The sequence below is a fragment of the Hymenobacter nitidus genome (assembly GCF_020447315.1).
GTDB lineage: Bacteria > Bacteroidota > Bacteroidia > Cytophagales > Hymenobacteraceae > Hymenobacter > Hymenobacter nitidus.
The window spans coordinates 57274-112560 of sequence record NZ_JAJADQ010000005.1 but is presented as its reverse complement, the minus strand read 5'-3'; the positions used below and the strand labels follow the sequence as shown (position 1 = coordinate 112560).

Genomic DNA, 55287 nt, shown 5'->3' with positions numbered 1-55287 from the left:
GGGTATCCAAGAAAGTGCTGCTGGAACAGCTGCGGCAGCTGGAAACGGCCGGCCTGGTAGAGCGCACCGTGCACAACGGCTTCCCGCCCGAAGTCACCTACCAGCTTTCCGCGAAAGGCACCGAACTGGGCCCCATCCTGCGCCGCCTCGACCAGTGGGCCATGACCCATATTGAGGGTGTGGTGCAGATTTCCTGAGGCAGCAGTCAGGGCCAGGCCAATAGCGCGGCCAAACTTTCGGGCTACTTTTGCTCCTCCTATCAACTCCCACGCCCACCCCATGCGCATCGACGAACTAGACCAGGAAGACGCCGACATCGATTGGTTTGCCACCGACAGCCAGGGCCACATCCTGCACGTGGCCTCGGGCGGCGGCATCCTGCCCGAATCGGTGGCGGCCTCCCAGGAGGTGCTGCTGGAGCTGCACCAGTACTTCCTGACCCTGCCCGACACCACGGCCGCCGAGGCTGCCACCGGGGAAGATGGCACCGAGGAAGCTGGCAGCTACCAGAGCTTTGCCCGCTACGCCCGGCGCGGCCTGTTCTCGTTCGAGAAAACCCGCCTGCACGAGCGCGCCGATACCCGCTACCACCTTGTGGCCCGGCCCGTGGCGCCCCTGCTGATAGGTACGCTGCCTAAGCCTCTGGCCCAGCTGCTGGGCCGCACCCAGCTGCCGGACACCGTGGCCGGGCAGCCGACGCTGGACGTGACGCGCATTCTGTAGGCTGTTGCGGGTGGGCCACCGAGCTGGTTGTGGCCCAGCAAATAGCCACTCTCATCGGCCAGCACCTGGTAGATCAGCAGGGTGCGGCGCCTGTGCTGGCTGGTCGCTTTAAAGCAAAAAGAGCCTGGCTGAGTAGCCAGGCTCTTTTCAGATAACAATGGTTGCCGGCCGAGCCTAGCGTACCGTCAGGGCCGCGGTGCCTACCTGGCCGTTGCCGAGCGTGGCGCGCAGCTGGTAGAGGCCGGGCGTAAGGCCATCGAGCGACACGGGGCAGGCGCCGGCCACCGGGGGCAGCTGCTGCTCGCGCACGGTGCGGCCCAGCACGTCGCTGAGCACAAGGCGGCCGCCGGCTGCGGGCAGCAGCAGGCTCGTGCTGCCCGCAGCCGGGTTGGGGTACAAACTCAGCTTCAGAGCGGCAGTGGCGGGGCGCGTGGAGGCCACCGTGCCGCCCGCGTTGAGCTTGGCTACAAACGTATTAATACCGGCGCCGCTGCTGTTCAGGGTGCCGAAGGTCGCATTGCCCACAATAGCCCCGGTTACGTAGGCATTGCCGCTGGCGTCGGTGTCGATGCCAAACCCGATGGAAGCATCCGTAACCGGGTTGGTGCCCGCCACCCGGGCGGCCCACAGCACATTGCCGGGGCTGTCGTAGCGGGCCACAAACATGTTTTCGCCCACGGCGCTGAGCGCCGTGGTACCGAACGTGGTAGTGCCCTGGATGCTGCCCGTGACATAGTAGCCACCCCGGCCGTCGTAGGCGGCAGCCGTGGCCGTCTGGAAGCTGGCAACGCTGGAGCTGATCTGCCGCGCCCAGAGCTGGATACCGTCTTTGGTGTAGCGGGCCACGTAAATCTTGCTGGTTTCGCCGTTGGTGTTCGATACCCCGTCGTAATAGCCGCAGAGCAGCGGGTTGCCGTTGGCATCGAGGGCAATGTTCTGGCTGTTGTCCTCATTCACGCCCCCGTCGCGCCGGGCCCACACCACGTTGCCGGCCGCATCCACTTTTACCAGGAAAATATCGACGCCGCCCGCGCTGGCCAGGGTGGTATTGCCGTAGGTGAAGCCGGAGTCGAATCCGCCGGTAATGTAGGTATTGCCGGCGCCATCAACGGCGGCGGCGTTCGTGAAGCCGGAGGAGCTTACCTGCTTGGCCAGCAGCACCGTGCCAGTGGGCGAAAAGCGGTACAGGAATACACCACCGCCCGTGAGCGGGGTAGTGGTGCCAAAGCTGACGGAGCTGCTGAAATCACCGGCAATAGTCACGTTGCCGCTGGCGTCGACATCGATGCCCTGTGCGTAGGTGCCCGAGGCCCCGCCCTGCTTGGCCCACTGCAGCACGCCCTGGGCATTGTATTTCAGCACGTACGCCTCGTTGCCGATACTGGTCAAGGAAGTAGTGCCCGCCGTGAGCAGCTGTTCGAAATAGCCCGTCAGATACGCGTTGCCGGCTGCATCGATGGCCACCCGGCCGAAGAATTCGGAGCCACTGCTCTCAACGGCCGTAGCCCACAGCACGGTGCCGGCCGCATCGTACTTGGCCAGGTAGATATGGCCGTCGCCGGCCCCGGCCCGCAGCGTGGTGCTGCCCAGCGTGATAGTGCCATCAAACACTCCGCTTACATACTGGCTGCCGTCGGCCGCTACGGCAATACTACGGCCGTTGCTTTCACCGTTGGTGCTCGAAATACGCCGCACGCTGGCCCAGGAAGGGCTGGTTTGGGCCTGAGCCCCCACTGCTGGCAGCCCGAACAAAGCCAGGGCAAGGAAAGAGGTAGAAATCTTCATAGGTAAATGACTAGAAATAAGAAAAAGAAGAACGTAACGCTCCTCAGAGCATTGGTTGGCAACAAATATAGGATTTAGGCCCCTTGCCGGCGGGTCGTATCCTTGGTTTATTCCTGCCAATTCCATTATGGCCGGCGGCAACGGGGCGGCTTTTTTCGGGGTGGCCGGTGGGCCGGGCCGCGGCCGCACAACCACCAGAGCCTACTTCCGCGTACCCGGTTGCACCACCTCACTGATTCTGGTATGGAACCTAACCCCATTATTCCGGCCGGCGTATTCGCCCGCATCGAGCACCAGGGCCAGCCCCTGACCGTCGTAAAAATCCAGGAAGTCTACGAGGGCGACGCGGCCCAGCTGCAGCGGGAGCTAAGCACGGCCCTGCACCTGAGCCCCAATGCGCCGCTGCTAGTGTTACCCATAGAAGGCGGGCCGCTCATTAACCAGGGGCAGGCTGAGCAGCTCTACAACGACTTTCTCTCGACCAATACGGCCGCCGTAGCCGAGCAGCCCTGGCAGCCCATCTGGGGCTGAGTCCGGTCGGCTTCCGCCCCGCTGCTAAGTGCCGGGAGGCCTGCGCCGGGAGAATAACGCAAGGACAACCAGCTGAAATATCGGCTTGGTGCTATTTTGCGGCCGGATAGATCTTCTGCCTGTTTCTCTGCCCTATGTCCGCTTCCACTCGGCTCCAGCTGCTCGGCCACGCCAGCTTCCGCATCACCACCCCCGAGGGCCGCATCATTCTGCTCGACCCGTGGCTGCGTAGCAACCCGTACGTGCCCGTGGAGCTGCGGGAGCAGGAGCGGGCCGACCTGGTGCTCATCACCCACGGCCACGACGACCATTTCGACCCCGAGCTGCCGGCTTTGCTGGCCCGCACCGGCGCCAAAGTAGTGGCGCCCGCGCCCGTGCGCTTCTACCTCTATGAGCAGGGTGTGCCGCCCGGGCAGTTCGAGCCCATGAACGTGGGTGGTGGCATCGACGTGCTGGATCTACGCCTGACCATGACCGTGGCCCAGCACGCGGCCCACGTGGATTTGCCGGAGGACAAAACTGGCTTCCAACATGAGGCCGTAGGCTACATCCTGGGCTTCTCCGACGGCACGGTGCTCTACGCCGCCGGCGACACCGGCCTCTTCGGTGACATGCGTCTGCTGGCCGACTTCTACCGGCCCACCGTAGCCCTGCTGCCCATCGGCGACCGGTACACGATGGGTCCGCGCGAGGCGGCCTACGCCGCACGCCTGCTGCGGGTGAAGCACGTGGTGCCGTTCCACTACGGCACGTTTGCCTCCCTGCCGGGCACACCCGAGCAGCTGCAGGCCCACCTCACCCCTGCCGATGCCGTGACGGTACACGCCCTGCGGGCCGGCGACACGCTGGAACTGGCAAGGCTTATCCCCTAGTGCGGCAAGCAGTTGAGGGTGAAGCCGCAAGCCGGGCAGGACGCTCTTGCCGCCTACGCTCAGTACTATGCCGCGTTGATAAAATACTTTTTAGTTTTTTAGCTCTGGCGCTGGCAAAAGCCAGCGCTTGGTTTTTAGGGGTTTCCAGCCGCTAAGCCCGCTTTTGTGAGAGTAAGCAGCAGAACCGTAGGCGCTTAGCCAAGCAGGAAGCCCGAATTATTTTTTTCTTGGATAATGACATTTATAAATAAGATTTTATACTTTCATTATCAGGATAAGAGGTTGGATCGTGGTACCGGGCTTTTGGAAGCATTGTACAAAGAGCTTGGTCAGCAGTTGGTAGGTTGTTTACCCGCTGCCGTTGGACAGACAGCAAGTAGTTCGTTATTTATCAGACAGTTACTCTAGCCACCTGAGTACCAGCCGCCGTTGCGCGGACTGGCCGGGATGTGGTCTATTCGGTATAGTTTCCTCTGAATTCTTCTTGGTTTCCCCGGCTCGCGCTTCGCCAGCCGCCGTTGTTTTCTCCCGCAGCTGCTTTCTCCTGCTCGTGAGGCCCCATTGCGGCCTCTGCGCACCTCCCCGCCTTTGCTTTTTCCGTGGTCAACTGCCCGTTACGGGCTGCCGCTGGCAGCGCCGTGTAACGCCTCATTGCAACTAAACCACATTTTTCTCCCATTTCCCACTCATTCTTTCTCCATTTCCTTGCCCTATGAAACAACTTTTTCTTGCTCTCGCCCTGCTGCTCACCCTCACCGTTCAAGCCCAAACTCCCACCTGGACCTGGCTGCACACCGTGGCCGGCACCAACACCGTTTCGGACGTGGCCCTGCTGCCCAGCGGCGACTTTCTCGTGACGGGCCGCTTCGACAACAGCCTGCAACTCAGCAACCGGCTGCTTACCCACACCGGCCGCTGCCTCTATATCGCCCGCCTCAACGCCAGCGGCCAGGTGCAGCAGGTAACAAAGGTGCCCACCAGCAACGACGTGCTGCCCACCAGCCTGGCCGTCGACCGCAACGGCAACGGCTACCTCACCGGGGCCTTTCGCGGCACGCTTACGTACGGCAACGGCCGCATCAGCTCCCAGAGCCTCGATGCCGACGATGTGCTGCTGCTGAAATACAATGCTAACGGCTCCATCGGGTGGGTGCGGCAGGCCAGCAGCACCGGCCCCGATATATACGCCTCCCCGAACACGGGCTGGTCGGTAGCGGCCGACGCGGCAGGTAACAGCTACGTGAGCGGCGCGGTGAGCGGCGCCACCGTGCAGTTTGGCAGCCGCAGCTTCAATAACCGGCAAAATCAGGCCTTCACGGCCAGCTACACGTCGCAGGGCGCTTTGCGCTGGGTGAACGTGTGGGATGCGCCGGCGGGTAGCTACGGCAGCAGCGCGGCCCGGGCCACGGCTGTGGATGCGGCCGGCAGCTGCTACGTGAGCGGTAATTTCTCCTCAACCTTGATTGTTAATGGCACCACGCTACTGCCCGCCAACTTCGACAGCAACCTGTTTCTGGTGCGCTTCGACGCCCGCACGGGGCAGCTGCGGTGGGCCAAGGCTACGGCCGGCTACGGCGACGGGCGCAGCCTGGCTACCGATGCGGCCGGCAAGATTTACCTGGCCGAAAGCTTCAGCGGCTCGGCCACGTTTGGTACCACCACGCTCACCAGCACCGGCAGCGCCGACATCTTCCTGACCCGCTACAACGCGCAGGGCCAGAGTGAGTGGGCCACGGCCTTGGGCGGCCCCAACTACGATTTTCCCACCGATATTGCCGTCGACCAAACCACCAGCCAGGCTTACCTGACCGGCTCCCAGGCCAACAGCCAGGCCTTTATTACCCGCTTCCAGGCCAACGGTCAGGTAGCCAGCACCACGCTGGTGGGCGGCCCCGGCACCAGCACCGGCAGCAGCCTGGTAGTGGATGGGCGCGGCAACGTGTATACGGCCGGCACCGCCACCGGCACCTGCCAGTTTGGCCCCTATGCCACGTCGGGCACGGCAACCAACTGCTACCTGGCCCGCTTCGGCGCCCCCACGACTACTGGCCGCCGCGAAGTGGCAGCACTGGAATGCACCGTATTCCCGAACCCGGCCCAGGGCCGTTTCACCCTGCGCGTGCCCGCCTCTGAAGCGCCGCAGACGCTAAAGGCGACGCTCTACAATTCCTTCGGCCGGATTGTCGCCCAGCAAACCCTGCGCGGCACCGAGGCCCAGTTCGATATTTCCACGCTGCCCAGCGGCCTGTATGTATTGAATCTGGAAGGTGGCCCGGAAGTGAGCAGCCAGCTGGTAACGGTTCGGTAGTAAGGCCGCGTGGCTTGCCGTTCGGCCGGCCAATCAAGCAAAAAGGCTCCGCAGTGCTGCGGAGCCTTTTTGCTTGTTCATAGGTCAAACCTAAAACCAAACCAGCACCACCAAGGCCACTACGGCCAGCAGAAAAGCTACCACCGCCGTGTTGACGCGCATTTCGGGGGAGCGGCCGGGCAGCAGCCCCAATACTGCCACCACGAACAGCACCACTGGCAGCAGGCCAAACGAGCCGTAGATATTGCCGCCGGACACCTTGATGACGGATGCCTCGCCGGGCACCGTGGGCGGGGCGCTGATGCGGCGCACCACACCCAGCAGCGGCGTCTGGCTCACGGCAGTCAGGCGCTGGCCCTTACGGACGCGGTGCCCAAACCGGCTGGGCACCCGAAACGCGGTGCGCGGCGTGGTCACGTCGTAGGCCATCTGCGGATCGGAGGCGGAGGACGACACCGACACGATGCGGCGCACCAGCACCACCTCACCAGCAAACTCGCGCGGCGGCAGCGCCCAGTCGAGGGCCAGCAGCAGGCAGAAGGCCACCAGGGCCGCATTCAGCCAGCGGGCGGCCGGGGCGTAGCGCGCCAGCATCAGCTGCAGGGCATCCGGGGGCGGCGCGGGCGGGGGCGGCTCCTGGGCCAGCAGTACGTTGTAGGCCAGGCGCCGGCCGGGGTTGCCCAGAATTTCGTAGCCGGTGTGCACTTCCTGCAGGCGAGCCTTCATGGCCGGATCGGCGGTGCGGCGGCTCAGCCGGGCTTTTTGCTGCTGATAGGCCCGCTCAATTTCCAGCGGGCTGGCCGTAACCGGGACGCCCAGAAGGCGGTAATAATCCTGCATGGAAGGAGCTTGACTCTGTCGGGGAAAGCCTAAAATAGCAAACCCCGCCCGCCCCTGCTATGGCCCAGCCGGATATTTCTTGCCACCAGGCCCAGACGCCCGGTGCGCCGGCGCGGCTACTTGCGAAACAGCGCGAACGAGCGGTGCGCTTTATGGGCCTGGGGCTGGTAGTACTTATACACGGGCCGGTGCACGTAGCGGCGGCCGCGCTGCTGGGCCCGCGCATACGGGTTGCCGGCCAGGGCCGCCACGGAGGAAACCAGCAGCAGAACGAGGGCCAGGGCCAGAACGGGACGCAGAATAGAGGTGTGCATGGGGTAGAGCGGGTTAGAGAAGTGGAGTGCCTACGGTCAGCGGAGCGCCGCCGTATTTTTCTCAAAGAGAAGCACTCCGGCCCCGCCCTGCTGGCTTTTTAGCCCGATACCTTCTTTTCATCTGCAAACGACTATATTCCCTATCCGGAGGTGGCGGCCGCCCATCGTCACCCGCGCTTTTAGGGCCTGGAAGCAGCAGTCCGGCGGCCGAGTAGCCTAATCAGCCTGGGCACGGAATCCACCTCGTAGGCATCGGGGCCGGCCGCCAGCACCCGCCGGATACTCCGGCGGGAACGGGCCCCGAATGTCACCACGGCCAGGTCGGCGGCATGAGCTTGGCCCGTATTCCCGGGCGTAGCCAGCGCGTCGCTGATGACGACGGCCTGCACCTGCTCGGCCTGGGCCAGGGTCAGGTTGGCAGCAAAGTCACCGGTGATTTCGTAGCCCAGGGGCACGGCCGGCCACAGCTGGCGGAAGTAGCGCAGCGTGGGCAGCCGGGCCGAAACGAGCAGGATGCGGCCCGGCGGCACCTTATACTGCCGCAGGGTTCTGACCAGTTGCCGCACCAGAGCCGCCGAGTTACGCTGCACCTGCTCAGGACTCAGACAGGGCAGATTTTCGTGCAGATCCAGATGCAGGTAAGGATACTGCGGGCGGTGGGCCAGGCGGGCCAGCAGCGTGTCCAGGGTCACGAGCCGCTCATGCTGAAACCAGTCGTAGGGCCAGCCGCCTCGGTAACGCAGCCGGGTCAGGGCGGCGGCCGGATGCTCATTGGTGCAGCCCCGGCCGGTTTTGGTCATCGAGTCCAGCGTCTGGTCGTGGTAGAGCACGGGCACACTGTCCTGGCTGAGCTGCAGGTCGATTTCCAGGCCCTCGGCGCCGTCCTGCAGGGCCTTTAGCGCACTGCGCAGGCTGCTTGGGGGCAAAGGGTTGAACGGATTCAGGGGCGTAAAGAAGCCCGAGCCGGCGTGCCCCACTACCACTGGCCGGCCCGGCGCCCGCCGCAACGATTCGGCGCCTTCCTGGGCCCGGGCCGGGAGGCTGCAACTCAATATTCCTGCCACCAGCAGGCTGCCGAAGTTGGTTTTCATGGCGTCACTACATGGGGTACGACTACCGGGGAGCGGGCACTCCTATAACCGCTTCGGGCCCCTTCGGTTAGAAAAGCCGACGCACTTAAAGCGGCTACCCGCTGGTGGGCAGCACGGCCCCCAGCCACTGAAACAGCTCCCGGTACACCAGAGCCCGCACCGCCGGCCGCGACAACACCAAATCGTGCATGCCGCCCGGAATCGTGGCTACCGTCACGCGCGGGCCCAGCCGCGGACTCAGCTCCCGGATGTGGCGCACGTTCAGCACGCCATCGGCCTCGAAGTACTGCTCGCTCCAGCCCGAATCGGTGACGGTTTTATCGGAGTGCATTACCAGCACGGGCTGCCGGATGCTCAGGCCGCGGGCAATGCGCTGGTGCCCGGTGTGAATGGCACGCAGCCAGCCCGTATTCACTGGAAACACCTCCAGCGGCTTCCAGGGCAAATGATAGTCCCACTCGCCGTGGTAGCGCTGGTGCAGGCTCTGGCCGTATTCGGTGGGCAGATTGGCCGGCAGCTTCAGGCCCGGCACCCACCGTCCTATCCTGGCGGCCAGCGGAATGGCCACTTTGCGATTGAGCCAGCTTTGGTGCATTTCCAGAAATGGGCTATTCAGAAACAGGGCCGCTACCGAGGCCCGCAGCGCACCTTCCTGGGCGTAGAGCGCCACAATGAGGCCGCCTGTGGAGTGGCCGCTGAGCACGATGGTGCAGTTACCCTCGGCCAGCATGGTGGTCAGGGCCGCGTCCAGGTCGGGGTAGTACTCGCGCAGGTCGCGCACGTTGTTCGGCGTCTGGTGGGGCAGCCAGGAGCGGCCGTATTTGCGCAAATCCAGGGCGTAGAAGCGGAAGCCGTGGCGCTGGTACTCGGCGGCCATGTCGCGCTGAAAGAAGTAGTCGGTGAAGCCGTGCACGTAAAGCACCGCCCGGCTGCCGGCCGGCGCGTGGCAGGCGCGCACGAGCGTGCTCACCACGGGGCCTTCGTAGTCGGCGGGCTGGGGAAGCACAAGCTGCTCGAAGTCGGGCCCGAGCACATCGGGTTGGTAGCGGGTTTCGGCCATGCGGCGGGGAAAAGTGGGTCGGTAGCGGTATTACGGGAGGAAATCATCAGAACGTCATGCTTCGCCTGCGCGGACGCCAGATCAAACATGACGGACGGTTACTATGGCTGAGGCGCTCTAAGCCAACGACTACCATCAGACAACTGCCATCAAAAGCAGTAACGCAGGAAACGGCGGGGCGTTTTTCTCCTATATAGCATACTATTTATTCTTGTGCGGCCGTTCCTTGCCGTAGCTTGGCGCGGCGGTGTGTTTGGACACTGCCTGTTGCGGGCACCTCTTTCATGCGAACTTGTATACTGGCGGCCTGCTTGCTGCTGCTGCTGTCGGCGGGCCCGCCGAAATCGGCTTTTCGGGAATATCAGCTGACGTATCCGCGGGTGCGCCTGGCCTACGCCCACAAATGGCCCCAGCTGCAGACGCTGCTCCGTAGCCGCCGCATCGACCCGGCCCGGCTTGAAGTGTTTTTCCGGGTGTTCAAGGTTGGCCGTCGGCTCGAAGCCTGGGGCCGCAACCAGGGCGAGGCCACGTTTCAGCTGCTGCGCACCTACCCTTTGGCCGGTACCTCGGGCAGCCTGGGCCCCAAGCGCCGCGAGGGTGACAACCAAGTGCCCGAAGGTTTCTACCGCATCGACCGGTTCAACCCCATCAGCACCTACTACATGTCGCTGGGCCTAGACTACCCCAACGCCTCCGACCGGGCTTTGGGCGGCCCCAACCCCGGCAGCCACATCTTCGTGCACGGCTCCAACGTCACGGTTGGCTGCCTGCCCATCACCGACGACTGTATTCAGGAAGTATACCTGCTGGCCCTGGAAGCCCGCAGCGCCGGCCAGCAGGATATGCAGCTGCACATTTTTCCCTTCGAGATGAATGCCCAGAACATGGAGCGCTACCGCCAGAATGTGAACTACGGCTTCTGGCAAACGTTGCAGCCCGGCTTTTCCTACTTCGACGAGCACCTGACGCCGGCAGCGGTGGAAGTGCAGGCCAATGGCATGTATGTAGTGCGGTAGCAGAATCCTGAAATAATTACGCCCCCATTTTTACCTTCTCTTATTCGCGCTTCATCATTTTCTTATGCTGTCTTAACCTAAAGGTTCCTCCTTCTATCTTAGCCCTGATTATTACCCTTTATCTACCCATAAGATGCCTCGTATCGCCTCGCTGTTTTTGGTAAGTTTGCTCGTATTCTTTACTGCCTGCAAGAAGGAAAAGGAGGAAGTGAAGCCCGTTCCCGCGCTGGAAGGCCGCTGGGAGTACAAAGACAGCATGGATTACACCTATGATGCCACGGGCAAGCAAATATCCCAGAAGCCGTCGGTGGATCCAACGCCGTACTACATGGATCTTACGGCAACGACGCTACAGTATGTCGATAAGAAGACCAATAAAGAGGGAAGCCTGAATCAGATCAAGGTGGAAGGTGATATGCTGTATTTCCTGCCTGTCCCCAGCAACAAAGCCCGCATCAAAAACCTGACTGAGCACACCCTTACGCTCAGCTTTGAGCGCCCCTTGGGCGACCCGAAAGACGGCTATACCCAAGCCTTCGAAGATCATTATGTACGCTAAGTAACCGAGTAACCCAGGCAGAAAGTACCAGTTAGCAACAGAACACTTTTCCTGTTCTGTGTTACTATATCCTCTGCTAAAAGCAAAATATGAATCCACTTTCCATTACCCTGCGCGAATCGGCAGTGCTGGTGCCCGTGTACCGCGACGCGGCCGGTGAGTTGCAGCTGGTGCTGGTGCGGCGCGGGGAGCGGGGTATGCACGGCGGGCAGCTGGCATTTCCCGGCGGCAAGCGCGACCCAGAGGATGCCTCCCTACTGGCCACGGCCCTGCGCGAGGCCGAGGAAGAAGTAGGCCTGCGCCCCGAAGACGTGCAGATTCTCACCGCCCTGCCCGAGCTCAACACCTTCACCGGCGGCTTCCACATCGCGCCGTTTCTGGGCCGCATCCGGCGGCCGGCGGTGTGGTGGTGCCAGCAGCCCGAAATTGCCGAAGTGCTCGAAATCAGCCTGCGTACCCTCGCCGACCCCGCTACCCATGTTCAGGAATGGTGGCAGCTGCCGGGCTGGCCCGAACAGATGCTCGTCGATTATTACCGCGTGGGCCCCTACCAGCTGTGGGGCGCCAGCTACCGCATTATTCAGCCGCTGGTGGCCCGCCTGCTGGCCGGCGAGTGGGACGTGTAACGCACGCAGCCCAGCCGAAAAGATGGGCGGAATGGCGGCCGTAGCCTATCGGAAGAGTGCTCGCGCACTTTGGCACGGATTTCAATTCTTACTTTGCCGCGGCGCCGACCACCACCATTCGTCCGTGCCGCTCCTGAACCGTATGAAACGCCTGTCCTTTTTTCTGCTTTTCCTCGCCTCTTTTGCCGCGCCAGCCACCGCCTGGGCCCAGGGCGAGCAATCTATCTGGTACTTTGGCGGGCAAGCCGGCCTGAAGTTTTCGGGCACCGCCGCCCCTACTCCCCTGCTCGACAACAAGATGAGCACCTACGAGGGCTCGTCGGTGGCGACCAACGCTCAGGGCCAGCTGCTGTTCTACACCGATGGCGAGGTGGTATACAACCGCAAGCACCAGGTGATGCTGAACGGCAAGGGCCTGATGGGCAGCAAATCAAGCGCCCAGAGCGCCCTGATTGTGCCCGACCCGGGCAGCGGCAACGTGTTCTACATCTTCACCGTTGCGCCCCAGGGCGGCAAGAACGGTATGCGCTACTCGGTGGTGGATATGACGCGTGAGGGCGGCTTCGGCGACGTGCCCCGCGCCAACATGCTGCTCATTTCGCCCGTGGCCGAGAAGCTGGCCGCCGTGAAGCACAAGAACGGCCGCGACATCTGGGTGGTAGGCCACCGCTGGAACTCCAACGCCTTCGTGTCGTACCTCGTCACGGCCGAGGGCGTCGAAACCAAGCCGATTCTGAGCAACGTAGGCAGCATGAACGCCGGTCCCGGCCGCAACGCCATTGGGTGCATCAAGTTCTCGCCCGACGGCTCCAAAATAGCCTCGGCTCTGTGGCGGGAAAGCAACAAGTTCGAGGTATTCGACTTCGACAACACCACCGGCAAAGTGAGCAACCCGCGCCAGTTTGGCACTTACGAAGAAGCCTACGGCGTGGAATTCTCGCCCGACGGCACCAAACTCTACGGCACCTGCAACGGCAAGGGCGGTGGACAGGCCGAGGTGTGGCAGTTCGACCTGAAAACCAAAAGCAAGGAAAACGCGGTAAAAATCGGCACCTCCGCCAACCGCAAGATCGGCTCCCTGCAGCTGGGCCCCGACGGCAAAATTTACGTGGCCCGCGAAGACAACCCGTTTCTGGGCGTTATCAAAGACCCCAACGCGGCCGGCAAAGCCTGCGGCTACGTGGATGACGGTCTGAAGCTCGGTGGCCGCCGCAGTAAGCTGGGCCTCCCGAATTTTGTACGGTAGTTTTTTTCGCCTATCATCCTGAGTGAAGCAAAGCGTAACGAAGGACGTTCCTCGCCTATCCCACTTCAGTTTGTACCAACACAAAAGCCCTTTACCACACCAATGGTAAAGGGCTTTTTGGCTTTAGATAGAGCATATCACTCAGGGAAGGAAGGTCCTTCGCAAAGCGTACACCAGATGAAGAATGACAGCCGACAAACAGCAAATCAGTCTTTTATCTCCCCGAACCGGAACCGCACGAAGCCAGCGGCTACGGAGGCATACGGCTTCTTGTCGGACAATAGGCCCGGCAGGTCGCGGGTGCTGACACCGAACTCATAGAGGCTGGTGGTGAAGGCCACGCCCAGGGGCAGCGCAAAGCCGTAGCCGGCCCCGCCCGCCACGCCGCTGCTCAGGCGCAGGTAGCGCACGGGCTTGTAGTCGATGCCGGCTCCGACGAAGGGCGCGGTGATGTTGCCGGCTACCTCGTTGAGCGGCAGCGTCACGTCCAGGCCCAGCTCCAGGCTGTTGGAGATGCGCAGCCCGGCCCCGGCCCGCAGCTTGGTGGGCAGCTGGGCGGTGCGCTCCTGACTGGGCTTGTAGGTCAGCACGCTGTCGGTGCCGGAGGCGAAGATGCGGGCCGCTTCGCTCAGAAAGTCGGCACTGCTCACCCCATCCGACTGCAGCTTTTTGAGCTTCTGGTCGGAGGCCGTGAGCAGGTTACCCTCCCAGGTCATTTTGCCCAGGTCGGTGACCGAGAGGCCCAGGCGCAGCATTTTGCCCGCTTCCAGGGCCACGCCTAGGTCGAAGCCGTTGCCCTTGCCCACCGGCTGCAGGCCGCTGGCCCGCTCCTCGAAGTTGAACGAGGTATTGTTCACCAGCTTGCCGTAGTCCAGCTTGAAGATGGGCGACACGGCGCTGTAGGCCTCCAGCTGGCCGGATTCAACGCGCACGTCGACCACGCCCACGCCCTGGATGTAGCGGTAGCCCACCCCGCCCGACAGCCGAAACAGGGGCAGCGTAATAAGGCGGCGGGCAAAGGCGAAGTTGAACTCGTTGTACCAGGTGCCCTGAAACGCGGTGCCGGCCAGAGCCTCAGTTATCAGCGGGGAAGTGGCCGGGTCGTAGTTGGCATAAATTGGTGCCTCCTGCCCCAGAAACAGGATTTCGGCCGCGTTCTGGTTGAGGGCCATGTGCCCCACGATGCGCTGCCGGTTGCTGAAGGCAAAGCTGCCCAGAATCGGGAAGGAGGCCGAAATGGCGACGGACGTGACGTCGGCATTCAGGTTCAGGGCGTTGTCGGAGGTGAAAGACCGGGCCAGGTCGCGCTTCTCGGCGGTAGTCAGCGGCTGGTCGGAGTTGCGCAGAAACGTGCGGATCTGGGCCCGCGTCAGCGACTCGGAGCCCACGCCCACGCCGCCTTCCCCGATGGTGAAGGCCACAATGGCATTGTTGGAGCGCGCCAGGTTGGCCGGGTTCACGCCCAGGGCCTGGTAGTCGTTGGCGAACGTATTGGCCACGCCCCCGCGCCCCACGATGGAAAAGGAATTCAGCTCAGTCTGGGCCCGCAGGCCGGTAGCGGCGGCCAGCCACAGGCCGGCACTCAGGGCGAAACGAATATTTTTCATAGGGCAGGGCACAGCGTATAAGAGTGGCAACCGGCTGATTGGCGGCTGATAACGGCATTCAAGGCGTACGTATACCTGACCAGCAAGTGGGCGCATTCTAACTTGCGCCTAGTATTTTGCAGGCGGCAGCGGTGGTGGCGCTGGCAAATGTAAACGCTCCTCCCCGGTATTTTCTTTCAAACACCTTCTCCTTTGGCCAAGCGCTTTTCCGTTGATGAGTACGCCGACGGCATCCTGGCCGGTAACCGCATGGTGCTGAGCCGGGCCATTACGCTGGTGGAAAGCACCCTGGCCTCCGACCAGCAGCTGGCCCAGCAGGTGCTGGACCGGGTGCTACCCCACGCCGGCCGCTCGGTGCGGGTGGGCATCACGGGCGTACCGGGCGTGGGCAAAAGCACGTTTATCGAAGCTCTGGGCCTGCAGCTGCTCGGGCAGGGCAAGCGCCTGGCCGTGCTGGCCGTCGACCCCACGAGTCAGCGTAGCGGCGGCAGCATCTTGGGCGACAAAACCCGCATGAACCAGCTGGCGGCCCACGCGCGGGCCTACATCCGCCCCTCGCCGGCGGGCCGCTCCCTGGGCGGAGTCACACGTAGCACCCGTGAGGCCATGATTTTGTGCGAAGCCGCCGGCCACGACGTGATTTTCATCGAAACCGTGGGCGTAGGCCAGAGCGAAACCGCCGTGCACGGCATGGTCGATTTTTTTCTGCTGCTGATGCTAGCCGGGGCCGGCGACGAGCTGCAAGGCATCAAGAAAGGCATTATGGAAATGGCCGACGCCGTGACCATCACCAAGTCGGATGGCCAGAACGAGACGGCGGCCAAGCTGGCCCGCCGCGAGTACCAGAATGCTCTGCACCTGTTTCCGCTGGCGCCCTCGGGCTGGAACCCGGTGGTGACGACCAGCTCGGCGGTGACCGGCGCGGGCGTGGCCGAGGTGTGGCAGGTGGTGGAAAAGTACGTGCAGCAAACCCAGACCAGCGGCTACTTCCAGCGCCGCCGCCAGGAGCAGAACCTGCACTGGCTCTACGAGGCCATCCGGCAGGGCCTGGAGCAGCAGTTTTACGCCCGTCCCGCCGTGCAGGAGCACCTGCCCACACTCCGGCAGCAGGTTATTGAGGGCAGCAAGTCGGCGTTTGGCGCGGCGGCCGAGCTGCTGGGCTTATAGCGCGGCGGAGCTTTCCAGCAAATCCCACCGGTTGCCGTATAGGTCGGCAAACACGGCCACGTGGCCGTAGCTTTCCAACCGGGGCTCTTCCAGAAACTGTACGCCACGGGCTTTTAACCGGGCATAGTCGGCCCAAAAATCAGGGGTATGCAGAAACAGGAAAACCCGGCCCCCACTCTGGTTGCCAATGGCTTTTTCCTGAACGTCGCCTTTGGCCTGCGCCAACAGCAGCCCGGTTTCGGCGCCCGGCGGGGCTATGCGCACCCAGCGCTTGCCCTGGCCCAGGTCGGTATCTTCCAGTAGCCGGAAGCCCAGCACCCCGACGTAATAAGCCAGGGCTTCGTCGTAGTCGCGCACCAGCAAAGCCACGGAACCCAGGTGGAGCGCCATAGGAAGAACTTACGCCCGGCGGGGCCGCAGGGCAAGGTAGTCGAGGTAATACAGGATTTTCACCGACACCGAGTTGTTATGGGGCGTGTTGATGATGTTGCTCAGGTTGTCGAAGTATAGCGGCGTGGCTTCGTTGGCCTGCAGGAAGCTGGAGCCGGCGTTTTTCCAGACGATGCTGACCTGGGAGCCGGGCGCAAACCACCACGAGTACACGGCATCCACGTTGAAGGCATCGAAGGTGTTGTCGCGGTTGCGGGTGTAGGCCACCGGTGCTTCGTCGCCACCGGGGTTCAGGCGGGCAAAATCGAGGTAGCGCACCGTGCTGGTGTAGTGGCGGGTGCGCACCGTGAGCGACATACGGTTGGTAAAGGTGTAAGCCGCCTGCAACACGTTCGACACCGTGACCACGCGGCGGCGGCCCAGCAGCACGGCCCGCGGAAATTCCTTCAGCACGGCGGCATCCTCGGGGTACTGGTCGCTCAGGCTGCCGTCGTCGCCGGACGAAGGGTTCACGTAGCCCATCTGGTTGCGGTTGGTGCTCCAGTCGAGGCTGTAACGGAAGTTGAGCTTGTTGTTGACGCGGTAGCGCGGCGACACACCAAAGCCGATGCCCAGGCGACGGGCCCGCTCAAACCGGTCTTCCTCCTTATACACCCGAATGCCGCCGTTCAGGTCCCAGGCCAGCTTTTTGCGGTAGTCCGACGACAGGAAGGCGCCGAGGTTGCCGTTGGCCGGTACCCGCACGTAGTAGTCGCCCAGCGGCGACTGGCGGGGCTCGAAGTAGTCCCGGTTGATGGGATTCACGTCGAAGTTGAAACCCACCGTGAGGAAACTTTTGGTGAAAGTCGTGTTGGCGCCGCCGTAGAGGTTGGTTTTCTGGTAGAGCGTGGGCTTGTAGAGAAACGACTGGTCGAGGCCGAAGTAGGAATAGAAGTTGTTGACCTTCCAGAAGGGCTTGTAGTGGTTGTAGTTGCCGTAGATGCCCTGGGAAATGTTGTTGTTGCCGAACAGGATGCCCAAATCGTTCGGGTTGTAGCTGTGCGACTCAATGCCGTGATTCACGCCCCAGGTAAAGCTGCCGCTGATTTTGCTCACCCCGATTTGGTACTTGTAGCCGTCCCGGTCACTGATTAGGTCTTCTTCGTGAAACACGTGGCCGCGGCGGCGCGAGTACACCAGGCGGCCATCCACGGCGTAGGAGTTTTTCTTGTTGGCAAACCGGAACAGGCCGCCCGTCACGTTGGCGTCGTAGGTGCGGCCAAAGCGCGTGACGTTGGTGTTGATGAGCGACACGTAGGAGTTGTTCTTCAGGCTCTGGTCGAGCACGGCAATGTTGTAATTGCTGAACGGCTGGGTCAGCTGCTGGCGCTCCTCGCCGGTTTCCTTGTTGCGGAACGTGGCGTACACATCGTTCGAGGCGGCATTGAACACGCCGATGCCCAGGCCCTTGCTCGTGCGCCCCGACACTTTGGTGGCATTCAGCAGGCGGGTTTCCTGCGGGTTTTTCACTACCTTCTCCGTCTCTGTATCGCCAATATTGTAGAAGCCGATGGGCGTGGCCCCCACGCGGCGCGAGTAGAACAGGTTGCCCTTGTTGAACAGCTCGGTGCCTTCGGTAAAAAACTGACGGTTCTCATTGAACTGCACTTCGAAGGGCGAGAGGTTGAGCACCTGGTTGTCGCTCTGCACCTGCCCGAAGTCGGGCACCAGCGTGGCATCCAGGGTGAAGCTTTCGTTGATGCCCCACTTGATGTCGGCCCCGCCGTTGAAGCTGGTCGTGGTGCGGCGCGTGCCTTCTTCCGTCAGCGGGTTGTGGTTCACGTAGCCCGACACGTAGGGCGTGAGCGAGAGGCGCAGGGGCGGCTTTACGTCCCGGATGCCTTCGAGCGTGCCCCACTGGTTCACGAAGCCATCGACGGCGGGCTTCACCTCGTTCCAGAAAAAGGCCTGATTGTCGCGCTTGCGCTGGCGCATAAAGTTGAGGCCCCAGCGCTGCTCGGGCAGGTTGCTAAAGCGGATGGCCGAGTAGGGAATCCGCATTTCGGCGTACCAGTCCTTGCCCTTCACGGTGGTGCGCGAGTCCCAGACGGCATTCCAGTTGAAATCCTCCCCGCCCGCTGGCGAGTAGCGGCAGTCCATCTGCACGCCGCCGGTAGTCACGAAAAAGCCGTAGCCATTGAGCTTGTCGTGGTAGGTATCCAGGAAAATGCCGATAAAGTCGGTGTTGCCGAAGTTGTCGCGCGCCGTCAGCTCCCGCAGAATTGAGTCGCCGGATACGTCGTGCATAATGGCCCCGATGTAGAGGTTATTATCGTCGTAGAGTACGCGCACCTCGGTTTTGTGCTTTTCGGGCGGGCCGGGGTTAGGGCGGTTCTGGATAAAGTCGGTGGCCATGGGTGCCTGCTGCCAGCTGGCTTCATCCAGCTGCCCGTCCAGCTTAATGGCCTCGGTGATGCGCACCGCGTTGAGCTGCTTCTTGGGGGCCAGTACTTTGGCGGCCGCGGCATCGGCGGCAGCAGTAGTCTGCGCGGTAGCCTGGTACGTGAGCAGCCCTACACAACAACAGAGAAGTACACGTAAACGCATGAATGCCGGATGAAGGAGATGGAGAGTGCGTGAATAGATGATAGCCGATGGCTAATGGTTGCTCAACACCCAGGGCGAAGGCATAAAAAAAGGGCCTGCCGTTGGGCAGGCCCTTTCTGAAGCCGCGCAGGCTATTCGGTAATCACGACATCCATATTGAAATTCGTGCCCTCGTTTTTGCCGAGCAACTCCCGGTAGCGCTTGGCCGTTTCCTCGGACTGCTTCTGCCCGTTTACCACCATTCCCGACGCGTTCAGCTGCACTTGGTATGAGCGGGCATTGGCATCGATAAGGCCGTCTTTGCGCAGTTGGTCGCCCAGGGCCACCGAGTTGAATTTCACGTTGCGGGGTGCCCGTGGCACCCGGGGCGGAGCCGGCGGCGTAGGCCCCAGCGGCGCCAGGCTAGTGCGCGGGGCGCGGGGTGCACGGGGTACGGCCGGGGGCGAGGGAGGCGTAGAACCGTATTTAGTGCTGCTCGAATTGCTGGAATAAATTCGGTTGACGTTGCCGCCCGCGTTGCTGAACAACACCGAGCTGCTGGCACTCAGGGCGCGGCCAGTGCCTTCCTCGAACAGCTTGCGGTATTTCGCCTGCACTGCTTCCGGCTGCTTCTGCCCGTCAACGATCATCTCGTTGGCCTTGAGCACAAACTGAAAGTATTTCCGGTCTTTGATCAGGTTGTCCTTCACCAGCTCATCCACAATACCTTCCTCTACCTTGCGGTTGTGCTCGTCCTGGATGGCGCGCTCCTTGTCACGCTCGGCCCGGAGCCGGTCGCGCTCTACCTGGGCCCGCTCCCGTTCGAGCTGCTGCCGCTCGCGCTCTGCCTGAGCCCGTTCCCGGTCGGCCTGGCCGGCTTCCAGCTCGCGGCTGCGGGCTTCTTCCTGCCGGGCGCGCAGCTCCTCGCGCTTCTCACGCAGACGGTCCAGCTCCTCCCTGATTTTTTCGCGGGCTTCCGAATCGGTTTCGTTGCGCTCCGCTTCCCGCAAGGAACGCTCGGCGTCGAGCAGGGCTTTGGCGGCTACCTTGTCGGTATTGCTGATAACGGCGCCTTTCCCGGTCCGCACCTCAACGCGGCTGCCGTCGGTAAACACCTGGGCCAGGGCCAGACTGCGCTGGATGGCATCTTCATTACGGCTCAGATCCTGCTCCAAACGACGCATTGAGCTGCGTAGCTCTTCCTGGTCGCGGGCCGACATGCCGTAGTTACGGGTGTCGTAGTCGAAGTTGAAGTTCGACCTGGAGCTGGAGCGGCTGCGGCTGGCGCGGCTGCCAGGAGCCAGCCGGATGATTTCGGTGCTGTTGGCCTTGGCCTTTTGCTTGCTGCCTTCCTCCATCTCAATGCGCTGCCCATCGACGTACAGTTCCGTAACCCGGCCTTTCTTATCGCGCTTCACGACCACCGTACCGCCGTCTTTGCCGCGGCGCAGGGTTTCGCCCTCGTTGGCGTCGCGCACAATCACCGTGTGCTTATCGTCTTTCGACTTGTTCTTACGCTTCTTCTTGTCGTCATCGTCGTCGCCAAAAGCGGCGGGCGGTGGCGGGGCCGGCAACTCAGAAGGAGCCAGTTCGGGCAGGGTACCGAGCTGCAGTGCGTGCAAGCTGTTAGCCCAGATGCTGTTTTCGGGCCCGAATACGGCGCCCACTAGCTCCTTGGCCTTGTCGGGCCAGGGCCGCGGGTTAGCCATCGATACCACGGTGGTCAGGCCAATCAGCGCCATTCCACCGATTACGACCAGAGCGGCCATAAAGCCTTCGGAGAAGGTAGGCGCAGCGCGGCGCTGTACTAGCCGCCGGATGCGGCCCATCAACGAGCCATCGGGTCCAACGGCTGACAAAGCCAGCTGAGGCGTAGGATACACGTTCTGTCCCATTTCGGCCAGGGCGGCCAGGGCCTTGGCCAGCGTCAGCGGGTCGCCGCAGATGGCGGTAGCCTCGTCGTCGCAGCAGTTTTCGCGCTCGGTGCGCAGGCAGGCCGTAATAAACCACACGGCCGGATGGTAGAAGAACAGGATTTCGGCCATCGACTGCAGAATGTTCATCAGGTAGTCGCGGCGGGCAATATGGGCCAGTTCGTGGGCCAGAATGGCTTCCAGCTGTGCCTGACTCAACCCCAACACAGTGCCCAGCGGCAGCAGAATCACGGGCTTGAGGTGGCCCGCCACTAGCGGGGCCTTCACCAGCGCCGACTCCAGCAGGGTCACGGTGCGCTTGAGGCCGGCGCGGTCGGCCAGTACCTTAAACCGCTCGTTCCACTGCTCCGATAACGGCTCGACGCGGTAGTGGCGCAGACGCTGCACATACGCCAGGCCGCCGAGCATGCGTAGCGTCATGGCCAGCAGCCCCAGAAACCAGGCGGCCACAATCAGGGGCAAATGCTGGTCGAAGTACTGCCGGCCGGTTTCGAGCAGGGAAACCGACTGCTCGGCTACCAGCGCCGACGTAGCCGCGGCTGTTTCCGGCAGGTTGAGCGTCGTGGGCTGGTCAGCGGCAGCACTGGCGGCGGGAATGGCAGCCGGAGCGGCGGCCGTGCGGGCCAGGGCCACGGCGTAGTGGCGGCCAAACGTGGCCAGCGCCAGCCCGAGCATGGTTATCAGGGCCAGGCCGGCCACGTTATAGCGCACCTGAGCCGAGTGCCGGCGCAGCACCAGCAACAGCCCCACCAACGCCAAGCCTACGACGGCACCCTGCCAGAGGGAATGCACAATGGTCCAGCCCACGGCCCGGACGAGCTCCGGCGACAGTACGTTCTCAAGCCAGTTCATCGGGGCCTCCTTTCTCAGTTTCGGGTTTGTCCTGTTCGATTTCGTTCAGCAGCGTCCGAATCTGGCGCAGCTCCTCTTTCGAGGTGCGGCGGTTGCCCAGGGCCTGCATCACCAGCTTCATAGCCGAGCCCCCGAAGGCAGCCTCCACAAATCGGTCGAGCAGCATGCCCTGGGTTTCTTCCTGCCGCACGGCGGCGCGGTACACGTGGGTACGGCTGTCGTCGTCGCGCAGCACCAGGCCCTTGTCGAGCATAAGTTGCAGCAGCTTCAGAGTGGTGGTGTAGCCTACTTCGCGCTTCTGGCTCAGCTCGTCGTTCACGAACCGGACGGTGCAGGGGCCGTGCTGCCAGAGCACCTGCAGGATTTCAAGTTCCGATTCGGTGGGTTTAGGAAGGGGTACCTTACTCATAACGGGGGTGCTTTTCTTGATACGAACTACTTCGTACATCAAACATATACGAAGTAAATCGTAGAAGCAAATTTTACCTACGATTTATTTCGTACAACTAGCTACACAACAGAAAAACCAGCCCCCGGGCTGGTTTTTGGAAGTCGGCAAAAAACACGGCTACGGCTGCTCCTTGGCCCGCTTGCGCTTCAGCGTTACGCGGGCCCGGTGGCAGATGCCGCCCAGCGGCGGGTTGAACTTCGACACCGAAACCTTCACTGACTTCACGTGCGGAAACTCCTGCATCACGCGGTCCATCACCCGGTAGCCGACGTGCTCCAGCAACCGGGCCGGGGCGCGCATCTCCTCGGCCACCACCCGGTAGAGCACCTCGTAGTTCACCGTGGCATCGAGCTTGTCGGAGGTGCCGGCCGCGTGCAGGTTGGTGTCGATGTAGAGGTCAACGCCGTACTTGTTGCCGATTTTCTGCTCTTCATCATAGAAACCGTGAAACGCAAAAAACTCCATTCCTTCCAGTGCAATCTGGCCCATGCGGTGAATTTGTGAGGTGGTAAACTTGTGAGGTGGTTATTCCTAAAGCAGGAGTACACCAGAACAGACAAAGCCTGCCCCGAGAGGCAGGCTTCGATAGTAATTGGCTACAATATCTGCGAAACCCGCAGAATTCGCAGGAATCCGTGGTTTAGATTTCGTCGAAGAACGACTTTTCAGCGGCTGCCATACCCGGGTGGGTAGAGGGCGAAGGCTGCACGATTTCGGGCCGGTCGGGGCCAATGGGCTGGATGTCGGGGGCCGTGGGCTCGATGCGCGGACCGCTGGGCTCGGGCACGCGCGAGGGCTCAGGGTTATAGATGCGCGAAGGATCGACGTGGCCGGGGTTTTCGTGCGGCGTCCGCATGGGCTCGATATCGGGGCCGGGGGTTTGGGCCGGGGCGCCGGGGTCGGGCTGCTGGCCGGGCTTGGGGTTGTAGCTGCCGGGCTGCGGCCCAATAGGGCGGGCCGAGGGCTCGTCGCGCAGGGCTACACCGCCCACAGTGGCAGCAGTGGCGCCCGCTACGGCGGCTACGGAAGAAGTGGAAGCAGAGCCTACGTACATGGCAGTGTCGGTTTCAGGTGAGGAATCGGGTCTGCTCACCTTTACGCTTGCCGCCCGCGAAAGGATGGCTGCCGCCTCGGTTTTCGGCCGGGCTTTCACTTTCTCCACTTTATCGAGGGCATCGTTGGCCAGGCGCTGCAGGTCGCGTACGAGGCTTTCCATCTGGGCTTCCAGGCGCTGGCACTCCTGGCCCAGCCCGTTCACCTCGGTTTTCATCTCGGCCACCGTTTTCTCGGCCTGCTTGTAGGCGTCGTTTACCACGTGGTGGGCTTTCTGGCGGGCGTCGGCCAGCAGCTGCTCGGCCTTGAGCTGGGCTTCGCGCACCCGCAGCTCGGCGTCGCGCTGGGCCTGCTCAGTGATGCTGTTGCCGGTATCCTCGGCCGTCTTCAAGGTGCGGTACAGCGAGGTTTCCACCTCCCGCATCTTGCTTACTTCCTGGGTGGCGTGCTCCAGCTTGAGGCGCAGCTCGCGGTTTTCGTCGCCCATCCGCTCCCACTGCTGCGACAAGGTCACCAGGAAGGCTTCTACTTCTTCTTTGTTGAGGCCCCGGAAAGCTTTTTCAAAGGTCTTCTGCCGGATATCGAGGGCGGTAATTTTCATAAGGCATTGGGGGCGACGTGCAGCTCCCACACGGCAAGACTTCGGTCGTCGCTACACGAAACTAGCCGTTTCCGCGGTCCGGACCAAAATAACTTGTTCACCGAAGTGCCGTGGCCGGCGTGCCGGGCCTTGTCGAGCACGCGCAGCAGCCGGAAGCTTTCGGCCTCCCAGAGCTTGATGGATTTGTCCATGCTGCAGGTGGCAAAAAACTGCCCGTCGGGGCTATAGGCGAGGTGGTTGATGGCAAACAGATGGGCAATGATGCTTTGCTGCTCCCGGTAGCCCTCGGCCACGTTCCAGATGCGCAGGTGGGCATCGCGCCCGGCCGAGAGCAGCTGCCGGCCGTCGGGCGAGTAGGCGGCCGTAAAGACCGAATTGGTCGAGCCTTCGAGCGTGAATTTTACTTGTAAAGAAGCGGCGTCCAGCACCCGAATCAGCTGGTCGCTGCCCCCCACGACCAGCTCACCGCGCTCCTCGTGCAGGGCCAGGCAGCGCAGACTCTTGTCGGAGAGGCGCACGAGGTGGAGCAGGCGAAAATCCTGGCTGTGCAGCACGGCCAGCGTCCCATCGGCCATAGCCACGTAAATGCGCTGCTGCGCTTCTAAGTACGCAATGTCGAAGATGGCCACCGGCGGCAGCGCGGTGGCGTGCACCAGCTTTTTCTGGCCCAAGTCGATTACCTGCAACCCCTGAAAGTTGTGGCCGATCAGCAGCAGGTGGCGCCCCGGCAGGTAGCGCAGGGCATACACCGAGTTTTCGACCCGGGCCACCAGCTCTCCATCCTGCTCGGGCGCGTCGCTGTTCCAGGCCACCACAAACCCATCGGCGCCCGCCGAGTAAAACACCGAATCCGTGGCCGAGCCGGTGAGGGCGTACACGCAGTCGTGGTGGCCGCTGAGGGTGGCAAGCTTCTGAACCTCCGGACGAAAAAGCAGCGGCATGGCGTTGGATTAGGATGCAGGGCAAAAATACGCCAGTTTTGATGAGGAAGGCCTGTTTTCGACTCGCAGTCCGCATCTGGCTCTTGTCAGTGGCTGCGCTACTTATATTTGCCGGCCCCCAAGTCCGGCGCGGCCTTCGTCCCGTATCTTTTCTCATGCCGCTTCACACCGTTACGCCGCTTTCCGAACACGCCCTGCTGGGCCTGTGGCAGCTGACGGAGCAGCCCGCCGACTTGCTGAAGCAGGTGCCGCGGGCCGAGCTGTATAGCCAGTTGCAGCCCGCCACCCGCGACGAAAACCGCACCCTGCAGTGGCTGGCGGGCCGGGTGCTGGCTCACGCCCTGCTGGCCCAGGTGAATCCGGAAGCACGAGCCGTGCTGCGCAACGACGAAAACGGCCGCCCTTTCTTTGAGCAGCTGCCCGATTACGCGGTTTCCCTGTCTCATTCCGGGCAGTGGCTGGCCGCTATTGTCGCCACCCAAGGGCGCGTTGGCACAGATATTGAACTGATACGCACCAAAGCGCAACAGTTGGCCAGCAGGTTTTTATCGAAAGACGAGCTGGCCGACACCGGTGACGACGTAGCGAAACACAGTCTCTATTGGAGTGCCAAAGAGACGCTCTATAAGCTGCATAGTCGCCGGGGCCTGGTGTTCAAAGAGCAAATTCGGCTCAACCCGTTTGAGCTGCGGAAGGCAGGTGTATTGACGGGGCACCTGCTGCTAGAAAACTTCCGCAGCCAACACCAGATTCATTACCAGCGCCTCGCGGCCGACTACGTCCTCACGTACTGCGTGGAGGACGTCGTGGTGCCTCCCTCCTTCAGCCCCTACTCCCCCGTATGACCTTTCGCCGAATTTCGCTTATTGCCGCCATGGCCCTGGTTTTCTCCGCCCTTGCCGTGGGCGTGGCCCGCGCCCAGGATGGCCGCACGGTCAGTGACTTCAGCCTGAAAAGCCCTTCCAACGCCACGGTTACGCTCAGCAGCTACGCCAAAAACAAGGCCGTGGTCGTGGTGTTCGTCAACCCGAACTGTGCTTTTTCCAAGCTGTACCAGAGCCGCCTGAATGCGTTGAATTCGGCCTATAGCGGCCGGGGTGTGCAGTTTCTTTTTATCAACACGCCCATTAACCTGGAAGCCACGGCCGACGCCACGGACGCCGAGAAGCTGAAGGTGAAAACGACCGGGGGCGATGAATATCCTTACCTGACCGACGAAACGCAGAAGGTCAGCGCGCTGCTGGGTGCTACCAAAACGCCGGAAGCCGTGGTGCTGGAGCCCTCGGGCACAGGTTTCGTGGTTCGCTACAAGGGTGCCATCGACGATAACGCCCAGGTGGAAGCCTACGCCAAGGAGAAGTACCTGGCCCAGGCCCTGGACAACGTGCTGGCCGGCCGGCCCGTGGGAGTTGCCGAGCGGCGCGCTGCCGGCTGCCTGATTAAAAAGCCCTAGTTCTTCCTCTGCTAGTGACAGACAACTCTCTTTTACCAGAAAGCCCTTTCCTACTTGCGTAGGAAAGGGCTTTTCATTTAAGGGCACTCAGTACATTTCAGAGGACAGATGGCCGCCGCTTAATGCGCGGAATGTCATATTTCCTCGCAAGGACACGTGGTTGATAGACTACTCCTCGTCTCCTTCTTCGGTGGCGCTGGCTTCGGTGTCGGTCACTTCGCCGCTTTCGTCGGTGAGGATAGCCAGCAGCTTGCTGACTTCGGCGGCTTTGGCCGGTTCCTGCATCTTTTCGAAGCTGAACACGAGGTTGCGCAGGGCCCGGCGCACGATGTCGAGGTGTGAGCAGGGCTCGAAAAAGATGTCATTGGACGAGAGGTTGAGCTGGGCGACATAGTGCTCAATGTCGGTGCGCGACAGGATGAGGCCGCGGTTGTAGCAGTTGATGTAGAAGGCGGGCACCGTACGGTCTTCGGGTCGGTAGGTCAGCACAAACAGGTTGGGCAGGTTTACGCCGAAAATGGGCAGGTTCAGCCGCTGAGCTACCAGCAGATAAATCACGCACAGCGTCAGCGGGTTGCCCCGGCGCGTTTCCAGCACTAGGTGCAACATGGAATTAGCCGGCGAGTGGAAGTTCTGGGTGTTAGCCGCAAATTTATGAGCCCGAAACAGCACGTGGTTCAGCACCTGAATCTGGTCGGCGGGGTGCATTTCCGGGCGCAGCAGCGTCCAGACCTCGAAGCGCAGCTGCTCGATGGCGCGGTTCAGGGCCTGCAGGTCGGCGTCGGGATACTGGTAGGAGTTGAGCAGCCACATACCCTCAATCAGGTTTTCGCCGCCCGAGTCGCGCCACACGCGCAGGCGCTGCTGCAGGCCGTCGAACTGCAGGTTGTGAATCAAATCCTCGAGTCGCTGCTGCTGCTGCGGGTCGAGGGTTTCTTCCCAGGATTCTTCTAAAAACGGAATAATACTTTCCCCCAGGGTCTGAATACGGTCCTGAATCTGCGGAGCAATTTCCGGATCATCCAGCAGGGAGATAAGCGCCTTAATTTCTTTGTTGGTCATGAGCGAATAGCAGGCGGCCCACAACAGGCCGCCGAAATGCGGGAAAGGGCAAATAAAAGCAACCGACACGGCATCCGCACGGCGGTTGCCCGGGATTAACATATGCGCCGGGGCATATTGTTCAATTCCGTAGGAAGGTACTACACGCGCAGTACGCCAGCCACGGGGCGAATGGTTGTGCTGATCCACATAGGACGGCTCCCGCAACGCCTCTGTCAGTAGCTTCGCACAAGGAAAGAGGCCGGTCCGCACCTTGGGGCGGGCGGCCCCACAGCTATACGGCGGCCTTGCGTCCAGGGGCAGGGCCGACTTGCGGGCGGCGGCCAGTCGGTTTGGGGAGCCTTCTGCTAACGTCCTGCCGCGCACCAGCTGGCTTACTTCGGCTGGGCGTTGCGTAGGCGTATCACTACGAAGCCCTCGTTTTTGCTGTTGCGCCCCCCGCTCACCACATCTCCCAGGCCCAGCCGCGGGTCGACGATGCTGTTGACCAGCACCCGGTTGTGGTCCAGCAGCACCGTTATCCGCTCACCGCGGCTGCCCGACAGAAAGCCGGGACTGGTCGTGAACGTCAGAGCCTGCGCACTCACGAAAGCGGACTGCCACTCCAGCCGGGCGCCGATTTCCTGGATAATAGCCAGGATTTCGGCCCGGCTCAGGGCAGTAGACACCACCACAAACCGGAGCCGCCGGTATTGAATAGAGAGTAGCAGTAGCGCCGGTAGACCCAAAAGGCCCGTTATCCAGCCCAGAGCCGGGTCGAAAACCGGGTGACCCTTCACCAGCGCATGCCCCACCATAAACAGCGGCGCCCCGATAGCAAAGGCGGCAAACGCTCCGGCGCTGGCGTAGTGCCAAAAGGCGTCGGCGCCCCGCAGCTGCAGCCGGGCGGCCTGCAGCGCCTCCCGGATTTCGTCCTCAGACATGGCTGGTATCGATAGGGTGCTAGTAAAGTATCGTGTCAGCCTCATCATACTTGCCTCGATAAGAATTACACCAGGTCGAGGCCGTCGGACAGGACTTTCACGCCGGCTTGCTGCCAGGCTTTGAGCAGCGCCGTAAGCTGGTCGCGCTGCTCCCGGGAATCGACCAGGAAGCGGTAGACCACGGGTTCGGGCTGATTTTTCACGTGCACGGTCAGCGTGTTGCCGCTGCCGTCGTGGGCCCCGGTCTTAGGTTTGCCCTGCCCGCGGTAGCCGCTGAAGAACGACTCGATGCGGGCCACGGCGGCTACCGGCTGCTCCAGCACCGGGCCGCTGATGGTGTCGGGGGCAAGCACCACGTGGCCGGCGGTGGTATGCAGTTCTACGCCCAGCAGCGGGACCAGCATAAACACGACTATCGACAGGAAGGCCGCCGGAAACGCCCAGGAAAAGCCCTGCTGCCACAATTCGGCCCAGCGCCCGGACTGCCCGCGGGTGAGATACTGCCCCAGAAAGCACCCGGCAGCCACCAGCCCCGACAGGAGCATGACCACGGACAGGAGGCGGTAGGCGGGCACAGTGCCGGCCTGAATGCGGAGGGTGAGGGCGGGGGGCATGGAGCTGCTCATGTTACGGGGGAGGCAGATTTTTCCGGGGCGCGCAGCAGGCTGCGTTGCTGGGCCAGCACTTTTTTATCGTAGCGCCGGCGCCAGATCTTGTACCAGTGCCGGTTGCGGGGGTAGCTGCGGGTGGCCGTCATGTTATTGACCACCAACGCCACCAACAGCAGAATAATCACGCCCGTGAGCACCGGCATGAGCACGTACCAGTAGCCCAAGGCCTTAAGTTGGGCCGAGCCGATGGTGGCTACTAGGGCGGTAGCGCCGCCGGGCGGGTGTAGCGTTTTGGTTATCTGCATCACCACGATGCTCACCGACACGGCCAGGGCCGCGGCCAGCCACACCTCCTGCCCCAGCAGCCGCTGCATCGTGACGCCCACCAGGGCTCCGAGCACATGGCCGCCAATGAGGTTGCGCGGCTGAGCCAGCGGGGAATTGATGTGGCCGTAGAGCAAGACCGACGTAGCCCCAAACGAGCCGATCATCCACAGCGTATCGGTGCGCTCCAGCACGTAGCTGTTCAGCAGGCCAATGAGGCTGATACCAACGAAGGAGCCCAGAAACGTCCAGATATGCTCCTTGTAGTCAAACAGCGTCTCTTCGTACACAATGACCTTTACCCGACGGGCATGGCGGCGCAATCTTCTTCGCATCATCTGACGTTGGGCGTAGCCAACGGTTGTTCTTCAGGGGCAAAGGTAGGGCACCACCGCTGAAATCGGCTTCTAGCTCCGTGCTACCAGCGGCTTGGAAGCTAGTACAGCGTGTTGCTGCCCAAAACGAAAGCGGCCCGCCTGCAACAGGAATTGTAGGCGGGCCGGGGTACATTCGTCAGCAAAACTTACTTCGCCGCTACGTACTCGACTGTAACAGTGCTACGGATATAAGAAAGTAGAATAAGCCCGACCACGAGCAGCAGTGCTCTGTTCAAGTAGAACTCCGCGCTGAAAGACGAGAAACCATCGAGCATTTCATTCAGAAGACGGCCGGCCAAACTCAATGCCGGACCAGCTACGCAAGAAATAATCAACCACCATTTTAGGTTTGCCAAGGCATATTTGTGCTTGGTCGCTACCAGAAATAACAGTGCCGCCATCCATACCAGCCGAACGCTGATAAGTATAGCAAAGCCTGTCGCCAGGGCATAGCCAGAGAGTAGCAACCCACTAACCAGCGCTGCTACTAGTACCCAGTAGACACCAGCATTATGGAAGACTGTTTTTTGCATTACGATTTGTTCTGTCTCATACGTTCGCAGTCGCTTGGCTGTGCCGAGTAACCACTACGCCAGAGCGGCTGTGCCGCGAGGGTCCCGCGCCGGTCGGTTGTTATGCTGGCGCGTTGCAATTCGCAGCAGAGCTGATCAAGCATAAGTGTCACTCGACACAGCCGAGCGACGGCGGGAAATCATCATTTAGCATATCCGCTCAGCATATCACCAGGGCTTTGCACGATTCTGCCGCTGGGAAATGCTTCCAGAAATTGGCGGCCTAGGCTTTCATCACGAAACTTCACCAGCGTGAAGGAGCTATCAAAGGCTACTATTTCGATTTCAGAAGCTGCTAGCTGAAACGCTTCTGGCTCAGTCCAAATCCGTCGATTACCGTCAGCGTAAGGAACTTCGTCAGGTGGTATAGCTGGCACATCGCCAGCTATACCACAGAAAACGCCCCATACCACTTGTATTTCCTGCCCGGTAAAGGCCCCATATAAGGTTTTACCAGGTAATACACTGTAATGATAATATGGTTCTGAATCGTCTGATGGTTGCCAGGACTCAATCAGCGGCGAATCCGAGCCCCAACATTGCAGTCCGGTAACCAGCCAGTTCAGCTTTTCTACTTGCTGCCGAATTGGTGGCAGAACTTCGCTCAAGTAGGTTTGGTAACCTGCTTCTAAGATGATGGTCATCACACCTGAATCACGCCCACATTGTATGCCTTCTCAATCGGCGCGTGATTGGCCATGCTGATACCTTCCGAAATGACCTTGCGGGTTTCTAGTGGGTCGATAATGGCATCGACCCAGAGGCGGGCTGCCGCGTAGTAAGGCGAGAGTTGCTCGTCGTAGCGGGCCTTGATGCGGTCCAGCAGCTCCTTTTCGGCTTCGGGCGTGATTTCCTCGCCTTTAGCTTTGAGCGAGGCTACCTGAATCTGGAGCAGGGTGTTGGCGGCGGCGGCTCCGCTCATCACGGCCAGCTGGGCCGTGGGCCAGGCCACGATGAGGCGGGGGTCGTAGGCCTTGCCGCACATAGCGTAGTTGCCGGCCCCGTAGCTGTTGCCGATGATAACCGAGAACTTGGGCACCACCGAGTTAGCCATGGCATTCACCATCTTGGCTCCGTCCTTGATGATGCCGCCGTGCTCACTCTGGGAGCCCACCATGAAGCCCGACACGTCGTGCAGGAATACCAGCGGAATCTTCTTCTGGTTGCAGTTCATGATAAAGCGCGCGGCTTTGTCGGCCGAGTCGGAGTAGATAACACCGCCCATCTGCATGGCGCCCTTTTTGGTCTTTACGATTTTGCGCTGGTTGGCCACGATGCCCACGGCCCAGCCATCAATACGGGCCAGGCCGCAGATGAGCGTCTGGCCGTAGAGGTCCTTGTAGGGCTCAAACTCCGAGTTGTCGACCAGCCGCTCAATGATGTCCATCATGTCGTAGGGCTTCACCCGGTCGGATGGCAACAAGCCCAGGATTTCCTTCTCGTCCTTGGCCGGGGCTACGGCTGGCTTGCGCGAGAAGCCGGCCGTGGCCTGCCCGCCGAGCTTGTCGAAAATATTGCGGATGTGCTCCAGGCACTCCTCGTCGGTGGCAAACTTGTAGTCCGTGACGCCCGAAATTTCGGAGTGGGTGGTAGCGCCGCCCAGCGTCTCGTTGTCGATGGTTTCGCCGATGGCCGACTTCACCAGGTAGGAGCCCGCCAGAAACACCGAGCCCGTGCCGTCCACAATCATGGCCTCGTCACTCATAATGGGCAGATAAGCGCCGCCAGCTACGCAGGGGCCCATAATGGCGGCCAGCTGCACGATGCCCATGCTGCTCATCACGGCGTTGTTGCGGAAGATGCGGCCGAAGTGCTCCTTATCGGGAAAGATTTCGTCCTGCATCGGCAGATACACGCCGGCCGAGTCGACGAGGTAGATGATGGGCAGCTTGTTTTCGATGCTGATTTCCTGGGCCCGCAGGTTTTTCTTGGCCGTAATCGGGAACCACGCACCGGCCTTCACCGTGGCGTCGTTGGCTACAATCACGCACTGCCGGCCCTGTACCCAGCCGATAACGACGACCACACCGCCGCCGGGGCAGCCTCCCTCCTCCTTGTACATGCCTTCCCCGGCAAACGCGCCAATTTCAACGGTCGATGAATCCTTGTCAATCAGGTACTCTATCCGCTCCCGGGCCGTGAGCTTGCCTTTGGCCTTGTGGGCGGCAATGCGCTTTTCGCCGCCGCCGAGCTGCACCTTTTTCAGGCGCTGGGAGAGTTGAAAGCTGAGCTGCTTAATGCTGTCTTCGTTTTTGTTGAATTCCAGGTTCATCGGGAGGGTGGGGTGGGGAGGGGAATGGAGTAGTTGGGAAGTTCTATCATCTTGAGCAGGGCTCAGGATGATAGGGCCATTGCTGGCCGATAGAGGAAACAAAAAATCCGCCCTTGCGGGGCGGATTCAAAGGTAATAGTTTCTGTAGTACGGCTCAGCGGGGTTATTTCACCGTCGAGTCGTTGGCCCCGATGGGCGGCGTGGTTTCGACCTTTTTCTCCTCCACCTTAATTTCGCCGTCGGCCTTCTGGGTGGTTTCCTTCTTGGTCTTGTCCTTGCCCCCGCCCCCAAACACCGAGAAGTGCACGTAGCGCTTGGGGTTGGCTTTCAAATCCTTCAGCAGGGCATCAGAGCTTTTGGCCGTAGAGTTCAGGTTGTTGTAGAGCAGCGTGTCGTTGATGAGCTTGCCCAACGAGCCTTTCTGGTCGGTCAGGGCCTTGTTTACGCCGGTCATGGCAGTCTGGGCTTCGGTCATGGTGGCGTTCAGCTTGCGCATGGCCGGGCCCACCGGGGCGCTTTTCAGCGAGTCGCTGAGCTGGGCGAAGTTGACGGCAATCCGGTCGAACTTCTTGCTGGTCTTGTTCAGCTCGGCCGTGAGTTGGGCCATGTTGGTGGTAATCTGGTTGATGTTGCGCTGATTCATAATCAGCAGGTTTTTCAGCGCCTCGGTGCTGCCCTGGGCGTTGAGCAGCGTGGCCTGCAGGCTCACCCGGGCTTCTTTGCTCAGGAAGCTGTTCACCTTGATCAGGGTCGAGTCGACGGTGCCGAGCACGGGCAGAGCCTTGGCCTGGAAGGCGTCGGTGATGCTGGCCACAGTGTAGGACTTGAGCTCCTCGCCGCCGTCGAAAATCTTGGAGTTCTTGCCCAGAAACAGGGTAATAGTCTTGCTGCCCAGCAACGAGCCCGAGAGGCTGGCCACGGTGGAGTCGCCGACGGTGATGCCCTTCTGCAGCTCCAACGACACGCGGATGCGGTTACGCTCCTCGGGTAGCAGCTCCATGTTTTTCACCTGGCCTACTTTCACGCCGTTCAGAATCACGGGGTTGCCCACGGTAAGGCCGTCCACGTTGTCGTACTTGGCGAAATAGGTCCGGTCCGACGACAGCAGGTTGCTGCCCTTCAGGAAGTTAAACCCAATGTATAAGGCGGCCAGGGCCACAATGCCCAGCAGGGCTACTTTTAGTTCTTTTGACACGCGGCGTCAGGGCTTGAGTGTGTAGAGGGGGCAGACAATAAACGCTAGCTCACAAAGGGATGGATGGAAGCCGGTTTACTCTCCGTTCATGGCTTCCAGTTCGTTCTTATAATCCCGGAAAGCCCGGTAGATACCCGAGGCCATATACGACTGCCCCGATTTATCGTTGAGATACTGCTCTTCCGAGCGGTTGGTCAGAAAGCCGGCCTCAATCAGGACCGAGGGCATGGTCGACTTCCAGAGCACCAGAAAGCCCGCCTGCTTCACGCCGCGGGAGTGACGCCCCACCGTGGTCCGAAACTGCCGGTCGACCTTCTGGGCCAGGCGCAGGCTGTTCACCATGTGGGCGCTTTGGTAGAGCGAAAACAGGATGTGGCTTTGCGGAGAAGTGGGGTCGAAGCCGCTGTAGCGTTCTTTGTAGTTGTCTTCCTGCAGAATTACGGCGTTTTCACGCTTGGCCACCGATAGGTTGGCGTCGGTCTTGTGTGGCCCCATCGTCCAGACCTCCGTGCCGTAGGCGCTGGGCGCACTGGCGTTGCAATGCACACTGATGAAAAGGTCGGCCCCATGCTTGTTAGCAATGCCGGCCCGGTCGGCCAGCTCCACAAACACGTCGGTTTTGCGGGTATACACCACCTTTACGTCGGGCAGGTTTTCCTCAATGAGCCGGCCCACCTCCAGAATGATTTTCAGCGACACGTCGGCCTCCCGGGCTTTTACGCCGGTGCAGCCACGGTCTTTCCCGCCGTGGCCGGCATCGAGGACCACGGTGCGCAAATGATACTTCTGGGGCGGCAGACCGGGAGTACCCGGCGCTACGGCTCCCGACGAGCCAGAAAGAAAAACCAGGCCCGCCAGGCAAAGAGCGACAATATTCCGCACGGAGTTCGTTAGTTGGGGCAGCTACCCGTTACCTTTGCAAACAGCCACAAAATAAACGATAAAAACCACGTGGCCCTGTCTACGCTGTCTATCCTGCCTACATTCCGTTCCCGTGCCCGTGCGTGGCACCCCTTTCTGGTGGTGGCCCTGCTCTGGCTCGGCAGTAGCACGTTGGCCTGGAGCCAGGGCGTGCCCCGGACCGCCACGCCCAGGGCCGTACCGCGTTTAAACCCCAACGGGAACCGTATTACCGATGCGCGGTCCGATACCACGCGCCGCACCGGCCTGCTGGCAGGCGCCGACAGCCTGGCCTCCGGCGACTCTCTACGGGTGTCGGCCCGGCCCAAAGGCGACATTGAAACCACCATTAAATATTCTGCCACCGACTCGATTCGGTTTGAAGTGCAGAACAAAGTAGCCCGCCTCTATAACAAGTCGCTCATCGACTACGGCGACATGAACCTGAAGGCCGCCCAGATTACGGTGGACTACAGCAAAAACCTGCTCACGGCCGAGGGTGCCGCCGATACCACCGGCAAAGTGGTGGGTCGGCCCGTGTTTGCCGACGGCGGTGGCACTTATACGGCCGGGCGCATCAACTACAACTTCAAAACCAAGCGCGGCAAGATTGCTGAGGCCGTGACCCAGCAGGGCGAAGGCTACGTGCACGCCGAAACCATCAAGAAAAACGAGCTGAACGAAATATTCGGCCGCAACGGGCGCTACACCACCTGCAACCTGGAGCACCCGCACTTCTTCATCAATGCCACCAAGATGAAGGTGATTCCGCGGGAAAAGGTCGTGACCGGGCCGTTCAACCTCGTTATCGGCGACATTCCCACGCCGCTGGGCTTTTTGTTCGGCTACTTCCCTACTCCGGGCAAAAGCCGGGCCTCGGGTCTGATTTTCCCCTCGTTTGGTCAGACCTCCGACCGGGGCTTTGCCCTGCGCAACGGCGGCTACTACTGGGTGGTGAACGACAACATCGGCGTGCGCATGACCGGGGACGTGTACTCGGGCGTGGCCGACCAGTGGGGCGGCTTTGCGGCTACGGCCGAAATGCAGTACCTGAAGCGCTACGCCTACAACGGCCTACTGAACTTCAGCTACTCCCAGCGCCCTCCCGACCAGATTCTACGCTCCCCTACCGTCAACACCGACCGGGAGTACCGCAAGCCTCGCTCCCCGCGCACGTTCTGGCTGAGCTGGAGCCACTCGCCGGTGCCGCGGCCCGGCGGCGGCCGGTTTTCGGCCAGCGTGCAGGCCGGCAGCAACGACTATAACCAGCAGAACAGCTTCGACCAGCGCCGCTACCTCACGCCCGCCTTTAGCTCCAACGTGAGCTACCAGAAGCAGATCCGCAACTCGCCCGTCAACTACGCGCTGCAGTTCAGCCAAAGCCAGAACACGGCCACCGGCACTATGGACTTCACCCTACCCGACGTGACGGTGGGCGTGGCGCGGCAGTACCCCTACGAACTGCTGGGCCTCGCGCCCCGGGGCCGCTTCTACGAGCAGTTTTCCGTGGCCTATACCTTTACGGGCCAGAACCGGCTGAGCAACTCGGTGCCGGCCCGCACGCTGGGCAGTGGGATTCCGCTGCTGGGTGGCACCAGCGAAGCCAGCACCTTGCCGGTCAGCTTTTCCAACCTGCGGCCGCTGTTCCGCAATGCCCAGACCGGCGTGCAGCACCAGTTCCAGATTGCGCTGGGCAGCTACACCCTACTCAAACACCTGAACGTGTCGCCTTCCATCAACTACGGGGAAGTATGGTACGGCAAGCGCCTCGACTATTCCTACAACAGCGTGGCTCAGGCCGTGCGCATCGACACGGTGCGCGGCTTCAACCGCCTGAACAACTGGTCGGGCGGGGTGAACGTGGGTACCAACATCTACGGCACGCTGGTGCGCAAAGGCACCCGCAAGATTCAGGCTATCCGCCACAAACTCACGCCCAGCGTCAACTTCAGCTACGCGCCCGACTACACCCAGCGCAGCGACCGGTACTTTGTCAATCAGCAGTTCGGCAACCTGACCAACAGCGAGGGCCAGCGCTACAACCAGCTCGACCCTTCCACGGGCCGCCTCCTGAACCCGGTCAGCTTCTCGCGCTACAATGGTTCCCTCTACGGCAACCCGGGCGGAACGGAGACTAGGCAGATCAGCTTCAACCTGCAAAACCAGGTGGAAATGAAGGTGCGCAACGACAACGACACAACCGGCACTACGCCCTTCGAGAAAGTCAGTCTGATTGAGGGCCTGGATTTCAACACCAGCTACAACTTCGCAGCCGACTCGTTACGCCTGCAGCCGCTCGGGGCCGTGTTTCGCACCCAGATTGCCCGCAAACTGAGCGTCATCGTCAACTCCAGCTTCGACTTTTACCAGCGCGACTCCACGGGCCGCCGGCTGGACAAATTTCTGCTCGACCAGCCGCGCCGTCGGCTGGCTCGTCTGGTCAGCGCCGACCTCTCGCTGAACTACCAGTTCAACCCGGCGCAGGGGAAGAAAAAGTCGACGGTGCCCCGCAACCTGCCGCCTACCAACGACCCCACGCTGGGCACGCCCAACCGCGTGAATCCTTACGAGGACTACGTGGACTTCGAGATTCCGTGGGAACTGGCAGCCAGCTTCACTACCCGCTACGACGACCCCGGTCCGCTGCCCACCCGCGGCACCGTGCTGCGCCGCCAGGCCATCAGCTCGGCCTCCTTTACGGCCAGCGGCTCGGTGAAGCTGACCAGCAACTTCCGCTTTGGCTACAACGCCAGCTACGACTTCATCAGCAAGCAGGTGGTAGCCCCGTCCCTGGATTTCTACCGCGACCTGCACTGCTGGCAGATAACCGGCAACTGGCGCCCCTTCGGCCTGACCCGGGGCTACTTCGTGACCATTGCCGCCAAGTCGTCGCTGCTCCAGGATTTGAAGCTGAACCGCAACCGCTCGTTCATGAACCGCTAAGCCGGGCCACTTTGCCCCGCCGCCGCCGTCCGGTATTCACCCCGAATACCGGGCGACGGCGCCGTTTTACGGGGCTGATGGTGGCAGGGAGATACCACCGGTGGCGGGCACTGCCGGGGGCCGCCAGGCAGCCGGTAGTGCCGGATATGGCAAAAAATCCGCAGCTTTGCCTTTATTCCTCTCACTCCGATTTAGCCGTTTGTCCTAATGTCGCAGCACAAAGAAGTTAAGCTCGTTACCACGCATCAGCTTTTGGCCATGAAACGGCGAGGCGAAAAGATTTCGATGCTTACCGCCTATGATTTCTCGATGGCCACCATCCTCGATGGGGCGGGCATCGACGTGCTGCTGGTGGGCGACTCGGCTTCCAACGTAATGGCCGGCCACGAAACCACGCTGCCCATCACCCTCGACCAGATGATTTACCACGCCCAAAGCGTGGTGCGGGCCGTGAAACGGGCGCTGGTGGTAGTTGACATGCCGTTTGGCTCCTACCAGGGCAATTCGTCGGAGGCATTGCGCTCGGCTATTCGCATCATGAAGGAGTCGGGGGCTCACTCCATCAAGCTGGAAGGCGGCGCCGAAATCAAGGAGTCGATTACGCGCATTCTCACGGCCGGCATCCCGGTAATGGGCCACCTGGGTCTCACGCCCCAGAGCATTTATAAGTTTGGCACCTACACCGTGCGGGCCAAGGAAGAAGCCGAGGCACAGAAGCTCATCGAGGACGCGCAGCTGCTCCAGGATCTGGGCTGCTTCGCCCTGGTACTCGAAAAGATTCCGTCGGCTTTGGCTCAGCGGGTCGCCGAAAAGCTCTCCATTCCTGTTATCGGTATCGGGGCCGGGCCCAATGTGGATGGGCAGGTGCTGGTGGTGCACGACATGCTGGGTATTACCAAAGAGTTCAAGCCCCGCTTTCTGCGCCGCTATGCCGAGTTGGCCGACCTGATGCACGATGCTGTGACCCGCTACGTGAAAGACGTGAAAGACCACGATTTCCCCAGCGCCGAAGAAGCGTATTGATTTTAATTAATAATGAGTAATTGATAATTGACAATTAAGGTTGGGGCGGCTGGCATTCATTGCTTTTTCAGCAGATGAGCGCATCACTTTTTCAATTCTTAGTTCTTAATTATTAATTATTAATTCCTCAAAAGTGAATCGTCCTAACATTTGGTCGGAGCAGAAGGAAATTCTGTTTGAAGACAACCACCTGCTTATTCTGAATAAGCCCGCCGGCGTACTCGTGCAAGGCGATAATACCGGGGACGAGCCGCTGTCGGTGAAGGCGGCCGAATACCTGCGCTTCAAGTACAAGAAGCCGGGCGCCGCCTTCGTGGGCGTCGCCCACCGCCTCGACCGGCCCGTGAGCGGCGTGGTGGCCCTGGCCAAAACCAGCAAAGCCCTGAGCCGCCTGAACGAGATGTTCCGCGACAATAAAGTGCACAAAACCTACTGGGCTCTGGTAGGCAAATGCCCCGAGCCCACGAGCGGCCACTTGACGCACTGGCTGGTAAAAGACCCGATTCGCAACGTCACCAAAGCCTATTCCGAGCGTCACGGCCAAGGCCTGAAGGCCGACCTCGACTATCAGGTGCTCGGCCAGGCCGGCAACCGGTTCCTGATTCAGGTGAACCCCATTACGGGCCGCCCCCACCAGATTCGGGTGCAGCTGGCCACGGGTCTGGGCACACCCATCGTTGGCGACGTGAAATACGGATTCCTGAACCCCCTGCCCGACGTGAGCATTGCCCTGCACGCCCGGCAGCTGGAGTTTGAGCACCCCGTTACGCGCGAGGCTATGTGCTTTCGGGCGCCGGTGCCGGAAATGGCCCACTGGGAAGCCGCGCAAACCTTCTACACAGTATAGTGGTTTTTGCCCCGACGAGCCATATAGTGGCATCGTCTGGCGGCTCCCACGGGGCGTCAGCGGCCCGGTCTGCCTCACCTGAACAAGATTTTGGCGTTTTGGGCTGAATAATTGACCACCCAGCAGAGTGGCCGTAGGTTTGTATTGGCAAATGTGAACTTATAGCCAGCCGTTGGGCTTGTGCGGGCAGTTTGCTGCCGACCTCTGAGCGTCTCTAATCATTTCTGGCCCATGCCGATACTCATTTTCTTTGTAGCGCACTACTACCTGTCGCTCTTCACGCAGACGTTCTACCTGCACCGCTACGCGGCTCATAAGATGTTCACGATGAACAAATTCTGGGAGCGGTTCTTCTTTTTGTTCACCTACATCTGCCAAGGTTCTTCCTTCCTCTCGCCCCGGGCCTACGCGCTGCTGCACCGCATGCACCACGCCTATTCCGACACGGAGATGGACCCACATTCGCCCCTGTTTTCGTCGAATGCCTTCAGCATGATGTGGAAGACCAAGAACATCTACAACGACGTGCTGAACCGCAAATACGCGGCAGCCGAGCGGTTTGAGGGCGACTATCCCGAATGGTCCCTCATCGAGAACATCGGCGACAAGTGGTACTCGCGCCTAGCCTGGGGTACGCTCTACGTGCTGTTCTACGTGCAGTTTGCCACGGCCTGGTGGATGTTTCTGCTGCTGCCCATCCACTTCCTGATGGGCCCGATTCACGGCGCTATCGTGAACTGGGGCGGCCACAAGTACGGCTACCAGAACTTCGATAACCACGACCACAGCAAAAACACGCTGGCCCTGGACTTCCTGGCCTTCGGGGAGCTGTTCCAGAACAACCACCACAAGCTGCCCATGCGCGTTAACTTCGGCGTGAAGTGGTGGGAGCTAGACCCCACCTACTCGGTTATCTGGACTCTGGATAAGGTCGGCATCATCAAGATCAAGCGCAAAGTCACGGCCCAGAAAATGAAAGTCGCCGCATAATTTCCCTCTCATTGCGAGAAACGCAGCTGTGACAATCCGTCCTCTGCGAAGTGACAACACTCTTTTACCAGAAAGCCCCTTGCTACCGCGGTAGCAAGGGGCTTTTCACTTCAGGATGCTTTCTACATTCCAGAGGATAATTTGCCTTGGCTATTGCCACGGCATAATCTAAGGTTAGCGTTAGCACCTGAGCCCATTAATCATTAGCACATTATTCGTATTCCTCCACATTCGCACATTTTTATTCCTTACCTTTGCACCTCATTTTCAACCAGACGCACGAGATGCGTCGCTTAACCAACCCGGTTTATGGCAGTTAAAATCCGCCTCGCCCGTCGTGGCCGTAAAAAGGCCGCTCAATTCGACATCGTAGTAGCTGACGCCCGCGCCCCCCGCGACGGCCGTTTCATCGAGAAAATCGGTACCTACGACCCCAACACCAACCCTGCTTCCATCAACTTCGACGGCGACAAAGCTTTCGACTGGATCATGAAAGGTGCCCAGCCCACCGATACGGTGCGTGCTATGCTCTCTTACCGTGGTGTTCTGTACCGCAAGCACCTGCAGCTGGGTGTTATCAAAGGTGCCATTTCGCAGGACGTAGCCGACGAGCGTTTCACTGCCTGGAAAGAGCAGAAAGACAGCAAAATCGAAGGCAAGCGCACTTCGCTGGGCTCCGCTAAAGATGAAGCCCGCAAGGCTGCTCTGGCTGCTGAGACCAAAGTGAAAGAAGCTCGCGCCGAGGCTATCCGTATCAAAAATACGCCCGTAGCTGCCCCCGCCGCTGAAGCTGCCGAAGGTGAAACGACCGAGGCTGCTGCTTCGACCGAAGCCACTGAGGAAGCCGGCGCCTAAGCGTTAGCCCCAGAGTCAGGGAGTTTGGAAGTGGTGCTTCTTACGCGGCGCAGCTTCCGGACTCCCTACTTTTTTGACCTCCTTTTCCTTCTTTGCGCATGACTATCGACGACTGCTACCTGCTGGGTTCCCTGGGCAAAACGCACGGCCTGAAAGGCTTTGTGGTGGCCTTTATGGATGTCGAGAACCTCGACGAGTACCGCAGCCTGAAGTCGGTGTACCTGGAGCTGCCCGGCAAGCCCGGTAAGCTCCAGGAATACGGCGTGGAAAAGCTCCAGCCCCAGGCCGACGAGCGGGCCCTGCTTAAGCTCACCGGCATCGACTCTATCGAAGCTGCCGAGCCCCTGCGCAACGCCAAGCTCTACCGCCCACTGGCCGAGCTGCCCGCACTGGAAGACGACCAGTTCTACTTCCATGATGTTATCGGCTACACCGTAGTTGATGAGGTACTGGGCGAGCTGGGCACCGTGGAAACCTTCTACGAAATGCCCCAGCAAGACCTGATGGGCATGCGCTACCAGGGCAAGGAGGTGTTGGTACCGGTAGTCGACGAGCTGATTTCGCATGCCGACCAGCAAGCCAAAAAGCTCTACGTGCATCTGCCCGAAGGCCTGCTCGACGTGTACCTGAGCCCGGCTTCCCGGGAGCGGGACGAGCCCGACGAATTCGACGGGCCCGAAACCGAGTCATCGGAGCAGCAGCAGCCGGACAAAAAGTAAGCTCTGAGAATGCGCCTCGACATCGTCACTTGCCAGCCCGAGTTGCTGACCAGCCCTTTCGCCGTTTCTATCGTGAAGCGGGCTCAGGAAAAGGGACTGGCCGAAATTCATGTGCATGATTTGCGGCGCTTTGCCATCAACAAGCACGGGCAGATTGACGACTACGTGTTCGGGGGCGGGGCCGGGATGGTCCTGCGCGTCGAGCCGATTGCCGACTGCCTGGATGCGCTGCTGGCTCAGCGTAGCTACGACGCCGTCATTTACATGACACCCGACGGGGAAACGCTCCGCCAGCCGCTGGTCAATCGGCTTTCCCTGGCCGGCAACCTGCTTATTCTCTGCGGCCATTACAAGGGCGTGGATGAGCGAATTCGCAAGGCCTACATCACCCACGAAATCAGTGTGGGCGACTACGTGCTGAGCGGAGGTGAGCTGGGCGCGGCTATTCTGGTCGATGCCATCGTGCGGCTGTTGCCGGGCGTGCTCGGCAACGAGGAATCAGCCCTGAGCGACTCGTTTCAGGACAACCTGCTGGCTCCGCCGGTATACACCCGGCCCGCCGAATGGCGGGGCGAAAAGGTGCCCGATATTCTGCTCTCCGGCAACACGCCGCTGGTAGAAGCCTGGCGCCACGAGCAAGCCGTGGAACGGACGCGTCAGCGCCGCCCCGACCTACTCTCGGAAATGTGAGGAATTTGAAAATGTGACAAATGTGAGAATTAAGGGTATAAGGCCCCATTTTTCACATTAACCACATCATTCACATTCATCCACATTCAACTACAGTTGTAATCATCAAAACAGAGCGCTATATTTGCGCCTCTTTAAGCGAAACCCCTTGGGCGGCGGCGCCGTCCTTTTTTCAAGTTTTTCCAGCCATGAGCGTATTACTCGATTTTATCCAGCAGGAGTCCCAGGAGCGCCGCGCCAGCTTCCCTGTTTTCGCCGCCGGCGACACCGTTAACGTCCACGTGAAAATTCGCGAGGGCAACAAGGAGCGCATTCAGCAGTTCCAGGGTGTAGTTATCCAGCGCAAAAACGCCAGCACCAACGGCGAGACGTTTACCGTGCGTAAAATCTCGAACCAGATTGGTACCGAGCGTATTTTCCCTTTGCTGTCGCCCAACATCGACAAGATCGAGCTGGTGCGTCGCGGTAAAGTACGTCGCGCTCGTCTGTTTTACCTGCGTGGTCTGTCGGGCAAAGCTGCCAAGATCAAAGAGCGTCGCGGTTAATCCCCGATTTCTCTGTAGAAGTACAAAAGCCGGCCCTCTTACGGGAGCCGGCTTTTTTGCGTTTGCGCTATAGCAGAAACTCAGGGCTTAGCTGGACTGCTGGTTGCTGTTCTGCAAATCCTGCTCGGTGGTAGTTTCGGGATGCTGCACTTGCTTGGCGGCGGCCAGCAGGGCCTCGCCCAACTGCTCGACGCGGGGCTTGGTATTGCCATCGGCAAACACGGCGGCCTTCACGGTATTTTCACCCAGGCGGCCCAGCAGGCGGCCGATGACGTTCTTATCGTAGGTGCCCGAACCGAAATGGGCTTTCAGCTCCTGCATATCCACAATGAGCTGGTGCAATTCGGGGTTGTTCACATCTTTCAAATCCTGAATCCAGCGTTGCAGCACGTTGTCGAAGCCGGCGTGGGAGGCTACTTCCTGCAGGTTGCCGGTGAGCATCGTCGTGGCGGCATCTAAGTGGACCTGGTGTTGCACTTCTTTCTTTTCCATGGTATTCGGGGGTTTTGGCGGTAAGGATGTCGCGGTACTTTGACTGTCTAAACGGGCTTGCGTCGGTGGGGTTATCCGGGGCGCAGCTTTTCCGGCCCCGAAAACGTACTTTCGCTACCGATTCCTCTCTACCCTGTTCCCTCTTCATGAAAAAAGTATTTGCCGGCGCTGTCCTGCTTGCCCTGCCCTACCTGACGTTTGCCCAGCAAAGTCCGGCTCCCAAAGGCTACTGGCAGCAGGAAGTCAACTATTCTATCGACGTTACGCTCGACGACAAGCAACACGAGCTCAAGGGCACCGAGGAGCTGCAGTACACCAACAACTCGCCCGACCAGCTCACCTTTATCTGGTTCCACCTCTGGCCCAACGCCTACAAGGACAACCGCTCGGCCTTTGCCCAACAGCAGCTGCGCAACGGCAGCCGCAAGTTTGAGTTTGCCAAAGCGGCCGAGCGGGGCTACATCGACCAGCTCGACTTCAAGGTGAACGGGCAAAGTGCCCAGCTGGCCTACGACCCGGAAAACCCGGATATGGCCAAGCTGATTCTGCCCCAGCCCCTGGCTCCCGGGGCCAAGGCCACCATTTCGACGCCCTTCCACGTCAAGATTCCCAAGTCCTTCTCCCGCTTCGGCCACGTCGAGCAGTCGTACCAGATAACGCAATGGTACCCCAAGCCGGCCGTGTACGACCGCAAAGGCTGGCACCAGATGCCTTACCTCGACCAGGGCGAGTTCTACTCCGAGTTCGGGGCTTTTGACGTGCGCATCACGTTGCCCGCCAACTACACTGTGGGCGCTACCGGCGTACTGCAAAACCCCGATGAGCAGCTGCGGCTTGATAAGCTAGCAGAAGCTACGGCCCAGAAGAAAACGCAGGACGAGTTTGGCAAGGACCTGTCCTTCCCGGCCTCTTCCGCCGAAACCAAAACCTTGCGCTACGTGCAGGACCGGGTACACGACTTCGCCTGGTTTGCCGACAAGCGCTTCAACGTGCTCAAGGGTGGCGTGACGCTACCCTCGGGGCGCCAGGTGACGTCCTGGGTGCTCTTTACCAACGCGGATGCCCCGAAGTGGATCAAGGGCCTGCAGGACCTCAATGACGCGCTGACGTATTACTCCCAGTGGGTAGGCGAATACCCGTATGCCTCGGCCACGGCCGTCGATGGGGCGCTGAGTGCCGGCTCGGGCATGGAATACCCGATGGTGACCGTGACGATGCCCTCGGCTATTATTCACGAAGTAGGCCACAACTGGTTCTACGGCATTCTGGGTTCCAACGAGCGGGACCACGCCTGGATGGATGAAGGGGTGAACTCCTACATCGAAGCCCGCATAGCCGAGCGCAACGACCCGCAGGCGGGCCAGTTCAGCGGCTTGCTGAAGTCGCAGAAAATAGCCGCCAAGCTGGGCTTGGAAGATCTGCCCGCGGCGGCTCTGAACCAGGTGCCGTACCAGGCCGAAGCCAGCCGCGGCCTCGACCAGCCCGTGGGGGGCCTGCGGGCCGATAAATATGGCAAGCTCAACTACGGTATCGTGGTCTACATGAAAACGGCCGCGTTGCTTAAATACTTGGCCGGCTACCTGGGGCAGGAAAGCTTCGACAAAGCCATGCACGCTTACTACGACCAGTGGCAGTTCCGGCACCCCTACCCCGAGGACATGCAGGCCGTGTTTGAGGCTTCCACGGGCCAGCAGCTCGACTGGTTTTTCAAGGATATGCTGCTGAACACCCACCACTACGATGCGGCCCTCTCGGATATGCAGCTGAGCGATTCGCAGGTGAAGGTGCTGGTGCGCAACGACTCGCCGGCTCCGTTTGCCGTGCCGGTGAGCACCGTTGATGCCCAGGGCAAGATTCTGGAAACGCAGTGGACCACGCTTATTGGCACCGAAGACGAGCAGGACGAAACCCAGCTCAACTTCCGCCGGGAAGGCGTGGCTGCCGTGGTCGTGGATGCGGGCTACCTGACACCCCAGCTCAACCGCCGCGACGACCGGATGAAGCTTACCGGTTCTTTCCGCCGCTTCGAGCCCATCCGGATCAAGCCCCTGGCCAGCATCGAGCGGTGGGACAAAGCCACGCTCAACTGGTTTCCGGTGGTGGGGGCCAACACTTCCGACAAGTTCATGTTTGGCGCTGCCTTCTACAACAGCCCAGTCACGAGTAAGAGCCTGAATTACCTGGTGATGCCCATGTACAGCATCAACCGCAACGAGCTGAACGGTATTGCCAACGTGAACCTGAGCGTACTGCCCAACTCGGCCTTAATCCGCCAGATCGTCACGGGCATTACGGTGCAGCGCTTCGAGCGGTACGTGAAAGTCGAGCCCAGCATTGCCTTTACGCTGCCTAAGTCGGCTTACAACGGCCCGCAGCACACGATTCGTTTGGCCAACACAGCCGTGAAAGACCAGGACCGCGGCAACGAGACGACCAGCATTCAGACCGGGGAGTACCTGGTAGCTGGCGGCAATGCCCTGCAGAAGTGGGGCGCCCACGTCGAGCTAAACCAGCTAACCTCCACCATTTCGCAGGAAACCAACTCCACTAATGCCCTGCTGCTGCGCGCGGAAGCCACGTACCAGCGCTACTACTCGCCCAAGAAAAAGGTAGCCCTGCGCCTGTTCGGCGGCCGTTTCCTCGACAGCTCCTCCGACTTCGTGATGGGCCTGAGCGGCAGCCCCGACTACCGCCGCCAGACGGCCTTTCTCGACCGGCAGCAAATCTCGCACACCTTTACGGCCCAGGAGCACCAGACCGATGACCGCGACGGGGCTTTCAAGGCCTTCCTGCCAGTGTATAGCCAGAAGTGGCTCAGTACCCTGAATCTGCAGGCCGATCTGCCCGTGACGCGTCTGGCCGTATTTGCCGACCTGGGCGCTACCGACGAGCGGTTCCAGCTGGAAGGACGCACCAAAGGCCAGCGTCTGTTCTACGATGCGGGCTTGGTAGTACCCATCATTCCGGATATATTTCAGCTGTACGTGCCGGTAGTCGGCTCACAGTTCGAAAATGGCCTACCCAGCAGCCGCAAAGACTTCACCGACCGGATTCGGTTTGTGCTGCGCCTGGAGCAAGCCAACCCGTTCCGCCAGATCAATCAGCTGTTAGCCCAGTAATTCTTGCCTATGCGGTTTGCCCTCGGGATAGTAACGATAAGCCTGTGCAGTGTGGGCCTGAGCAGTTGTCAGACTGACTATGCCCACCTGCCTACCTTTTCGCCCGAGCGCAAGCTGCTGCAAATGGTGGTGGAAGTGCCCGCCGGTACTAACCATGCCCAGCGCTACGACCCCGGCCAGAAAGCCTTCCTGCCGGTACGCCGCGCCGGCCTCGACCACATCGTGGAGTTCCTGCCCTGCCCCGGCAACCAGGGCTTTATTCCCGGTACGCGCAGCGAGGCAACCGGTGCTCCGCTTCAGGCCCTGGTACTGGCCGAAACCCAGACTCAGGGCACTGTAGTGGAGATACTGCCCGTAGCGGTACTCACGCTCGACGACAACGGCACGCTGCAGCAGGTTATCGTGGCGGTGCCGGCCCGCCCCAGCCAGCAGATCTTACCGGGCGTCACATCCTGGAAGTCGCTCACTAGGCAGTACCCCAGTGCCCGCGACATGGTGGGCCAGTGGTTTCAGCACCAGGGCCGCCTTGGGGAAGTGCGGCTGGTAGGCTGGAAAGACGAGCTGGCCGCCGACAAGCAGGTACATCTGGCCATGAAGTAGTTCGCTTCGTGAGGTCATAAAAAAAGCCCGGTCGATTGCTCGACCGGGCTTTTTTTGTAGTAGTAAGTTCAACTACTCAATCTTGTTCATCCGCTCTTTCACGGCTTCCAGCGCTACGCGCATGTTAACAATGTCGGCGCGGGCAGCCTCCTGCTCTTTCAGGTTCGAGTCAATCAGGTTGTTATACTGGAGCAATTCAGCGGCGTTCTGGGCCAGCTGCTGCTGGATTTCCTGCTTCTTCAGCTTGTTCTTCTCGATGTCCTTCTTGATGGCGTCAGCTTTGTTAATAACGGCCATGTGGTTGTTCTGCGAAGAAACCAGCGCCTTTTCGGCTTCCGAAACCTGTACGGCCAAGTCTTCACGGTACAGCATGCGGGCGAAATCCTTCAGGTATTTCTCCGACGATTTCCACTGTACTGGGGTAGCGTCTTTGCTCAGGTAAGCATTGCCCAGGTCAATCGACCACCACACCGTGGTGCCGGTAGGCGTAGCATCTACCTTGCTGATCACGCGGATCGGGGTTTTGGAGATGTCTTCGATAACAACGCCGTCCATGGTGTACACACCTTTGTCGGATTTGAATTTGCCACCGAATTTCTCGCTCAGCATTTTCTGCCACGAGTCATCTACGCGCTTGCTGTCGAGCTGGATGGTAACACGCTGGCCTTTACGGGGAATGCCCTTGATGGCCATGTCTGTTTCATCTACGGGCGATTTCTGCGCGTAGCCAGTCACCGATAGCAAAAGCATCAGTAGCAGAGAGAGGAGTACGCCTGGTTTCATAGTGAAATGAAGTAGTTAGAAAAAAAGAAGTTACAAAAGGTGAGGATGGCTCCGGCGATAGAAGTCCAACTCACCAAATTTAACCAGACTACCCTGATGTTGACATACCCGTCCTTGATTTTTTTTGCAGAATATTCATTTTATTGGATAGTGACTATCTAATATTACCATAATTCAAAACATATGTACTTAAAATGGGATTTAGTAAAACTGTCACTTTGTACAAAAGCCACGTAATGTATTTGGAAATCAAAACAAAAGATCTTATTACCGGTTCAGAAGCACTATGAATGTAACCGTCTGCCGAACCGAGCATTTCAACGCGGCGCACCGCCTGCACAACCCTGCCTGGAGCGATGAGCGCAACGAACAGGTGTTTGGAAAGTGCAATAATCCTCACTACCACGGACATAACTACGTGCTGACGGTGCGCCTCACCGGGGCCATCGACCCGGCGACGGGCTACGTATATGATCTGAAGCGTCTGAGCGACCTGATCAAACGCGAGATTCTGGATACCTTTGACCACCGGAACCTGAATCTTGACACCGAGGATTTTCGCCACCTGAACCCCACGGCCGAGAATATTGCTGTCGTGATTTGGAACCGGCTGCGTGCTCACGTGGAGGCGCAGCTCGCCCTGTCGGTCACCCTGTATGAAACTGACCGCAACTTTGTTGAATACCATGGATAATTCCGTGTCGGCGGCCGCAGCCGCGCACAGCTACGGACCGGCCGACTCTCACCTGTCGCCCGATCTGCGCACCCCTCTTCGCCCGGACGCCTTTGCCTTGTCGGATGAAGAAAAAATTGCGGGCATTGCCGAGCACTTCCACGAAATCATGCTGCTGCTGGGCCTCGACTTGACCGACGACAGCCTGCAGGGCACGCCCCGGCGCGTGGCCAAGATGTACGTGCAGGAATGGTTTCGGGGCCTCGACCCCAAGCACCGGCCCGACGTGAAGCTCTTTGAGAACCGCTATGGCTACCACCAGATGCTGGTGGAGCGCGACATCACCGTTTTTTCCTGCTGTGAGCACCACTTCGTCCCGATTATGGGCAAGGCCCACGTGGCTTACCTGCCCGGCGAGCATGTGGTTGGTTTGTCGAAGCTGAACCGCGTGGTGCAGTACTACGCCCGCCGCCCCCAGGTGCAGGAGCGGCTCACCCGCCAGATTGCCGAAGAGCTGAAACAGTCGTTGCGCACCGAAAACGTGGCCGTACTCATCGAAGCCGACCACCTGTGCGTGATGAGCCGGGGAGTGAATGACACCGGCAGCAGCACGCTGACGGCTGAGTACGGCGGCGTGTTCAAAGACGACCAGGCGCTACGCTCCGAGTTTCTGCGCCAGATCGGCAAGTAGCTCAGTACACCGCCGTCCACCCCAGCTCCTGCAATTCAAGTCCAACGCTGGTCTGCCGCAAGATAAACTGCTGCTCCCCGCCGGCCCGACGAATGCCGTGCGAAGCAACAACTTCCAGTAGCTCGCCTGTCCAGCGAATTTTGGTCAGACGGAACCACGGATAGTCGTAAGGCCGCAACAGGTCGGTGAGAGGAGCCGTCAGCACGCCGGCCTCCCGCAGCCCGCGAGCCGGAGCAAAGTCGCCGATTTCGGCCAGGGCCGCCAGAATATTCCGGATGAGTGGCTCGGAATGTTTGCCGCACAGATTGCCCAGGTAGCCCCGCTGGCGCCGGAGTCGTTTCTGGGGCGGGCCAAACAGATCAGTCAGCGTTTTTTCGTACTCTTGTGCCCACTTTTCCTCGTCGGGTTCCATTTCTGAGTTTACGAAGAAAGTCTGTAGCAATCAGCATTAAACCCACTTTGAGCCGTTTTTTTGGCTTGCACGATTATGTCCCAGAAAGTTCTCATTACCGGTGGCACTGGCCTGATTGGAACACGCCTGGCAGAGATGCTCATTGACGCGGGCTACGAAGTGGCCTTGCTAAGCCGCACGCCCAGCCAGAGCCGCTACCGTAGCTTTCGGTGGGACCCGCAGCACGCCACCATCGACGAAGCTGCCGTGCCCTACGCCGACCATATCATCAATCTGGCGGGCTCCAGCGTATCGGAGGGCAAATGGACGGATGAGCGCAAGCGCGACATCATGACCAGCCGCCTGGGCGGCACGGGCCTGCTGGTGCGGGAACTGGCAAAAGGCCACCACCACGTGCGCACGTTTCTATCGGCGTCGGCTATCGGCATCTACGGTGACAGCGCCGACCGGGTCGTGAGCGAAGAGACGCCCCCGGCCCCGGCCGACGACTTTTTGGCCGACGTAGCGCACCAGTGGGAACTGGCCGTGCAGCCCGTAGTGGAGATGGACATCCGGACGGTGATTGTGCGCATCGGTATCGTGCTCAGCACCCAGGGTGGTGCCTTGCCGCCCATGGCGCGGCCCATTAAGCTGATGGCGGGGGCCGCGCTGGGCTCGGGCCGGCAGTACATGTCCTGGATTCATCTGGACGACTTGTGCCGCCTGTTTATGCAGGCTCTGGAAGAGCCCCAGTGGCAGGGCGTATACAATGCTGTAGCGCCGAACCCGGTGACGAACCAGGAGTTTACGGAAGCCCTGGCCGAGGTGATGCACCGGCCCCTGGTGCTGCCCAAAGTACCGGCTTTTGGTCTGAAGCTGGTCCTGGGCGAGATGAGCGAGATTATCCTGGCTTCGCAGCGGGTTAGCGCCGCGAAAGTGCTGAGCACGGGCTTCCGCTTCGAGTATCCGGATCTGAAGCCGGCGTTGCAGTCGTTTTACGGGGAAGACTAGCGCCCGTGACGCGGTGGCTGCTCAAAGGGTTGGCTGTCGGCCTGCTGACGGTACTGGCTTATCTGAATTACCGGCTTTATTACCCTCCCCAGCTGCGGCCTGCGGACGAGGAGGTAGTGCAGCAACTACGCTTTTTGCGCACGGAGCTGCACGAGCGCAACGCCGGGGAGCGTATGCAGCAGCTGTATCCGGAGGGGTTGGTGTACCTCAATTCACTCTACGCCCTTACCTGGACGGAGCTGTTGCCCCATGTGCCGGCCAATTCCAGGCTGGGCCGCGAGGCTCGCACCGAAGCGCATTGGGCCCTGCAGCAGCTCCAGTCGCCGGTAGCCTTATCCGTGTTCAATCCTGATCTGCCCCTTCCCTACGGTGCGTTTTACCAGGGCTGGTCGGGGTACGTGCGGGCGCGCTACCTGGCGGCGCTGCCCCCAGCCGAGCGGGATGCGGCAGATCAACACCGTTTTCAGGAGCAATGTGCGCTTATTGCTGCTGCTCTGGAGACTAGCGCAAGTCCTTACCTGGAGTCGTATGCCGGGGCGGCGTGGCCCGCCGACGGGGTAGTGGCCATTGCCGCCCTGGCCTGGCACGACCGTATCTATACCCCACGCTACCAAGCCCTGATTCAGCGGTGGCTGGCAGCCGTGGATACGCGCCTGGACGCTCACGGCCTGATTCCGCACGAAGTCAAACCGGGTTCGGGAGCGGTGCTCAAACCGGCCCGCGGCTCTTCGCAGAGTCAGCTGCTCAACTTCCTATTTGAAATAGACTCGACTTACGCCCGCACCCACTTTCAACGTTACCGGGCCTTATTCCTGACCAGCCGCCTGGGCTTGCCCGGTCTAACGGAAGCCGCTGCGGGCGCGCCGGCAACCGAGGACATCGACTCCGGGCCCGTTATCTGGGGCGTGGGCGGGGCCGCTTCCCTGGTCGGGCGCCGTACCATGCAGCGCTTCGGCGACACGACTACCGCCCAGGGGCTGCGCAACAGCATAGAAGCGTTTGGACTGCCCTGGCACGACAGCGGCGGTAAATACTATTTGCTGGGCCAGCTACCCATTGCTGATGCCTTCATTGCCTGGAGCAATTCATTGTCTCCTCACCAGCCCCTTACCAGCCCGGAGCACTGGCGCTGGCGGTTCCAGCTGCTATCGGCGGGGCTGGCCGCGCTGGCCATTGGCGGGCTCTGGGTTTCCAGGAAAAAGCGCTGAGGCGGAAGTTGGGTCCGCCACCCGTAATTGCCAGTCAGAAGCAGCTTCTGCTTACAGCTTCAAGCTGTCCGGCGGGGCAATACCTTCCGTGTTGAGCTGCTCCAGCAAATTGTCGGTGGCAATGGTATCCACCGCTTCTTCGCGGCGCCGGCGGGGCTCTGAATCCGACACGCAAATGTACTTCTTCGTGATTTTGGACGTCGGCTTGGGGAATGGCCCCATGGTAATATCCAGCTCTTCGTCCTTGTAGAGCTTCTCCATGTAGGTGCCGAAGATGGGCAGCGCCATACGGCCGCCTTCGCCCTGCTGGGAGCCGTAGAAGTGAATACTGCGGTCTTCGCCGCCGACCCACACGCCCGTCACCAGGTCCTTGGTAACGCCCATGTACCAGCCATCGGAGTAGTTGGACGTAGTGCCGGTCTTGCCACCGATCTGATTGTCTTTTTTCCAGAGGTCGTACTCCCACAGCGCCTGCGAAGTGCCGCCGGGTTCGTCCATGCCGCCGCGCAGCATGTAAAGCATCAGCCAGGCCGTTTCAGAGGGAATAGCACGCTTTTGCTTAGGGTCAAACTGCTTGATGACATTGCCGTTGCGGTCTTCGATGCGGGTGATGAACTGCGGCTCGCTCTGGAAGCCGTTGTTGACGAAGGTGCTGTAGGCATCCACCATTTCGTACACGTTCACATCGCCACCCGAGCCCAGGCCGATGCTGGGCACCGGCAGCAAGGGGCTGGTAATACCGACTTTGTGGGCATACTTGGCCACGTTTTCCCAACCTACCTTCTCGGTGAGCTGGGCCGTTACGGAATTCACCGAGCGGGCCATAGCGTGGCGCAGTGTCATATTGATGCCGGTGTACTCGCGGGTCACGTTGTCGGGCTGCCACTCCATGTCCTTGCCGTTTTCCACGTAATTGATGGTCACGCGCTGGTCCCGGATCCGGTCGCAGGGCGTGTAGCCATTATCGAGGGCGGTGAGGTAGACGAAGGGCTTGAAGGTGGAGCCGGCCTGGCGGCGGCCCTGCTTCACGTGGTCGTACTTGAAGAAGCGGAAGTTGATGCCGCCCACCCAGGCTTTCACGTGGCCCGTGAAGGGGTCCATGGTCATCATGCCCGCGTGCAGGAAGTGCTTGTAGTAGGCCAGCGAATCGAGCGGGGACAGAATCAGGGTAGTGTCGCCGTCGCCTTTCCAGGTGAATACCTTCATCGGGCGCTTGGCGTGCAGCGCCGAGTCGAGGCGGGCGGGCTGGCCCTGGTAGCGGGCGGCCAGGGCCTTGTACTGGTCGGTGCGCTTCATCTGGGTTTCGATGAAGCCGGGTATTTCCTTGCCCTTATCATCTACCCACGGGTTGCCGCCGCGGTTTTTCCAGAACCGGTCGAACTGCTGCTGCAGCTTTTTCATGCGGTCCTGCACAGCATCCTCGGCGTGCTGCTGCATGCGCGAGTCGATGGTGGTGTAGATTTTCAGCCCGTCGCGGTACATGTCATAGCCGTTGGCCTCGCACCACTTGTTCACGAACTGGCTGACGGCGCCCCGGAAGTAGGTGTCGGGGCCGTCGATGTGGCGCTCGACGCGGTACTGCAGGGCAATGGGCTCCTGCTGGAGCGAGTCGATGACTTTCGCCGGCAGCACGTTGGCCTGGCCCATGCGCTCCAGCACGAGGTTGCGGCGCTTGAGAGCCGCTTCAGGGTGAAAGCGTGGGTTGAAGGCGGTGGGGTTGTTCAGCATGCCCACCAGCATGGCCGCTTCCTCGGGCTTAAGGCTGTCGGGAGAGGTGCTGAAGAAGGTTTTGGCGGCCACCTTAATGCCAAAGGCCTGGGAGCCATACTCCACGGTATTGATGTACATCCGCAGGATTTCCTCCTTGGTGTAGCGCTTTTCCAGCTCCACGGCCGTGAGCCACTCCTTGGTTTTGCTGATCAGGGTGCTGACCACGGGAATGTGCCCGAGCAGGCCCCGCTCACCCCGCCGGATTTTGTAGAGGTTTTTGGCCAGCTGCTGGGTGATGGTAGAACCACCGCCGTTGCGGCCGCCACCGGCTACGGCCCGGGCCAGGGCCGTCAGGTCGATGCCCGAGTGGTCGTAGTAGCGAATGTCCTCGGTAGCAATGAGGGCCTTCACCAGCACGGGTGAAATCTTGTTGAAGGGAACCGGGGAGCGGTTTTCGCGGAAATATTTACCGATCAGCACGCCGTCGGCGGTGTACAGCTCGGAGGCCTGCTCCACCTTGGGGTTTTCCATTTCCTCCAGGCTCGGCGACTTGCCAAACAGGAACAGGAAATTGCTTTTCACCAGAATCGGGTAGAGCAGAAAAATGCCCACGCCGACCACGAAAAAGCCCCATACGGTGCGCGACACGATATTGGGCCAGCGGCGCGGGGGGCGGGTAGCGCGGGTTGTTTTCGGTTGTTCGGAGGCGGACATTCGGGACAAGTAGAGTCAGCCGGGAGCCTGGGCGCCCGGCGGCTGAAGTGCAAATATACCAGATAGCAGCGGCCCGTTGTGCGTCGGCTTTGGGCCGGGTTGCTATTTGCTGGTCTTCAGCTCACCGCGGCCGCGCGGCCGGGCCGCTGGCTGCGCCAGGTAGCCAGCACAATCAGCAGGCCTTTGCCCGTGTCGAGTAGCAGGTTGTCGAGGCGGTGATAGGTCAGGTATAGCCCCAGCCCGATGCCTATCCACCACACGCCCAGCAGATAGCACAACGTGGCGTAGTGAGGCTGCCGGTGCCACACCTGCCACAGCGCCACGGCATCGACCAACGATACGAACAGCAGCAGCCAGGCCAGGGCGTAGGCCATAAACCGTGTGTCGGGCGACACGCCGACGCCAAACTGAGCCAGCACCAGCTCCGGCCAGACAAACCCGCCCACGGTCAGGACCAGCTCGATGATTAGGGCCAGCAATAGCAGGAGCAGCAGCGCAGTACGGGCCATGCCGGGCAGATGAACAAGCCGGCGGCGTTGCCGGCCGGGCAAGCTACTCAAAATCCGAGGCTCATGGCCGCTGGCAATTCGCGCCCGGCTGCTGGACTTCACCACATCCAGATACCCACAAACAATAGCACCAGCAGTACACCACAAACTCCCAGAAAACAGGCGGTAACTACCAGCTGCCACATCAGCCGCCAGAAGCTACTTTGCAGGGTACGGGCAAAATTGCGGACCGTCTGAACGACGGCCAGGGGAATGGCGGCCATACTCGCCAGAATCAGGACTTTGAAAAAGTCTTCGGCGGCAGGCGTGTTGGGCCAGAGCTCCTGGTAGAAAACCATGTTCACGGCCCCAAATACGAGTCCGGCCATGGCCCACCACAGCCACGCGGGAGTCAGCCGAAATACCTGGCCGGCAAAAAGCAGCAACCGGTTCATCACGACAGTGCGGTGCTTACTCACCCGTCCAGAGGGCGCGGAAGGTGGGAACGGTAGCGTAGCACGTCGTGGCGGCCGCGGCCTGCGCTTTGGGCTCGGGCTTTTTGCCCCGGATGGTA

55 protein-coding genes (2 of these 55 cut by a window edge) are annotated in these 55287 nt (G+C 60.7%); 26 read left to right on the top strand and 29 right to left on the bottom strand.

The window, feature by feature from the left end; all coding sequences use genetic code 11:
* Positions 1–197, top strand: partial view of a winged helix-turn-helix transcriptional regulator gene (locus LGH70_RS11080; protein WP_226185523.1) — the 3' portion only. Its footprint begins 142 nt before the window's first position; 197 of the gene's 339 nt are visible here — the last part of the coding sequence; its start codon lies off the left edge, out of view; it ends in the stop codon at positions 195–197.
* Between the two features lie 82 nt (positions 198–279).
* Positions 280–723, top strand: a complete 444-nt coding sequence (locus LGH70_RS11075) for a hypothetical protein (RefSeq protein ID WP_226185522.1) — start codon at positions 280–282, stop codon at positions 721–723.
* 174 nt (positions 724–897) lie between these two features.
* Here LGH70_RS11075 and LGH70_RS11070 read toward each other — a convergent pair whose 3' ends face one another.
* The gene (locus tag LGH70_RS11070; RefSeq protein WP_226185520.1) at positions 898–2508 is read right to left on the bottom strand and encodes a T9SS type A sorting domain-containing protein; all 1611 of its coding nucleotides are present in this window, start codon (positions 2506–2508) and stop codon (positions 898–900) included.
* A gap of 243 nt (positions 2509–2751) precedes the next feature.
* On the opposite strand from LGH70_RS11070, the gene LGH70_RS11065 reads away from it, so the two are divergent.
* The 3 genes from LGH70_RS11065 to LGH70_RS11055 all read left to right on the top strand — a co-directional run bounded on the left by LGH70_RS11065 (position 2752) and on the right by LGH70_RS11055 (position 6219).
* Positions 2752–3039, top strand: a complete 288-nt coding sequence (locus LGH70_RS11065; protein WP_226185515.1) for a hypothetical protein — start codon at positions 2752–2754, stop codon at positions 3037–3039.
* Between the two features lie 134 nt (positions 3040–3173).
* Positions 3174–3911, top strand: a complete 738-nt coding sequence (locus LGH70_RS11060) for a metal-dependent hydrolase (protein WP_226185513.1) — start codon at positions 3174–3176, stop codon at positions 3909–3911.
* Between the two features lie 712 nt (positions 3912–4623).
* Complete coding sequence (locus LGH70_RS11055) at positions 4624–6219, top strand: SBBP repeat-containing protein (protein ID WP_226185511.1); 1596 nt, start codon at positions 4624–4626, stop codon at positions 6217–6219.
* 90 nt (positions 6220–6309) lie between these two features.
* On the opposite strand, the gene LGH70_RS11050 is transcribed toward LGH70_RS11055, so the two are convergent.
* From LGH70_RS11050 to LGH70_RS11035, 4 genes are all read right to left on the bottom strand, one after another.
* Positions 6310–7059 (bottom strand): J domain-containing protein, encoded by a 750-nt coding sequence (locus tag LGH70_RS11050; RefSeq protein ID WP_226185509.1) that lies wholly within the window; start codon positions 7057–7059, stop codon positions 6310–6312.
* Positions 7060–7175: 116 nt separating this feature from the next.
* On the bottom strand, positions 7176–7373 hold the full coding sequence (locus LGH70_RS11045; protein WP_226185505.1) for a hypothetical protein: 198 nt from the start codon (positions 7371–7373) through the stop codon (positions 7176–7178).
* A 179-nt stretch (positions 7374–7552) separates the two neighbouring features.
* A complete protein-coding gene (locus tag LGH70_RS11040) occupies positions 7553–8464 on the bottom strand; it encodes a glycerophosphodiester phosphodiesterase (RefSeq protein WP_226185504.1) in 912 nt (303 codons plus the stop codon).
* A 94-nt stretch (positions 8465–8558) separates the two neighbouring features.
* Complete coding sequence (locus LGH70_RS11035) at positions 8559–9524, bottom strand: alpha/beta hydrolase (RefSeq protein WP_226185503.1); 966 nt, start codon at positions 9522–9524, stop codon at positions 8559–8561.
* A 284-nt stretch (positions 9525–9808) separates the two neighbouring features.
* Here LGH70_RS11035 and LGH70_RS11030 point away from each other — a divergent pair, with 284 nt between their 5' ends.
* The 4 genes from LGH70_RS11030 (at position 9809) to LGH70_RS11015 (ending at position 12971) form a co-directional block, all read left to right on the top strand.
* The gene (locus tag LGH70_RS11030) at positions 9809–10540 is read left to right on the top strand and encodes a L,D-transpeptidase family protein (RefSeq protein WP_226185502.1); all 732 of its coding nucleotides are present in this window, start codon (positions 9809–9811) and stop codon (positions 10538–10540) included.
* Between the two features lie 133 nt (positions 10541–10673).
* Positions 10674–11099, top strand: coding sequence for a hypothetical protein (locus LGH70_RS11025; protein ID WP_226185501.1), 426 nt, complete (start codon positions 10674–10676; stop codon positions 11097–11099).
* Positions 11100–11188: 89 nt separating this feature from the next.
* Entirely contained in the window at positions 11189–11725 is a 537-nt protein-coding gene (locus tag LGH70_RS11020) for an NUDIX hydrolase (protein WP_226185499.1), read from the top strand.
* A 142-nt stretch (positions 11726–11867) separates the two neighbouring features.
* Positions 11868–12971 (top strand): YncE family protein, encoded by a 1104-nt coding sequence (locus LGH70_RS11015; protein ID WP_226185498.1) that lies wholly within the window; start codon positions 11868–11870, stop codon positions 12969–12971.
* 206 nt (positions 12972–13177) lie between these two features.
* Here LGH70_RS11015 and LGH70_RS11010 read toward each other — a convergent pair whose 3' ends face one another.
* Positions 13178–14578, bottom strand: a complete 1401-nt coding sequence (locus tag LGH70_RS11010) for a DUF5723 family protein (RefSeq protein WP_226185497.1) — start codon at positions 14576–14578, stop codon at positions 13178–13180.
* 192 nt (positions 14579–14770) lie between these two features.
* On the opposite strand from LGH70_RS11010, the gene meaB reads away from it, so the two are divergent.
* Positions 14771–15745 (top strand): methylmalonyl Co-A mutase-associated GTPase MeaB, encoded by a 975-nt coding sequence (gene meaB, locus LGH70_RS11005; RefSeq protein WP_226185496.1) that lies wholly within the window; start codon positions 14771–14773, stop codon positions 15743–15745.
* Here meaB and LGH70_RS11000 read toward each other — a convergent pair.
* From LGH70_RS11000 to LGH70_RS10970, 7 genes are all read right to left on the bottom strand, one after another.
* Positions 15740–16135, bottom strand: a complete 396-nt coding sequence (locus LGH70_RS11000; RefSeq protein WP_226185495.1) for a VOC family protein — start codon at positions 16133–16135, stop codon at positions 15740–15742. The two genes, meaB and LGH70_RS11000, sit on opposite strands and share 6 nt — an antisense overlap.
* 9 nt (positions 16136–16144) lie before the next feature.
* Positions 16145–18721 (bottom strand): DUF5916 domain-containing protein, encoded by a 2577-nt coding sequence (locus LGH70_RS10995; RefSeq protein WP_226185494.1) that lies wholly within the window; start codon positions 18719–18721, stop codon positions 16145–16147.
* Positions 18722–18852: 131 nt separating this feature from the next.
* Complete coding sequence (locus LGH70_RS10990; RefSeq protein WP_226185493.1) at positions 18853–21486, bottom strand: M56 family metallopeptidase; 2634 nt, start codon at positions 21484–21486, stop codon at positions 18853–18855.
* Entirely contained in the window at positions 21473–21895 is a 423-nt protein-coding gene (locus tag LGH70_RS10985; RefSeq protein WP_226185492.1) for a BlaI/MecI/CopY family transcriptional regulator, read from the bottom strand. The genes LGH70_RS10990 and LGH70_RS10985 overlap by 14 nt, the downstream gene beginning before the upstream one ends.
* A 159-nt stretch (positions 21896–22054) precedes the next feature.
* Entirely contained in the window at positions 22055–22426 is a 372-nt protein-coding gene (folB, locus tag LGH70_RS10980; RefSeq protein ID WP_226185490.1) for a dihydroneopterin aldolase, read from the bottom strand.
* A gap of 151 nt (positions 22427–22577) precedes the next feature.
* Positions 22578–23591: a DivIVA domain-containing protein gene (locus tag LGH70_RS10975; protein ID WP_226185481.1), complete on the bottom strand. Its 1014-nt coding sequence runs from the start codon at positions 23589–23591 to the stop codon at positions 22578–22580.
* Positions 23588–24532, bottom strand: coding sequence for a WD40 repeat domain-containing protein (locus LGH70_RS10970; RefSeq protein ID WP_226185479.1), 945 nt, complete (start codon positions 24530–24532; stop codon positions 23588–23590). The genes LGH70_RS10975 and LGH70_RS10970 overlap by 4 nt, the downstream gene beginning before the upstream one ends.
* A gap of 155 nt (positions 24533–24687) precedes the next feature.
* On the opposite strand from LGH70_RS10970, the gene LGH70_RS10965 reads away from it, so the two are divergent.
* A complete protein-coding gene (locus tag LGH70_RS10965) occupies positions 24688–25377 on the top strand; it encodes a 4'-phosphopantetheinyl transferase superfamily protein (protein ID WP_226185476.1) in 690 nt (229 codons plus the stop codon).
* A complete protein-coding gene (locus LGH70_RS10960) occupies positions 25374–25985 on the top strand; it encodes a redoxin domain-containing protein (RefSeq protein WP_226185471.1) in 612 nt (203 codons plus the stop codon). The genes LGH70_RS10965 and LGH70_RS10960 overlap by 4 nt, the downstream gene beginning before the upstream one ends.
* Positions 25986–26153: 168 nt before the next feature.
* Here the strand turns inward: LGH70_RS10960 and LGH70_RS10955 are convergent, their stop codons facing one another.
* The 9 genes from LGH70_RS10955 to LGH70_RS10915 form a co-directional block, all read right to left on the bottom strand.
* Positions 26154–27047, bottom strand: coding sequence for a transglutaminase-like domain-containing protein (locus tag LGH70_RS10955; RefSeq protein ID WP_226185466.1), 894 nt, complete (start codon positions 27045–27047; stop codon positions 26154–26156).
* 374 nt (positions 27048–27421) lie between these two features.
* The gene (locus LGH70_RS10950; protein WP_226185464.1) at positions 27422–27970 is read right to left on the bottom strand and encodes a hypothetical protein; all 549 of its coding nucleotides are present in this window, start codon (positions 27968–27970) and stop codon (positions 27422–27424) included.
* Between the two features lie 65 nt (positions 27971–28035).
* A complete protein-coding gene (locus tag LGH70_RS10945; RefSeq protein WP_226185463.1) occupies positions 28036–28584 on the bottom strand; it encodes a hypothetical protein in 549 nt (182 codons plus the stop codon).
* Positions 28585–28592: 8 nt separating this feature from the next.
* Entirely contained in the window at positions 28593–29243 is a 651-nt protein-coding gene (locus tag LGH70_RS10940) for an HPP family protein (protein ID WP_226185461.1), read from the bottom strand.
* Positions 29244–29428: 185 nt separating this feature from the next.
* Positions 29429–29815 (bottom strand): hypothetical protein, encoded by a 387-nt coding sequence (locus LGH70_RS10935; RefSeq protein ID WP_226185459.1) that lies wholly within the window; start codon positions 29813–29815, stop codon positions 29429–29431.
* Positions 29816–29997: 182 nt separating this feature from the next.
* Complete coding sequence (locus tag LGH70_RS10930; RefSeq protein ID WP_226185457.1) at positions 29998–30498, bottom strand: hypothetical protein; 501 nt, start codon at positions 30496–30498, stop codon at positions 29998–30000.
* On the bottom strand, positions 30498–32126 hold the full coding sequence (locus tag LGH70_RS10925; protein WP_226185456.1) for an acyl-CoA carboxylase subunit beta: 1629 nt from the start codon (positions 32124–32126) through the stop codon (positions 30498–30500). The genes LGH70_RS10930 and LGH70_RS10925 overlap by 1 nt, the downstream gene beginning before the upstream one ends.
* Before the next feature lie 163 nt (positions 32127–32289).
* The gene (locus LGH70_RS10920; RefSeq protein ID WP_226185454.1) at positions 32290–33321 is read right to left on the bottom strand and encodes an MlaD family protein; all 1032 of its coding nucleotides are present in this window, start codon (positions 33319–33321) and stop codon (positions 32290–32292) included.
* Positions 33322–33396: 75 nt separating this feature from the next.
* Entirely contained in the window at positions 33397–34203 is an 807-nt protein-coding gene (locus tag LGH70_RS10915; RefSeq protein ID WP_226185444.1) for an N-acetylmuramoyl-L-alanine amidase family protein, read from the bottom strand.
* Between the two features lie 69 nt (positions 34204–34272).
* Between LGH70_RS10915 and LGH70_RS10910 the strand changes: the two genes are divergently transcribed.
* The 8 genes from LGH70_RS10910 to rplS all read left to right on the top strand — a co-directional run bounded on the left by LGH70_RS10910 (position 34273) and on the right by rplS (position 42833).
* The gene (locus LGH70_RS10910; protein WP_226185443.1) at positions 34273–37164 is read left to right on the top strand and encodes a putative LPS assembly protein LptD; all 2892 of its coding nucleotides are present in this window, start codon (positions 34273–34275) and stop codon (positions 37162–37164) included.
* 207 nt (positions 37165–37371) lie between these two features.
* The gene (gene panB / locus LGH70_RS10905) at positions 37372–38187 is read left to right on the top strand and encodes a 3-methyl-2-oxobutanoate hydroxymethyltransferase (RefSeq protein WP_226185442.1); all 816 of its coding nucleotides are present in this window, start codon (positions 37372–37374) and stop codon (positions 38185–38187) included.
* A gap of 133 nt (positions 38188–38320) precedes the next feature.
* A complete protein-coding gene (locus LGH70_RS10900) occupies positions 38321–39034 on the top strand; it encodes an RluA family pseudouridine synthase (protein WP_226185441.1) in 714 nt (237 codons plus the stop codon).
* A gap of 231 nt (positions 39035–39265) precedes the next feature.
* The gene (locus tag LGH70_RS10895) at positions 39266–40024 is read left to right on the top strand and encodes an acyl-CoA desaturase (RefSeq protein WP_226185440.1); all 759 of its coding nucleotides are present in this window, start codon (positions 39266–39268) and stop codon (positions 40022–40024) included.
* Between the two features lie 309 nt (positions 40025–40333).
* Positions 40334–40879: a 30S ribosomal protein S16 gene (locus LGH70_RS10890; RefSeq protein ID WP_226185439.1), complete on the top strand. Its 546-nt coding sequence runs from the start codon at positions 40334–40336 to the stop codon at positions 40877–40879.
* A 98-nt stretch (positions 40880–40977) separates the two neighbouring features.
* Positions 40978–41598 (top strand): ribosome maturation factor RimM, encoded by a 621-nt coding sequence (rimM, locus tag LGH70_RS10885; protein ID WP_226185437.1) that lies wholly within the window; start codon positions 40978–40980, stop codon positions 41596–41598.
* 9 nt (positions 41599–41607) lie between these two features.
* Complete coding sequence (gene trmD, locus LGH70_RS10880) at positions 41608–42288, top strand: tRNA (guanosine(37)-N1)-methyltransferase TrmD (protein ID WP_226185429.1); 681 nt, start codon at positions 41608–41610, stop codon at positions 42286–42288.
* Between the two features lie 188 nt (positions 42289–42476).
* Positions 42477–42833: a 50S ribosomal protein L19 gene (gene rplS, locus LGH70_RS10875; RefSeq protein WP_100337626.1), complete on the top strand. Its 357-nt coding sequence runs from the start codon at positions 42477–42479 to the stop codon at positions 42831–42833.
* Positions 42834–42920: 87 nt separating this feature from the next.
* On the opposite strand, the gene LGH70_RS10870 is transcribed toward rplS, so the two are convergent.
* On the bottom strand, positions 42921–43325 hold the full coding sequence (locus tag LGH70_RS10870) for a hypothetical protein (RefSeq protein ID WP_226185427.1): 405 nt from the start codon (positions 43323–43325) through the stop codon (positions 42921–42923).
* Positions 43326–43471: 146 nt separating this feature from the next.
* Between LGH70_RS10870 and LGH70_RS10865 the strand changes: the two genes are divergently transcribed.
* Both LGH70_RS10865 and LGH70_RS10860 read left to right on the top strand, forming a co-directional pair.
* On the top strand, positions 43472–46444 hold the full coding sequence (locus tag LGH70_RS10865; protein ID WP_226185424.1) for a M1 family metallopeptidase: 2973 nt from the start codon (positions 43472–43474) through the stop codon (positions 46442–46444).
* A gap of 9 nt (positions 46445–46453) precedes the next feature.
* Positions 46454–47044, top strand: coding sequence for an inorganic diphosphatase (locus LGH70_RS10860; protein ID WP_226185422.1), 591 nt, complete (start codon positions 46454–46456; stop codon positions 47042–47044).
* A 72-nt stretch (positions 47045–47116) separates the two neighbouring features.
* Here LGH70_RS10860 and LGH70_RS10855 read toward each other — a convergent pair whose 3' ends face one another.
* Positions 47117–47794 (bottom strand): DNA repair ATPase, encoded by a 678-nt coding sequence (locus tag LGH70_RS10855; protein ID WP_226185420.1) that lies wholly within the window; start codon positions 47792–47794, stop codon positions 47117–47119.
* A 319-nt stretch (positions 47795–48113) separates the two neighbouring features.
* Between LGH70_RS10855 and LGH70_RS10850 the strand changes: the two genes are divergently transcribed.
* Positions 48114–48521 (top strand): 6-pyruvoyl trahydropterin synthase family protein, encoded by a 408-nt coding sequence (locus tag LGH70_RS10850; RefSeq protein WP_226185418.1) that lies wholly within the window; start codon positions 48114–48116, stop codon positions 48519–48521.
* Positions 48514–49191, top strand: a complete 678-nt coding sequence (folE, locus tag LGH70_RS10845) for a GTP cyclohydrolase I FolE (RefSeq protein ID WP_226185416.1) — start codon at positions 48514–48516, stop codon at positions 49189–49191. The genes LGH70_RS10850 and folE overlap by 8 nt, the downstream gene beginning before the upstream one ends.
* Before the next feature lies 1 nt (position 49192).
* On the opposite strand, the gene LGH70_RS10840 is transcribed toward folE, so the two are convergent.
* A complete protein-coding gene (locus tag LGH70_RS10840) occupies positions 49193–49603 on the bottom strand; it encodes a hypothetical protein (RefSeq protein WP_226185414.1) in 411 nt (136 codons plus the stop codon).
* Between the two features lie 75 nt (positions 49604–49678).
* Here LGH70_RS10840 and LGH70_RS10835 point away from each other — a divergent pair, with 75 nt between their 5' ends.
* Complete coding sequence (locus tag LGH70_RS10835) at positions 49679–50593, top strand: TIGR01777 family oxidoreductase (protein WP_226185412.1); 915 nt, start codon at positions 49679–49681, stop codon at positions 50591–50593.
* A gap of 29 nt (positions 50594–50622) precedes the next feature.
* Entirely contained in the window at positions 50623–51801 is a 1179-nt protein-coding gene (locus LGH70_RS10830; RefSeq protein WP_226185410.1) for a hypothetical protein, read from the top strand.
* Positions 51802–51852: 51 nt separating this feature from the next.
* Here the strand turns inward: LGH70_RS10830 and LGH70_RS10825 are convergent, their stop codons facing one another.
* The 4 genes from LGH70_RS10825 to LGH70_RS10810 all read right to left on the bottom strand — a co-directional run.
* Positions 51853–54225, bottom strand: coding sequence for a transglycosylase domain-containing protein (locus LGH70_RS10825; protein WP_226185408.1), 2373 nt, complete (start codon positions 54223–54225; stop codon positions 51853–51855).
* Between the two features lie 116 nt (positions 54226–54341).
* Positions 54342–54734 carry a hypothetical protein gene (locus LGH70_RS10820; RefSeq protein ID WP_226185406.1) on the bottom strand — a complete coding sequence of 131 codons (393 nt, stop codon included), beginning with the start codon at positions 54732–54734 and terminating at the stop codon, positions 54342–54344.
* A gap of 98 nt (positions 54735–54832) precedes the next feature.
* Positions 54833–55192, bottom strand: coding sequence for a hypothetical protein (locus LGH70_RS10815; RefSeq protein ID WP_226185402.1), 360 nt, complete (start codon positions 55190–55192; stop codon positions 54833–54835).
* Positions 55185–55287: the 3' portion of a ferritin-like domain-containing protein gene (locus LGH70_RS10810; RefSeq protein WP_226185399.1), read on the bottom strand. 704 nt of this gene lie beyond the right edge of the window; 103 of the gene's 807 nt are visible here — the last part of the coding sequence; its start codon lies beyond the right edge, outside the window — the gene reads right to left on this strand; its stop codon occupies positions 55185–55187. The genes LGH70_RS10815 and LGH70_RS10810 overlap by 8 nt, the downstream gene beginning before the upstream one ends.

Excerpts from the sequence above, each read along its gene's own strand:
- LGH70_RS11075 (WP_226185522.1), top strand. The coding sequence starts at position 280 with ATGCGCATCGACGAACTAGACCAGGAAGACGCCGACATCGATTGGTTT.
- LGH70_RS11070 (WP_226185520.1), bottom strand. The coding sequence starts at position 2,508 with ATGAAGATTTCTACCTCTTTCCTTGCCCTGGCTTTGTTCGGGCTGCCA.
- LGH70_RS11065 (WP_226185515.1), top strand. The coding sequence starts at position 2,752 with ATGGAACCTAACCCCATTATTCCGGCCGGCGTATTCGCCCGCATCGAG.
- LGH70_RS11060 (WP_226185513.1), top strand. The coding sequence starts at position 3,174 with ATGTCCGCTTCCACTCGGCTCCAGCTGCTCGGCCACGCCAGCTTCCGC.
- LGH70_RS11055 (WP_226185511.1), top strand. The coding sequence starts at position 4,624 with ATGAAACAACTTTTTCTTGCTCTCGCCCTGCTGCTCACCCTCACCGTT.
- LGH70_RS11050 (WP_226185509.1), bottom strand. The coding sequence starts at position 7,059 with ATGCAGGATTATTACCGCCTTCTGGGCGTCCCGGTTACGGCCAGCCCG.
- LGH70_RS11045 (WP_226185505.1), bottom strand. The coding sequence starts at position 7,373 with ATGCACACCTCTATTCTGCGTCCCGTTCTGGCCCTGGCCCTCGTTCTG.
- LGH70_RS11040 (WP_226185504.1), bottom strand. The coding sequence starts at position 8,464 with ATGAAAACCAACTTCGGCAGCCTGCTGGTGGCAGGAATATTGAGTTGC.
- LGH70_RS11035 (WP_226185503.1), bottom strand. The coding sequence starts at position 9,524 with ATGGCCGAAACCCGCTACCAACCCGATGTGCTCGGGCCCGACTTCGAG.
- LGH70_RS11030 (WP_226185502.1), top strand. The coding sequence starts at position 9,809 with ATGCGAACTTGTATACTGGCGGCCTGCTTGCTGCTGCTGCTGTCGGCG.
- LGH70_RS11025 (WP_226185501.1), top strand. The coding sequence starts at position 10,674 with ATGCCTCGTATCGCCTCGCTGTTTTTGGTAAGTTTGCTCGTATTCTTT.
- LGH70_RS11020 (WP_226185499.1), top strand. The coding sequence starts at position 11,189 with ATGAATCCACTTTCCATTACCCTGCGCGAATCGGCAGTGCTGGTGCCC.
- LGH70_RS11015 (WP_226185498.1), top strand. The coding sequence starts at position 11,868 with ATGAAACGCCTGTCCTTTTTTCTGCTTTTCCTCGCCTCTTTTGCCGCG.
- LGH70_RS11010 (WP_226185497.1), bottom strand. The coding sequence starts at position 14,578 with ATGAAAAATATTCGTTTCGCCCTGAGTGCCGGCCTGTGGCTGGCCGCC.
- LGH70_RS11000 (WP_226185495.1), bottom strand. The coding sequence starts at position 16,135 with ATGGCGCTCCACCTGGGTTCCGTGGCTTTGCTGGTGCGCGACTACGAC.
- LGH70_RS10995 (WP_226185494.1), bottom strand. The coding sequence starts at position 18,721 with ATGCGTTTACGTGTACTTCTCTGTTGTTGTGTAGGGCTGCTCACGTAC.
- LGH70_RS10990 (WP_226185493.1), bottom strand. The coding sequence starts at position 21,486 with ATGAACTGGCTTGAGAACGTACTGTCGCCGGAGCTCGTCCGGGCCGTG.
- LGH70_RS10985 (WP_226185492.1), bottom strand. The coding sequence starts at position 21,895 with ATGAGTAAGGTACCCCTTCCTAAACCCACCGAATCGGAACTTGAAATC.
- folB (WP_226185490.1), bottom strand. The coding sequence starts at position 22,426 with ATGGGCCAGATTGCACTGGAAGGAATGGAGTTTTTTGCGTTTCACGGT.
- LGH70_RS10975 (WP_226185481.1), bottom strand. The coding sequence starts at position 23,591 with ATGAAAATTACCGCCCTCGATATCCGGCAGAAGACCTTTGAAAAAGCT.
- LGH70_RS10970 (WP_226185479.1), bottom strand. The coding sequence starts at position 24,532 with ATGCCGCTGCTTTTTCGTCCGGAGGTTCAGAAGCTTGCCACCCTCAGC.
- LGH70_RS10965 (WP_226185476.1), top strand. The coding sequence starts at position 24,688 with ATGCCGCTTCACACCGTTACGCCGCTTTCCGAACACGCCCTGCTGGGC.
- LGH70_RS10960 (WP_226185471.1), top strand. The coding sequence starts at position 25,374 with ATGACCTTTCGCCGAATTTCGCTTATTGCCGCCATGGCCCTGGTTTTC.
- LGH70_RS10955 (WP_226185466.1), bottom strand. The coding sequence starts at position 27,047 with ATGACCAACAAAGAAATTAAGGCGCTTATCTCCCTGCTGGATGATCCG.
- LGH70_RS10950 (WP_226185464.1), bottom strand. The coding sequence starts at position 27,970 with ATGTCTGAGGACGAAATCCGGGAGGCGCTGCAGGCCGCCCGGCTGCAG.
- LGH70_RS10945 (WP_226185463.1), bottom strand. The coding sequence starts at position 28,584 with ATGCCCCCCGCCCTCACCCTCCGCATTCAGGCCGGCACTGTGCCCGCC.
- LGH70_RS10940 (WP_226185461.1), bottom strand. The coding sequence starts at position 29,243 with ATGATGCGAAGAAGATTGCGCCGCCATGCCCGTCGGGTAAAGGTCATT.
- LGH70_RS10935 (WP_226185459.1), bottom strand. The coding sequence starts at position 29,815 with ATGCAAAAAACAGTCTTCCATAATGCTGGTGTCTACTGGGTACTAGTA.
- LGH70_RS10930 (WP_226185457.1), bottom strand. The coding sequence starts at position 30,498 with ATGACCATCATCTTAGAAGCAGGTTACCAAACCTACTTGAGCGAAGTT.
- LGH70_RS10925 (WP_226185456.1), bottom strand. The coding sequence starts at position 32,126 with ATGAACCTGGAATTCAACAAAAACGAAGACAGCATTAAGCAGCTCAGC.
- panB (WP_226185442.1), top strand. The coding sequence starts at position 37,372 with ATGTCGCAGCACAAAGAAGTTAAGCTCGTTACCACGCATCAGCTTTTG.
- LGH70_RS10895 (WP_226185440.1), top strand. The coding sequence starts at position 39,266 with ATGCCGATACTCATTTTCTTTGTAGCGCACTACTACCTGTCGCTCTTC.
- LGH70_RS10890 (WP_226185439.1), top strand. The coding sequence starts at position 40,334 with ATGGCAGTTAAAATCCGCCTCGCCCGTCGTGGCCGTAAAAAGGCCGCT.
- rimM (WP_226185437.1), top strand. The coding sequence starts at position 40,978 with ATGACTATCGACGACTGCTACCTGCTGGGTTCCCTGGGCAAAACGCAC.
- trmD (WP_226185429.1), top strand. The coding sequence starts at position 41,608 with ATGCGCCTCGACATCGTCACTTGCCAGCCCGAGTTGCTGACCAGCCCT.
- rplS (WP_100337626.1), top strand. The coding sequence starts at position 42,477 with ATGAGCGTATTACTCGATTTTATCCAGCAGGAGTCCCAGGAGCGCCGC.
- LGH70_RS10870 (WP_226185427.1), bottom strand. The coding sequence starts at position 43,325 with ATGGAAAAGAAAGAAGTGCAACACCAGGTCCACTTAGATGCCGCCACG.
- LGH70_RS10865 (WP_226185424.1), top strand. The coding sequence starts at position 43,472 with ATGAAAAAAGTATTTGCCGGCGCTGTCCTGCTTGCCCTGCCCTACCTG.
- LGH70_RS10860 (WP_226185422.1), top strand. The coding sequence starts at position 46,454 with ATGCGGTTTGCCCTCGGGATAGTAACGATAAGCCTGTGCAGTGTGGGC.
- LGH70_RS10855 (WP_226185420.1), bottom strand. The coding sequence starts at position 47,794 with ATGCTTTTGCTATCGGTGACTGGCTACGCGCAGAAATCGCCCGTAGAT.
- LGH70_RS10850 (WP_226185418.1), top strand. The coding sequence starts at position 48,114 with ATGAATGTAACCGTCTGCCGAACCGAGCATTTCAACGCGGCGCACCGC.
- folE (WP_226185416.1), top strand. The coding sequence starts at position 48,514 with ATGGATAATTCCGTGTCGGCGGCCGCAGCCGCGCACAGCTACGGACCG.
- LGH70_RS10840 (WP_226185414.1), bottom strand. The coding sequence starts at position 49,603 with ATGGAACCCGACGAGGAAAAGTGGGCACAAGAGTACGAAAAAACGCTG.
- LGH70_RS10835 (WP_226185412.1), top strand. The coding sequence starts at position 49,679 with ATGTCCCAGAAAGTTCTCATTACCGGTGGCACTGGCCTGATTGGAACA.
- LGH70_RS10825 (WP_226185408.1), bottom strand. The coding sequence starts at position 54,225 with ATGTCCGCCTCCGAACAACCGAAAACAACCCGCGCTACCCGCCCCCCG.
- LGH70_RS10820 (WP_226185406.1), bottom strand. The coding sequence starts at position 54,734 with ATGGCCCGTACTGCGCTGCTGCTCCTGCTATTGCTGGCCCTAATCATC.